The sequence below is a fragment of the Elusimicrobiota bacterium genome (genome assembly GCA_016788905.1).
Taxonomy (GTDB): Bacteria; Elusimicrobiota; Elusimicrobia; order FEN-1173; family FEN-1173; genus JADKHR01.
On record JAEURZ010000004.1, the window covers coordinates 57,672 to 100,621 of the forward strand.

42 protein-coding genes and 1 tRNA gene (1 of these 43 only partly in view) are annotated in these 42,950 nt (G+C 52.6%); 6 read left to right on the plus strand and 37 right to left on the minus strand.

Annotated elements, in window-relative coordinates:
- The 7 genes in view from JNK54_02695 to JNK54_02725 are tightly spaced (at most 60 nt apart) and all read right to left on the minus strand, a layout consistent with a single transcriptional unit that may run on beyond the window.
- Positions 1-1,660: the 5' portion of an adenylate/guanylate cyclase domain-containing protein gene (locus JNK54_02695; protein MBL8023178.1), read on the minus strand. 371 nt of this gene lie to the left of the window's left edge; the window shows 1,660 of its 2,031 coding nt (coding positions 1-1,660); it begins with the start codon at positions 1,658-1,660; the stop codon falls past the left edge of the window.
- Positions 1,644-2,585 (minus strand): SDR family oxidoreductase, encoded by a 942-nt coding sequence (locus tag JNK54_02700; protein ID MBL8023179.1) that lies wholly within the window; start codon positions 2,583-2,585, stop codon positions 1,644-1,646. Before JNK54_02700 ends, JNK54_02695 begins: the two co-directional genes overlap by 17 nt.
- Positions 2,582-3,511 (minus strand): hypothetical protein, encoded by a 930-nt coding sequence (locus JNK54_02705; protein MBL8023180.1) that lies wholly within the window; start codon positions 3,509-3,511, stop codon positions 2,582-2,584. The genes JNK54_02700 and JNK54_02705 overlap by 4 nt, the downstream gene beginning before the upstream one ends.
- Before the next feature lie 16 nt (positions 3,512-3,527).
- Positions 3,528-4,304 (minus strand): gamma-glutamyl-gamma-aminobutyrate hydrolase family protein, encoded by a 777-nt coding sequence (locus JNK54_02710; protein MBL8023181.1) that lies wholly within the window; start codon positions 4,302-4,304, stop codon positions 3,528-3,530.
- Positions 4,301-5,347 (minus strand): 4-hydroxy-3-methylbut-2-enyl diphosphate reductase, encoded by a 1,047-nt coding sequence (gene ispH, locus JNK54_02715; protein MBL8023182.1) that lies wholly within the window; start codon positions 5,345-5,347, stop codon positions 4,301-4,303. Before ispH ends, JNK54_02710 begins: the two co-directional genes overlap by 4 nt.
- Positions 5,302-6,000 carry a hypothetical protein gene (locus JNK54_02720; protein MBL8023183.1) on the minus strand — a complete coding sequence of 233 codons (699 nt, stop codon included), beginning with the start codon at positions 5,998-6,000 and terminating at the stop codon, positions 5,302-5,304. Before JNK54_02720 ends, ispH begins: the two co-directional genes overlap by 46 nt.
- Before the next feature lie 60 nt (positions 6,001-6,060).
- Positions 6,061-6,324 (minus strand): hypothetical protein, encoded by a 264-nt coding sequence (locus JNK54_02725; GenBank protein MBL8023184.1) that lies wholly within the window; start codon positions 6,322-6,324, stop codon positions 6,061-6,063.
- A gap of 70 nt (positions 6,325-6,394) precedes the next feature.
- Between JNK54_02725 and JNK54_02730 the strand changes: the two genes are divergently transcribed.
- Complete coding sequence (locus JNK54_02730; protein MBL8023185.1) at positions 6,395-6,796, plus strand: 6-carboxytetrahydropterin synthase; 402 nt, start codon at positions 6,395-6,397, stop codon at positions 6,794-6,796.
- 20 nt (positions 6,797-6,816) lie between these two features.
- On the opposite strand, the gene JNK54_02735 is transcribed toward JNK54_02730, so the two are convergent.
- The 6 genes from JNK54_02735 to JNK54_02760 form a co-directional block, all read right to left on the minus strand.
- On the minus strand, positions 6,817-8,778 hold the full coding sequence (locus JNK54_02735; GenBank protein ID MBL8023186.1) for an ABC transporter permease: 1,962 nt from the start codon (positions 8,776-8,778) through the stop codon (positions 6,817-6,819).
- 8 nt (positions 8,779-8,786) lie between these two features.
- Complete coding sequence (locus JNK54_02740; protein MBL8023187.1) at positions 8,787-9,782, minus strand: efflux RND transporter periplasmic adaptor subunit; 996 nt, start codon at positions 9,780-9,782, stop codon at positions 8,787-8,789.
- A gap of 2 nt (positions 9,783-9,784) precedes the next feature.
- The gene (locus tag JNK54_02745) at positions 9,785-11,047 is read right to left on the minus strand and encodes a TolC family protein (protein MBL8023188.1); all 1,263 of its coding nucleotides are present in this window, start codon (positions 11,045-11,047) and stop codon (positions 9,785-9,787) included.
- Between the two features lie 136 nt (positions 11,048-11,183).
- Positions 11,184-11,768 (minus strand): YceI family protein, encoded by a 585-nt coding sequence (locus tag JNK54_02750; GenBank protein ID MBL8023189.1) that lies wholly within the window; start codon positions 11,766-11,768, stop codon positions 11,184-11,186.
- A 73-nt stretch (positions 11,769-11,841) separates the two neighbouring features.
- A complete protein-coding gene (locus JNK54_02755; GenBank protein ID MBL8023190.1) occupies positions 11,842-12,423 on the minus strand; it encodes a hypothetical protein in 582 nt (193 codons plus the stop codon).
- The gene (locus tag JNK54_02760; GenBank protein ID MBL8023191.1) at positions 12,423-13,178 is read right to left on the minus strand and encodes an SDR family oxidoreductase; all 756 of its coding nucleotides are present in this window, start codon (positions 13,176-13,178) and stop codon (positions 12,423-12,425) included. The genes JNK54_02755 and JNK54_02760 overlap by 1 nt, the downstream gene beginning before the upstream one ends.
- Before the next feature lie 96 nt (positions 13,179-13,274).
- Between JNK54_02760 and JNK54_02765 the strand changes: the two genes are divergently transcribed.
- Both JNK54_02765 and metF read left to right on the plus strand, forming a co-directional pair.
- Positions 13,275-13,835 (plus strand): methyl-accepting chemotaxis protein, encoded by a 561-nt coding sequence (locus JNK54_02765; GenBank protein MBL8023192.1) that lies wholly within the window; start codon positions 13,275-13,277, stop codon positions 13,833-13,835.
- 95 nt (positions 13,836-13,930) lie between these two features.
- Complete coding sequence (metF, locus tag JNK54_02770; GenBank protein ID MBL8023193.1) at positions 13,931-14,800, plus strand: methylenetetrahydrofolate reductase [NAD(P)H]; 870 nt, start codon at positions 13,931-13,933, stop codon at positions 14,798-14,800.
- A 69-nt stretch (positions 14,801-14,869) separates the two neighbouring features.
- Here the strand turns inward: metF and groL are convergent, their stop codons facing one another.
- From groL to JNK54_02840, 14 genes are all read right to left on the minus strand, one after another.
- Entirely contained in the window at positions 14,870-16,528 is a 1,659-nt protein-coding gene (gene groL, locus JNK54_02775; protein ID MBL8023194.1) for a chaperonin GroEL, read from the minus strand.
- Between the two features lie 22 nt (positions 16,529-16,550).
- On the minus strand, positions 16,551-16,868 hold the full coding sequence (groES, locus tag JNK54_02780; GenBank protein MBL8023195.1) for a co-chaperone GroES: 318 nt from the start codon (positions 16,866-16,868) through the stop codon (positions 16,551-16,553).
- A gap of 211 nt (positions 16,869-17,079) precedes the next feature.
- Positions 17,080-17,802, minus strand: coding sequence for a DUF481 domain-containing protein (locus JNK54_02785; GenBank protein MBL8023196.1), 723 nt, complete (start codon positions 17,800-17,802; stop codon positions 17,080-17,082).
- Positions 17,803-17,858: 56 nt separating this feature from the next.
- Positions 17,859-19,022 carry an OmpA family protein gene (locus JNK54_02790; GenBank protein MBL8023197.1) on the minus strand — a complete coding sequence of 388 codons (1,164 nt, stop codon included), beginning with the start codon at positions 19,020-19,022 and terminating at the stop codon, positions 17,859-17,861.
- Positions 19,023-19,029: 7 nt separating this feature from the next.
- Entirely contained in the window at positions 19,030-19,374 is a 345-nt protein-coding gene (mscL, locus tag JNK54_02795) for a large-conductance mechanosensitive channel protein MscL (GenBank protein MBL8023198.1), read from the minus strand.
- 218 nt (positions 19,375-19,592) lie between these two features.
- Entirely contained in the window at positions 19,593-21,197 is a 1,605-nt protein-coding gene (locus tag JNK54_02800; protein MBL8023199.1) for a DUF1957 domain-containing protein, read from the minus strand.
- 38 nt (positions 21,198-21,235) lie between these two features.
- Positions 21,236-22,102, minus strand: a complete 867-nt coding sequence (locus tag JNK54_02805; GenBank protein MBL8023200.1) for a DUF4912 domain-containing protein — start codon at positions 22,100-22,102, stop codon at positions 21,236-21,238.
- Positions 22,103-22,262: 160 nt separating this feature from the next.
- The gene (locus JNK54_02810) at positions 22,263-23,369 is read right to left on the minus strand and encodes an ABC transporter permease (protein ID MBL8023201.1); all 1,107 of its coding nucleotides are present in this window, start codon (positions 23,367-23,369) and stop codon (positions 22,263-22,265) included.
- The gene (locus tag JNK54_02815) at positions 23,366-24,502 is read right to left on the minus strand and encodes an ABC transporter permease (protein MBL8023202.1); all 1,137 of its coding nucleotides are present in this window, start codon (positions 24,500-24,502) and stop codon (positions 23,366-23,368) included. The genes JNK54_02810 and JNK54_02815 overlap by 4 nt, the downstream gene beginning before the upstream one ends.
- On the minus strand, positions 24,502-25,416 hold the full coding sequence (locus JNK54_02820; GenBank protein MBL8023203.1) for an ABC transporter ATP-binding protein: 915 nt from the start codon (positions 25,414-25,416) through the stop codon (positions 24,502-24,504). Before JNK54_02820 ends, JNK54_02815 begins: the two co-directional genes overlap by 1 nt.
- The gene (locus tag JNK54_02825) at positions 25,413-26,147 is read right to left on the minus strand and encodes an ABC transporter ATP-binding protein (GenBank protein MBL8023204.1); all 735 of its coding nucleotides are present in this window, start codon (positions 26,145-26,147) and stop codon (positions 25,413-25,415) included. Before JNK54_02825 ends, JNK54_02820 begins: the two co-directional genes overlap by 4 nt.
- A complete protein-coding gene (locus tag JNK54_02830; protein MBL8023205.1) occupies positions 26,144-26,863 on the minus strand; it encodes an efflux RND transporter periplasmic adaptor subunit in 720 nt (239 codons plus the stop codon). Before JNK54_02830 ends, JNK54_02825 begins: the two co-directional genes overlap by 4 nt.
- Positions 26,854-28,209, minus strand: a complete 1,356-nt coding sequence (locus JNK54_02835; GenBank protein ID MBL8023206.1) for a TolC family protein — start codon at positions 28,207-28,209, stop codon at positions 26,854-26,856. The genes JNK54_02830 and JNK54_02835 overlap by 10 nt, the downstream gene beginning before the upstream one ends.
- Entirely contained in the window at positions 28,206-28,838 is a 633-nt protein-coding gene (locus JNK54_02840) for a TetR/AcrR family transcriptional regulator (protein MBL8023207.1), read from the minus strand. The genes JNK54_02835 and JNK54_02840 overlap by 4 nt, the downstream gene beginning before the upstream one ends.
- Positions 28,839-29,275: 437 nt before the next feature.
- Here JNK54_02840 and JNK54_02845 point away from each other — a divergent pair, with 437 nt between their 5' ends.
- From JNK54_02845 to JNK54_02855, 3 genes are read left to right on the plus strand one after another with little or no spacing between them, the layout of a single operon-like run.
- Positions 29,276-29,578, plus strand: coding sequence for a WG repeat-containing protein (locus JNK54_02845; GenBank protein MBL8023208.1), 303 nt, complete (start codon positions 29,276-29,278; stop codon positions 29,576-29,578).
- A 42-nt stretch (positions 29,579-29,620) separates the two neighbouring features.
- Positions 29,621-30,148, plus strand: a complete 528-nt coding sequence (locus tag JNK54_02850) for a WG repeat-containing protein (protein ID MBL8023209.1) — start codon at positions 29,621-29,623, stop codon at positions 30,146-30,148.
- Complete coding sequence (locus JNK54_02855) at positions 30,149-30,505, plus strand: hypothetical protein (protein MBL8023210.1); 357 nt, start codon at positions 30,149-30,151, stop codon at positions 30,503-30,505. It begins immediately after the preceding gene.
- A gap of 27 nt (positions 30,506-30,532) precedes the next feature.
- Here JNK54_02855 and JNK54_02860 read toward each other — a convergent pair whose 3' ends face one another.
- The 10 genes from JNK54_02860 to JNK54_02905 form a co-directional block, all read right to left on the minus strand.
- Positions 30,533-32,137 (minus strand): N-acetylmuramoyl-L-alanine amidase, encoded by a 1,605-nt coding sequence (locus JNK54_02860; protein ID MBL8023211.1) that lies wholly within the window; start codon positions 32,135-32,137, stop codon positions 30,533-30,535.
- 318 nt (positions 32,138-32,455) lie between these two features.
- Positions 32,456-33,019, minus strand: a complete 564-nt coding sequence (gene tadA / locus JNK54_02865) for a tRNA adenosine(34) deaminase TadA (GenBank protein ID MBL8023212.1) — start codon at positions 33,017-33,019, stop codon at positions 32,456-32,458.
- A 1-nt stretch (position 33,020) separates the two neighbouring features.
- A complete protein-coding gene (locus JNK54_02870; protein ID MBL8023213.1) occupies positions 33,021-33,842 on the minus strand; it encodes a hypothetical protein in 822 nt (273 codons plus the stop codon).
- A 7-nt stretch (positions 33,843-33,849) separates the two neighbouring features.
- Positions 33,850-35,373: an AAA family ATPase gene (locus JNK54_02875; GenBank protein ID MBL8023214.1), complete on the minus strand. Its 1,524-nt coding sequence runs from the start codon at positions 35,371-35,373 to the stop codon at positions 33,850-33,852.
- Between the two features lie 581 nt (positions 35,374-35,954).
- Positions 35,955-37,577, minus strand: coding sequence for a tetratricopeptide repeat protein (locus JNK54_02880; GenBank protein ID MBL8023215.1), 1,623 nt, complete (start codon positions 37,575-37,577; stop codon positions 35,955-35,957).
- A gap of 28 nt (positions 37,578-37,605) precedes the next feature.
- Entirely contained in the window at positions 37,606-39,027 is a 1,422-nt protein-coding gene (locus tag JNK54_02885; protein ID MBL8023216.1) for a DUF4139 domain-containing protein, read from the minus strand.
- A 71-nt stretch (positions 39,028-39,098) separates the two neighbouring features.
- The gene (gene rsmG, locus JNK54_02890; GenBank protein MBL8023217.1) at positions 39,099-39,818 is read right to left on the minus strand and encodes a 16S rRNA (guanine(527)-N(7))-methyltransferase RsmG; all 720 of its coding nucleotides are present in this window, start codon (positions 39,816-39,818) and stop codon (positions 39,099-39,101) included.
- A gap of 6 nt (positions 39,819-39,824) precedes the next feature.
- Positions 39,825-41,642 (minus strand): tRNA uridine-5-carboxymethylaminomethyl(34) synthesis enzyme MnmG, encoded by a 1,818-nt coding sequence (mnmG, locus tag JNK54_02895; GenBank protein MBL8023218.1) that lies wholly within the window; start codon positions 41,640-41,642, stop codon positions 39,825-39,827.
- A gap of 102 nt (positions 41,643-41,744) precedes the next feature.
- Positions 41,745-41,834: transfer RNA gene (locus tag JNK54_02900), tRNA-Ser, on the minus strand.
- 85 nt (positions 41,835-41,919) lie between these two features.
- Positions 41,920-42,888, minus strand: coding sequence for an IS30 family transposase (locus JNK54_02905; GenBank protein ID MBL8023219.1), 969 nt, complete (start codon positions 42,886-42,888; stop codon positions 41,920-41,922).
- Between the last annotated feature and the right edge of the window lie 62 nt (positions 42,889-42,950).

Genomic DNA, 42,950 nt, shown 5'->3' on the forward strand with positions numbered 1-42,950 from the left:
CTCCTTCCAGGCGCGACGCCACATTAACGGTATCCCCCATCACCGTGTAATTGGACCGGGTGTGTGAGCCCAGCTCTCCGTAGAGAACCGTCCCTGTGTGAAGGCCGATTCGGAATTCCAACGGAGGCCACCCTCGGGACGCAAACTGTTTATGGAGGGAAGGGAGAGCGGCCACCTGCTCGAGCGCCGCTCGACAGGTTTGCAAGGCATGGTCGGGTTGTTCGAGGGGAGCGTTTCCGTACCCCATGATACAGTCACCGATGTATTTATCAAAGGTGATGTCGTGTTTAATCAAAATGTCTGTCATTTGGGTAAAATAGACATTCAAGAGCGTCACAAGCTCTGACGGTTGAAACTGTTCGGACAACGTCGTGAATTTGGCGAGGTCAGAGAAAAACACTGTGACTTCCCGGTTCCCGGCCGCCAGTACCCCCTGATCTTGGATGAGGAGATCCACCAGTTTGGGGGACATATAGCGGGACCAGGTGTTTCGAATCTTTTCCCGTTCCCGATCCGCAATGAAAAGACGGTATACCAACGCGTTAAAATAGGTCGCTAAGAAACCCAGGATCGGGGCAGCGTAGGGCAACAAGATGTTGCGGTTAAACGCCAGTTGACACAAATAATAATACCCCACCAGAACCATCCCCACGGTAGCGCCCCCCACAAAAGTGGAGGAATGGGACATCAACAACCAGGACCCCACCGCAAAGAGGACTAAGATGAGCATCAACCAGGGACCGGAGGTGGCTTGGGTTTGAAAAAAGTTCCTTTTTAACAAATTGTTCAACGCGTTGGCGTGGATTTCAATTCCGTAAATAACAGGGGCCCCTGGAGCCGATTTGGCGTCAAAGAGCCCGGCGGCCGTGGCTCCGACAAGAACGATTTTCCCAGAAAAGAAATGGGGGTCGACCCGCCCTTTAAGAACATCCACGTAGGACGTGGTCGGGAAAGGGGATCGTGTGCTTTCGTCTTCCCGCCAATAGGTGTAGTTGAGATAAACTTCGTTCCAAAAGGATCCAGAATCCACTGGAGGGGTCGATTGCAGGAGAAGTTCTTCTGGTAATTTTCTTTCAGCGGCGGCCCAAGCCGCAAGACTTAAAGAGGGGATGAGCGTATCGCCCTGTCGGACCCACAGGGGCAAATGGCGCGTGGCCCCATCCTTTTCTGGGAAAATATTGACCATGCCTACCCCCACATGATTCCGTTGCAATTCGGGGACAGGCAAAAGCGGATCGGTGGGACGACCTTCCGGAGTTCGGTTAAAGAGAATAGCGAACGCGATGCGGCCGCTTCGCTCGGCCGCATCTCCCAAAACCGCATCGTCTTGAGGGTGGTCTGGATCCCGATCCGTGAACAGGAGATCGAAAGCAACGGAACGGGCCCCCGCCTTCGTCAACACATGAATGAGTTGGGCGTGGTGCTTTCGCGGCCAAGGGAAAAGTCCCAGTTCGCGGATTGATTTTTCATCGATGGTAACGATGGAGACGCGAGGGTCCGGGAGGACAACCCCCCGAACCCAATAACGCAAATCCACAAATGCGTTTTCGAGATTAGCGAAAATAGGCGTGGTGTGGAGGACATAAACCCCCAGAGCCCCAAGGATATTGATGAAGAGGAGACCGGCGACTCCCCGATTTTTTTTAGGAAGTGGGGGCACGAAACCAAGCAATGGTGCGGCGAAGACCCTCCTCCAGAGAAACGGTGGGATTCCATTTCAAGGCCCGACGCGCCAAGGAAATATCCGGCTGACGAATTTTAGGGTCATCCACGGGTAAGGGTTTGTGAACGATCCGGCTGGAACTACGAGTCAATTTTTTTACCATTCGCGCGACGTCTTCAATCGAATATTCTTGGGGATTTCCAATGTTCATGGGGCCCACTTGAGATGAAAAAAGAAGCCGCAGCAGCCCTTCCACCTCATCGGTCACGTAGCAGAGCGACCTTGTCTGCCGTCCGTCACCAAAGACCAACAAAGGACTTTTAGCCAGGGCGGCGGAAATGAATTCAGGCACCGCGCGGCCATCCTTTTTTCGCATGCGGGGACCGTAGGTATTGAAAATGCGGGCCAGGCGGACCCGGACCCCATGGGTCCGGTGGTAGGCCATGGAAATGGCCTCGGCAAACCGCTTGGCTTCGTCGTAGACGCCCCGGGGACCCACGGGATTCACATGCCCCCAATAGTCTTCTTTCTGGGGATGAACCTGGGGATCACCGTAAACTTCTGAGGTTGAGGCCAGGAGGAAACGGGCTTTTTTGTCTTTGGCCAACCCCAACATTTTGTGAGTCCCAAGAGCGCCAACCTTCAGGGTTTGGATGGGAAACTCCAGGTAATCACGGGGGGACGCCGGGCTGGCAAAGTGGAGGACCCCGTCCAGGGGGCCGGGAAGATAGAGGTCTTGGGAAACATCGTGTTTGATGAAACGAAATCGATCGTGCCCGGCCAAATGGGCAATGTTGGCCGGCCTCCCCGTTAGAAAATTATCCACACAGAGGACCCGGTGACCCCGCGTCAGGAGCGCGTCACAAAGGTGCGACCCCAAAAATCCCGCCCCACCCGTCACGAGATACGTGCCTGTTTTCATGGGAGGAGAAGGGTCAACCGGTCCACTCCCGCGAACACCACCCAACACATCCCCACACTCGCCAGGCCAAGGGCCGCCCGAATGGGCCCGGTGGACTTCTCCCACAATTTCGTGGCGGTGACTGAAGCGGTGTAAGCGGAAACCGCAAACGGCAGGAAACCCAAATAGCCGACCACAGGCATTTCAAAGATTTTCCATCGATCCAACCCGGGAACAGAGTAGACCCAATGGGCCCCCGCAAAGGCGTTCCAAAATTCCCACAAGAGACCGCAGAAAAACCCTGCGGTCAGAAGAAGGGAAAAACGGCGAAGGGTTCCGGAGCGCCAGTCGGACAAGAGGGATTGCCCCCCTAAAAGCTCGTTAAGGGGTTCGAGCAAAAGGAGCGGAGCGGCCCATATGAGGGGGAAAAAGAGTTTAGGCCACAGAAGGGGCAGCACGAGACAAACCGTTCCAATGAGCCCCAACACCCAGCGCCCCGACCGCATCAGAGGGGACACAGAAACCGAACGCAAAAATCCGGTGTCGAGAAGATCGGCGGTTTCCAAAAGCGCTGGAACCACGGTGGCGTAGGAAATAAAATACCCCAACCAACGAACCGCTGTTTGCGTGGGGAGCCCCACATAGTGCCAATTTTGAAGGCGAAAATTTAAGAGCTCAAAGGCGGACCAAAACACCACCGACCACAAAGAAAGAAAAAGAAAGCGGCCGGGGTAGCTGATCAGGAGAGACTCCCCTCTTTGACGGTAAACCCACCCATCCACGATCAAGATGTAACTCCACCAGGCGAACGCATAAAACCATCGGTCAAAGGGTTCCCGATCCAGTCGGGCCAGGGCAAAGGAGGTCAGCAAAATGCCAAAACCAACCAGCATTAAAGCCCGCGCCAACTGGATCTGTGGATAGGGACGTTTCAAAGGTTTTTCCATGTGAGGTTCCTTTAGATTAAAAAGAGAGTTTAGCGGATTTGAACGTTGGGGACAAAGGCTTCCTTGTGAGTTGTCTTGTCCACCTGTCGAAAAAGGGTTCGGCGATCTGATGAAGGCCAGGAATTCGATGGGAAAGATCCTTTCGGATGTGTTGGCCCGTTCCCGGACCGACCGATTTTAAATCGTTCTTCGCTCCGGGAACAGCCAACCATTCCCGGATCATGGGGGCGTCCACTTCCAGGTGATACTGAAGTCCATACACGTGACGAGCGAAACGGAAGGCCTGGTTGGCACACAAAGACGAAGAAGCGAGACGGTGAGCTTTTGGGGGCAGATCAAACGTGTCTCCGTGCCAATGGAAAACCCACGGCGATGGCGGGCTCCCGCGGAGGAGGGGATCCCGCTTTCCTTCAGAAGTCAGGTGGATCCGATACCAACCGATTTCCTTCTTTTTTTGTGGATACACCTTTGCCCCAAGAGCGTGGGCAACCAATTGGGCCCCCAGGCAAATCCCTAAAACAGGTTTCCTCGCTTCAATAGCTTTACGAATGTAAGCCACTTCTCGTTTCAAAAAGGGATAACGATTCGATTCGTAGACCCCCATGGGGCCTCCCATCACAAGAAGTCCCGGAAGAGAAGAAAGGGGTGGAAAGGACGGATTTCCTTGTGCGGTATCAATGCAGCGGTAGGGAACTTCTGCCTTTTCCAATGACGTCGCTATCGTCCCCACTCCTTCGTGGGGCACATGGCGAAAAACAATGAGGGGAAATAACGGGTTATTGCGCCGCGTCAAACGCTGGTCCCTTCTCCCATCCGATGGCCCCGACCTTCCCGAGAAAGTAAGGGCCCCCCAGGACGGGCGCCCGGAAGGGGGTCGGTTAATTCTTTGGGGAGGGAAAAATGGGTGTCCTCGTTGCGGACCAAGACTTCTTCCACCACGCCGCCCCGAACTTGAAGAAATGAGATCACCCCCTGAACCAAGTGTTCGGGCGCGGAAGCCCCGGCCGTGACCCCAACACTATTCACCCGCGAAATCCAGGAGGGATCGATTTCACTGGCCCCGTCAATGAGATGGGCGTCGCACCCCGACTGCCGGGCCACGTCCACCAGCCGTTGACTGTTGGAACTGTTTTTCGACCCCACCACCAGAAGCAATTTAATACCGCGACCCAAAAGGTCTTTTACAGCATCTTGCCTGTTTTGGGTGGCGTAACAGATATCGTCTTTGGGCGGGGTTCGGGCCTTGGGAAAACGCCCTTTAATGGCGAGGATCACCCCACGGGTTTCATCCAAACTGAGCGTGGTTTGGGTTAAAATCATGATCCGGTCTGCCGGAGAAAACATCAAACGGCTGACGTCTTCCACCGATTCAACCAGTTGGATTTTTCCGGGAGCCTCCCCCAATGTGCCGTCCACTTCATCGTGGGAACGGTGGCCGATGAGAACCAATTGAAACCCTTCCCGCAAAAATCGGTGGACTTCCAGATGGACCTTGGTGACAAGGGGACACGTGGCATCAATCACGCGCAGTCCCCGTTCTTCCGCCCGTTCGCGCACCTCGGGAGACACCCCATGGGCGGAGAAAACCACCAAACTGCCTTCCGGCGCCTCATCCAAATGGTCAATAAAAATGACACCCCGGGTCTTAAAATCTTCCACCACGGCTCGGTTGTGAACTATTTCTTTGCGGACATAAACGGGCGCGGAAAAGCGTTCCAAAGCGATATTGACAATATCAACGGCACGCACAACCCCGGCACAAAAGCCACGGGGACGAGCCAGAAAAACTTTCACCGCGGCGTTCGGTTGACCAGACCAAAAAACCGGTCTTGGAATTCATCAAACAATTGGGTGCGGTTCAATAGGTCGGCCAGGGGTTTAATGAGCGCCGGATCGGCTTCAGCACGACGGAAAAATACCTCCACCTCCTGGCGTCGCCGTTCCTCGGAGGATTCAGGGTTAAAGAGGCCGCGCTCATCCAATTCGCGCATGTTAACGGAAAAACTTTGGGAGGTTTCTTCCAAAATAAATTTCATGAGGGAGAAACTCCACCCGCTTTCGGGTCCCACGATGACGGCCGCTCGGGCCACGTCCCGGGCGTCTAGGTCACGACGGATGGTCTTGGCCAATTCCCGCGCGTCGGTCCGGTGCGGTTCGGTGGCCGCCAGTTCGTTGCGGAAACTGTATTCCAGACCTCGGAAACTATCGGAAAAATTATCTTTAAAAAACCGTTCAAACGAGGAGGCATCGTCCCCAAAACCCTGGAACCGTTGGGAAAACATATCGGGGGTTAAAATTTGAGGTCGTTCAGCGATCACTTTACCCGTACGAAGGTTGGCAAGGGCGGGACGCGCAGAGACGGAGGAGATCAATTGATACTGAATCTCCGTCCGACCAAAGGTGGCCAGCCGGTGACGGGGAAACCGAAGCACCGTTGTTTGGCGCAGGGTTTCCCACAGATGATTGTAAGGACGACGGGGTGGAGCCATGGGGACCTCCCTGCCTTCAAGACTCCCCGAAGGGAAAGATGAGGGTGGAATGAAAATGAATTATTTTTTTGGTTCTTTTTTTGCCACGGGTTTTGCAACAGAATCCCCCGGTTTTCCATTGGGGGGAGGAACAACTTTCTCTTCGTCCTCAGGTTCAACCAGCTCGTTAAAATCAATAAAATCGTCCCCTTCCCCATAAAAAGACGCTTCGTCACCGGAGAGGGTCACGGGAGGCGCCTTCATGGAAGTATAGATGAACACAAAGAGACCGATAAACACAAGAGTTCCCAACACAAAAGCCACCATTTTTTCCAACCGGTTCATGATTTTCTCTTGCCCCCATCCTCGACGATATGAGTTGACCGTTCCACGCGATTATTTTAGCATACTTTCTATGTTTCGCGTTGTGCGCCAAATCCATTTTTGTTACGGACACCGGTTGATGGAGTACACCGGCAAATGCCGTCATCCCCATGGGCATAACGGCCGGGTGGAAGTTGAAATGACCGCCAAGAAACTGGATCGGCGTGGCATGGTGATGGATTTTGGTGAAATCAAAACCCATCTGCAGGCCTGGATCGATGACAACCTGGATCACCGGATGATTTTACGAAAGGACGATCGTTTGGTAAAAATTTTCAAGGAATTGGGCGAACCGTATTATCTCCTTTCCGATAACCCCACCGCGGAAAATATTGCCCGTGAAATCTTTCGGGCCGGCCGATCGAATGGCCTTCCCATCACGCGCGTGTCCCTCTGGGAGACCGAAAACAGTTTCGCCACGTATCAGCCCTAGAATTTCACGGGGCAGGCCGGTTACTCGTAACGCAGCGCTTCGATGGGGGAAAGGAGGGAAGCTTTTCTCGCGGGCCAAAACCCGAAGACGATTCCGACACTCACTGAGAAAACAAAAGCCAGGAGAACCGCGGGCAGTGAAACTGGGGCGGCCCATCCTGCGACGTTCGATAAAAAGAGGGAGACCCCGGTTCCCACGGCGATCCCCATCACACCCCCCAATGTTGAAAGAGTGGCCGATTCGATGAGGAATTGAAAGAGGATCGCCCGTCGCGGCGCCCCGACCGCTTTCCTCAATCCGATCTCCCGTGTTCGTTCAGTCACAGACACCAGCATGATGTTCATGATCCCGATCCCCCCCACCAAAAGCGATATGGCCGCAACAATTCCCAAAAGAAGGGTGAAGGTCTGGGTGGTCCCCGAAAGAGCCGCCTGAATGTCCGCCATATTCCGAATGTTAAAATCGTCCTCTTTAAAATCGGGGAGCCGGTGCGCTCGGCGCAGGAGGAGACGGGCGACTTCCATCACCTGAGGAATCGATTCCGGAGAATCGCATTCCAGGGCAATGTGGCTGTAATAGAGGGTCCCCACCACCCGTCGCATGGCGGTGGACAGGGGGATCAGAGCCACATCGTCTTGGTCTCGGAACGGGGAAGATCCTTTCATGGGAAGGATCCCAATCACCTTGAACTGAATGCGGTTCATCTTGATGAACTTGTCCACGGGATTTTCCGTTCCAAAGAGTGTGTTCACGGTGGTCTGTCCCAGCAAGGCCACTCGTGCTTGTTCCTTGTTTTCTGTATCGGTGAAGAATCGGCCGTAAAAGGGCGCGGCGTTCCGCATGGAAGCGTACAGGGGGGTCGCTCCGGTCACTTCAACGTTGGTATTCTTATCCCCATAGACCAATTGGGCGTTCCCGTTTACGTTTCCTTCCACGCGGAGCACATGGGGGATCCCCGCGAGAAGCTTAACGTCCCCTTCCGTTAGCCGGCTGACACTTCCGGCGGCCCCCCGCACCCCGCCCATGGAAGGCCTTTCCGGCCGGATCATGAGGAGGTTGGACCCCAGGCTGGCCAGGCGCGCTTCAATGGCTTTCTGCGCCCCCGTTCCGACAGCCAACATGGCGATCACCGCGGCCACCCCAATGAGAATGCCCAAAACCGAGAGCGCGCTTCGCGCCTTGTTGGTCCCTAGGGCGCGAAGCGCGGTGGCGGCATACTCCTTAATTTGAGCCAGGCTCAGGCGGCGTGTCGTTGGGGACGCCTCTTGGGATAAGGAAGGAAGAGAAGCGGATCGGGGCAATTGAGAAATGTTTTGTTCGTCCGAAACAATTTGCCCGTCTTTAATTTTAATGACACGCCGGGCGTGAGAAGCGATTTCCGCTTCATGGGTGACCAAAATAACGGTGAGGCCCGAACGGTGCAAACGGTCCAGTTTTTGAAGTATTTCTTCCGCCTGCTCCGAAGCCAGGTTCCCCGTGGGTTCGTCCGCAAAGAGAATTTTGGGGCGATTGGCGAGGGCTCGTGCGATCGCCACCCGTTGTTGTTGGCCTCCCGAGAGCTCGTTCGGTTTGTGCCCCATTCGGTCGGCAAGCCCCACCTCCGTGAGGAGTTCCCGGGCGCGTTCGAGCCGATGGGGGACTGTCGAATAAATCATGGGGAGCAAGACGTTGTCTTGGGCACTGGTGCGGGCCAAGAGATTAAACATCTGGAAAACGAATCCGATGGTTTGGGATCGGAGGGCGGCGCCCTCATCGTCCGAAAGGTTCGCCACGTCCCAACCGGCCAAACGGAACGAACCGGAGGTGGGGCGATCCAAAAGGCCCATGATTTGCATCAATGTGGTTTTCCCCGATCCGGAGGGGCCCATAATGGCGACGAACTCGCCCTCTTCAATCGTGAGGTTAATGCCCTTTAAAATAACAAGGTCTTCCTTGGCCCGCGCCAGGCGGTAGGAACGGGTTATGTTTTTGAGTTCGAGGATCGCCACGCTTAGCGTTTCGAGGGAGAGCTTGACGTTGCCCCATTGTCTTTGGGTTTCCTCTGGCTTCCAAAGGCAAGGGGACTGCTCTGGGGGCCCCGTTGGGGCACGTACCGACCCCGCGTCAAAAAGACTTGGTCCCCGGGGATCAACCCCGAAAGAACTTCAATTTTGTCTCCGCTCTCGATTCCTGTTTTGATGTCCCGGGGGATCGGTTTCCCCTCGGGGCCCTGCACCAAAACCTGAGGAGGACCAACCGCTGGAATCTGGACGGCACTGGCCGCCACAAGAATTGCGCTGGGGTTCCGACGCACGACAAATCGAACGTTCGCTGTCATTTGGGATCGAAAAAAGGAAGGGATCTCCGCAGGGAGGACTTTGACGCCGTAGGTGATCACATTGGATACGTTTTTCCCTTCATACAAAATGTCGGAAACTCTCCCCTCAACGGGGACGTCCGGATACGCATCGAGCGTGATGCGGGCCGGCATGCCGATGGTGACCCGACCAATATCGGATTCATCCACCTGCGCCAGGACAATCAGCGTATCGGACATGGCGAAGAGAACGCTACTCGAATCGACTGTTTGCCCAACCACCACGTTGCGTAAAATTACAGTACCCGAGAGAGGGGCCACAATGGGCGTGGCCTTGTAGTCGTCCTCCCATCGTTTGAAGACGTCGGTCCCCTGGGCCCGGGCCGCGTCCAGGATAGCGGCCCGATCGCTGGAACTCATCCAGGCCATGATCTTCCCTTTCGATAAAACACTCCCTTCATCGACGAGAAGGTTTTCGATCCGCCCCGCCATGGGGGGCTTGATTTCGATCCGGTTCAACGGAACGATGGCCCCAGTGGCGTCCACCGATTCCTCGATAGGCCCTTCTGTCACAAGGGTGGTGGACTGGGTTTGGGCCCTTGTCCCATCGGCTTTTGTTGATTTCCAATACCACGCCCCTGCCAATATTCCTGTGAAGAGAATCGTGGTGATCAACTTTTTTTTTGACATGGTTACTCCTCGAGAGGGATTCCGATCGCGCTTTCCCAGGTGGCTTGAGCCACGGCCGCGGTGAGCTGAGCCTGAATGGCTTTCCGTTCTTGATTCACCCGATCGGATACGATGATTTCCCAATTGTCATAGGCCAAGAGCCCGCTGGTGTAACGAACATCGGCCTCGTCGTTTCTCTGGCGTGCCGCGGCCCGTAAGGCCTCTTGCACCCGAGCCTGTTCCGTCGCTCCCGCGTAAGCGGACCAAGCGGTTTCCATTTGGACCATAGCCTGGTTGCGGACAGAATGGTAATCCCATTGCGCCTTTTCCAGATTTTTCTTTGACGCGGTGATCCCGTGAAGGACCGCGGTAGGGCCACCGCTGAATAACGGATAATTCAGCACCCCGCTCCATGTCCAGCCGGTGTCCTCCCTTGGAAATTCATGGGCACCCGTGCGAAACCGGGTGTAGTGAGTGGAGAGCGTCGGCCACAGGGCACTCCGGGAACGAGCCACCTCGGACTCCTGGAGGGTGATGCTGATTTTCTGGAGAAGGACGTCGGGCCGACCATCCACCCGTTGCTCGACAGTGGGGAAATCGGGGGGCGCCCGTGTGTCCAGCGATCCCACGACCGGGCGCTCGTTGACCGAGGGGAGGCCGAGGTATCGGTAGAGCGTTCGCTGGTCGGCGCGAGCCCGACGGTGAGCCTGGGCCAAGTCGGCCGCCGCTTCCAGTGACTGGGCTTCGGCGCGGAGTTTATTCCCATTGGATTCCCGGCCCGATTCATAGCGAAGGGTGACGAGTTCCGCGCTCTTTTTTCGAATTTCTTGGATGGTGTGTGAAACGTCAATATCTTTTCCATCAAAAACGCGGCGGAGGAACGCCGTTCGGAGATCGTAACGCAGTTGGGCCGAAGCTTGTTTCTGACGCGCTTCCGCCTGGCTCACCAGGGCCGAGGCGGATCGGATTTCGGCGACGCGAGAAGCGTCCCACAGAGAAAGATTTGCGGAAAGCTGCGCTTCCCAAAGACCAGCCCCCTCACGTTGGGAATCCGCGTAACTGTTGGACAAGGCGAACCCCGGAAGAAACCCGTTAAAACTCTCCCGGTAAGAAGAGACCTTCGCTTCTTTTCCGGCTCGGGAAGAGGCCAAATCGGGGTTGTGGCGGAGGGCAAGGGCAACACACTCTTCCCAGGAAAGGGGGACGTCTGTTGGGGGTTCTGCCCCGAACGATAGGGCACCCCAAAAACAGAATAAACCCACCCAACCCAATTTGCGCTTGTTCACTCCGGCTCCTTTCATTTAGGTCCCACAGCGGGGCACCACGATAGCCCGCAGGTTGGACGACGGTCCACCTCAAAAAGTGTCGGGCCAACAGGGAAGGTCTTCCCCGCTGGCCCGATGAAGAAAAGAGAGGACCCCTTTATTTTTGAGGTCGGGGACGGGTGAACTCCACTTGGAGGTCAATGGCCACCGTGTCGGATATTAAAGCGGAGGGACCATAGGAAATGTTGAAGTCACGCCGATTAACCAAAAGCGTCCCTTCCACCCCAACCACGGTGAGAGGGGCCATGGGATGATCTTTGGGCTCCGACATGGTGAACGGGATCGTGACTGGTTTCGAGACCCCTTTCATGGTCAAATTTCCCGTAACCGCGAAACCGGTCTCCGTCTTCGTGACGTTTTGACTCTTAAACGTTACCGTTGGAAATCGGGCCACATCAAAGAAATCTTCATTTCGCAAATGGTCGTCCCGTTTCGTGTCGTTGGTGTTGACACTGGCGGCAGCGATCACGATTTCAACAGAGGATTTCCCTATATTTTTTGAATCGAGTTTGAGGGTCCCAGACACTTTGGGAAAAACACCTTTGACATTCGAAATACCCAAATGACGTACCGAGAACCCCACCGTGGTGTGAGAGGGATCGACGGTGTACGTGTCTGAGGCCGCAAGGGTGCCTGCCAACGCCAGGGCCATCAAAGAAAGAAGTATGTTTTTGGAACGCATGGGACCTCCAGAAATGAATTCGTTTTTATTCGCTCTAGCTGTAACGATTTCAACACCAAAAAGTTCCCCGTTGTTATTCCGTCGACAAAAGTTTTTTTCGTTTTCGCCACACCAGCCACAGGACCAGAATACCGGTTGTTCCCAGTAGAGCCCCCGTCAAAACACCAACGACGAGGTCGGACCGGGTTCGGCCAAGAGATTCATGCAAGAGCATCACCCGGAGGGATCCTGTGGGAGTAGAGGCTGTTCCGGATACGGCGTAGGTCCCTTCCTCGTAAGGTTCAAATTGAAAGAGAGGACGCCCGCCCTGGGGGCCTAAAACCTGGACCGTGATGTCGGACCCGCTTTGAACAGGGACGGATTCGCCGGTGGCCACCTCTGTGACGGTCACATAAAGACTGTTGGGTTCGAAGGAAGATCCGGGAGCAGGAAGTCCCACATAGAGCCCCGATTTAAGTTTGAGATTCACCGTTCCGGGGAAATCCACCGGATGGGTTCCCCGGTTCAATGCGGAGACAACCGACCCCCCCGCGATGCCTACGACAATGAATCCCAGAACGATCAGGACCGCCCCGAGGGTATATCCTGATTTAATCCAAGAGGGAGGCACTTTCTTGGTTTGCGGAGGAAGACGATAAATGTTTTGTTGGTTCATTAGTTTAAGTGGCGACCGCCGTCCACACGAAGAGTTTCACCGGTCACGAAATCAGATTGAACCAAATATAGGACCGCTTGAGCGATCTCTTTCGTTCCTCCCCAGCGGCCCAGGGGGGTATTCACTAAAACTTCCCGGTTCGCTGCAGCCGAAAGACCGGCAGGCGCCAGGAGGGGTCCCGGGGCAATGGCATTCACAAAAATATCAGGGGCCAGCTCCAGGGCCAACACTTCTGTTAGTCCTTTGAGTGCGGCCTTTGCCGTGTAGTAAGGGATGTAATCTTTGTAACGGGGACGGCCACTGGCCGCCACCCAATCCACGAAATGAACAATTCGTCCCCCCCCCATTTTTCGCATCACGGGGACGGCCAAGAGAGAAAGTTCATAAGCGCTCCGGAGGTCGATCGCCATGTTTTTCTCGAAAGCCGTGGCGCGGAGTGATTTTTTTTTGAGGAGTTCCTTTAAAGGTGTTCTCTCGTAGTGAGAGGCCATATGGACCAGGATGTCGAGTCGTCCGAGTTTCCGAACAACACGGGGAACCAGAAGGTTAAGATCTGAGAGGCGTTCGAGATTGGCGCGGAGAGCGAGGCCGCGGACCCCCAGGGATTTTGCCCGATGGACCGTTCCCAATGCCGTGGTCCGTGAGGTGCGGTAAGACACAGCGATCGAACACCCGGCGCGGGCGAGGGCATCGGCTACCCCTTGGCCCACACGCGTTCCCCCTGTAATAAGCGCTACTTTCCCACGGAGTTCCATGGTGGAATTTAACCACATCCCGCGCGACAAGACAAACACACCTTGAAATTTATTGGTTTTTCCCCCATACTTTGGGAAGAATCGAAGGAGGAAAAATTGATCGGATCAAAACTCTTGTTTCTCCCTCGCCGCCGCTATTTTGTGAATCGGTCGCTCCAGGGACGATTGGTCCTGGGAATGGTGTCGGCCGCGGTTTTATCGTTTATCTTTGTTCTGGTGGACTACTATTTAAGCTTTGGACGGAACGCGGGCTGGAGTGCGGAAATGTTGGAGATTTTCATCAAAGCTCAAAAATTGCCCCTGATCCAATTGCTGGTTTTTATTTTTGTCCTCGTCTTCGTTACGATCTATCTCTCTCACCGCGTGGCGGGACCCTTGATCAATTTGGAGAAATCCTTGGCCCGGGTAGCGGAAGGGGATCTCACCACGCGTCTTCAGCTTCGACCGAAAGATGAACTCAAAGATATTCGAGACGCTTTTAACCAGATGATGAACGCCCTTCATTCTCGGGTTTCCGACGAGAGAGGTCGGGTTAAGGAAGTGCGTCATTTACTGGACCACCTGGTGGCTTCGCCGGATCTCACGTCGGCTCAGGTGGCTGAAATCAATCGAGCCCTCGCGCTGCTTCGCCTTCCATCCAGCGACTTTAAACTTTAAAGATCCATCGGCTCCCTCACAAACGCTTCTTTCACGTTGGTCGTTTCGTTCCCCCTGTTTTCACTCGTTGATGGGAAATAGTAAACTGGACACCCATGAAAATATCCACTTTCCTTTCGGGAGGAAAAACTCTTTTTTCCTTTGAGTTTTTCCCTCCCAAAAACGACGACGATGTGGTTCATCTGTTGGCCACAGCGAAGACCTTAAAATCCTTGAACCCCGCCTATATCTCCGTCACTTGGGGCGCTGGTGGGGGAACACGCGGAAAAACATTGGACTTGGTCACCACGATTAAGAAAGATATTGGGATTGAATCCATGGCGCATCTCACGTGCGTGGGTGTTGGTCGCAAAGAAATCAATGACATTGTGGTGGATATTCGTTCTCGTGGAATAGAAAATATTTTGGCCTTACGGGGAGATCCCCCAAAAGGATCGGCCACTTTCGTGGCTCACCCCGAAGGGTTTCTTCACGCCTCGGAATTGGTGGCGCACATACGTCAACAAACGGACCTTTGCTTGGGAGTCGCGGGATACCCAGAAGGGCACCCCGAATGCCCCAATCGGGAAAAAGATCTCGATCATCTTAAAGAAAAAGTCGATTGTGGCGCTGATTTTGTTGTGACCCAGTTATTTTTTAACACAGACGATTTTTTGCGATTCCGGGATCGGGTGGTGGCACGGGGGATCCAAAAGCCGGTCGTGGCCGGGATTATGCCTGTGACCAACGTCAGTCAAGTCAAACGGTTTACCACTCTCTGCGGAGCGCACATCCCCGTGCCTTTGGCCCTCGCTCTTGACCAGGCCCAGAACAACCCCGAGGCCGTCATCCAATTGGGGATCGACCACGCCACGGAGCAGTGTCGTGTCCTCTTGGCGGAAGGGGTGGCGGGGATTCATTTTTATACGCTGAACCGATCCCATTCCACCGCTGAAATCCTGCGGCGCCTTTCCCCACCTCAATAATCCCCTAAAAACCGCGGGCGAGGTTCCGAAGAACCTCGCCCGCAAGTGCCGTTCTGGAGAGACTTTCGTTTAGAAGTCGCCGCCGCCCATGCCGCCCATCCCGCCCATTCCACCGGGCATGGCTGGACCGGAGGATTTCTTCTCCGGGAGGTCTGTCACGAGCACGTCGGTCGTTAACAGGAGCCCCGCCACAGACGCCGCGTTTTGCAAGGCGCAACGGGTCACTTTTACGGGATCCACCACACCGAACTTTTGCATGTCCCCGTATTCGTTCTTCTCCGCGTCATAACCGAAGTTCGGATCCGCGTTCGTGCGGACTTTGTCCACAACGATCGATCCGTCCACCCCAGCGTTTTCAGCGATGGTCCGAAGGGGATCTTCGAGGACACGGCGAACGATGTTGATGCCCGTCTGCTCATCCGAATCCACACCCTTCACGCCATCCAAGGATTTCTGCGCGCGCAAGAGCGCCACGCCGCCGCCGGAGACGATGCCTTCTTCCACACCCGCGCGGGTCGCGTGCATGGCGTCTTCGACTTTGTATTTTTTGGCTTTCATTTCAGTTTCGGTGGCCGCACCGACTTCAATCACCGCCACGCCGCCCGAGAGCTTCGCCAGGCGTTCCTGGAGCTTCTCTTTGTCGTAGTCAGAGGTGGTTTCATCGATCTGTTTTTTAATTTGAGCGATTCGGGCTTTAATGGCTTTTTCGTCGCCGAGACCCCCGACAATCGTGGTGTTCTCTTTGTCCACGACCACACGGGTGGCGCGTCCCAACATCGCCACATCAGCTTTTTCGATCTTGTAGCCTTTTTCTTCGGTGATGACCTGCCCACCCGTCAAGGTGGCAATGTCTTCCAACATCTCTTTCCGTCGATCTCCGAAGCCTGGGGCCTTCACCGCGGCGGCCCGAAGGCGTCCTTGCAGTTTGTTGACCACGAGAGTGGCCAGAGCCTCACCTTCCACGTCTTCCGCAATCAGGAGGAAAGGTTTTCCCTGTTGGACGATTTTCTCCAAGAGAGGGAGGAGATCGTTCATCGCGGCCACTTTTTTATCCGTGATGATGATGAGGGGGTCTTCCAACACACCTTCCATTCGGTCGGCGTCGGTGACGAAGTAAGGGGAAATGTAACCCCGATCAAACTGCATTCCTTCCACCGTTCGAACCGTGGTCACGGAGGTCTTGCCCTCTTCCACTGTGATCACACCGTCTTTGCCCACTTTCAGGATCGCGTCCGCGATTTTCTGACCGATTTCTTTGTCCGAAGCCGAAATCGTGGCGATTTGCGTGATTTCGTCTTTCGCTTTGGGATCGATGTTGATCTTTCTGGCGTTCTTTTTGAGGTCCGCCACGACAATTTCAACCGCCCTATCGATTCCCCGTTTAATATGGGTGGCGTTGGCGCCCGCGGTGATGTTGCGGAAGCCTTCGGTAATAATTCCTTGGGCAAGGACCACAGCGGTGGTCGTCCCATCTCCGGCCACGTCGTTCGTCTTGGAGCTCACTTCGCGGACCAGCTGGGCTCCCATGTTTTCAAAGGGATCCTCCAACTCAATGTCTTTCGCGATTGTGACACCATCGTTGGTAACGGTGGGTGAACCGAATTTTTTGTCCAGCACCACATAGCGACCCTTGGGGCCGAGCGTGCTTTTTACCGCTTCTGACAACTTGTCCACACCCGCTTTAAGGGACTTGCGGGCTTCGTCTGAGTATTTGATTTGTTTGGCCATAGAAAGAGTTCCTCCTTGGAACTTATTTTGCGTCCAGAATGCCGAGAATATCTTCCTGATGCATGATCAGGTATTCGTCGCCATCCAACTTAATTTCCGTTCCGGAATACTTGCCGTAAAGGACTTTATCGCCCACTTTCACGTCCATCATGAGCAATTTTCCGTCGTCGGTTGTTTTCCCTTTTCCCGCGGCGACAATCTCGCCTTCCTGGGGTTTTTCCTTAGCGGTGTCGGGAATGATTAACCCGCCACGTTCTTGCTTATCTTTTTCTAAGGCTTTCACAACCACCCGATCGCCGAGGGGTCGGATTTTAATCTTGGTGAGTACCGCGTCTGCCATAGAGGCCTCCTTACTTTTGTTAGCAATCGATATCTAAGACTGCTAATTAAACTTCCATTAAAAAGCCAAAAATCCCCAAGGGATTTTGGCCTATTTACCGTCGATCTAGTGCCGTTGTACTATTTCAAAGCAAGCACTCGACCATCGAGTGTGATAATAATAGCGAATTCAAATTGTCGCGTCAAGCCCCTGAGCTGGAAAGGGGCTAAGGTTAATAATTGATCAGGAGTGATACCAAGGTTGTGCTGTCATCCCGCTTAAAACCCTCGGGAGGTCCGTGGGCGTGTTTCCACGCGTAGGAAACCTTAAGGGCTAAAGTGCTGGACAGTCCGGCGGTCAGAGCGGTTTCCGTATTGATTCGATATCCATTGGGTTGATCGAGGTTATGGAGATATTCCCCGTCTTGGGAAACCTTAGATGAATCGGAGAAATGTCGGATGTATTTGGCATACGCCCGACCCGAGCCAAAATCGTTCCGGGGCGCACTGACGCGTTGTTCATTGATGTAGCCCGCGCCAAATTCGGTGAACAGCTCGTTGGCTTTCGTTTTCACGATCTCTTGCCCCAAACCGAGCGAAAGGTCCGAGCGGTGACGATACCCTGCAAAACGATCGGATTCCCAGAGCCCCCGTTGAAAGACATAATTCCGTTTGGAGAATTTTCGAGAAAGTTTTTCGCCGGCGTTGTAAAGTTCGGAGGTCCGCTCTTTGTCGCTTTGCACGTTCAACGCGTTGGCCCAAACGTCCACGACGTATTTATTCTTTTGCCAGTTAAATTTTTCTCCGGCGCCCAGGGTGAGGGATTGGCTGTTCCCGCTTGCGGACAGGAAGGAAAATTGAGTTTCATTTTTCCAATTCTTCGCCTTTGTCTCGGCGTGGCCTATCGCCGACAAGGTTACGCACAAGACCACGGGGAGAATCCATCGTTTTTGCATGGGAAAACACCTCCAAAGGGACATCCTCATCCAATGAGAATACCCGTTGTTTCAGTTTATTTTTTTAGGGCCGAGATCGTGGCAACAACGCGACGGTTGGCCGCCCGCCCTTCTGCTGTGTTGTTGTCCCCAACAGGAGATTCCGACCCGAATCCCATCGCTGAGACGCGCTCGGCCGCAACACCCAATCGACTGATCAAGGCCGAACGGACCGCCTCCGCCCGCTTTTGGGAGAGGACCTTGTTTTTGGTGGCGGACCCCACGCTGTCACTATGACCTTCAATGACAACGGTCGTGGAAGGAAATCGTTTCATGAAGTTGGCGCATTTGAGCAACTGGGCATCGAATTCCTGGCTTAAATCAAATTTTCCCGATTCAAACTTCACGTCCAGAGTCACGGAAACTTTTTGAGCCGGACACCCCACGTCATTGACCAGAGTGCCCTGAGGGGTCCCGGGACACTCGTCTTGACCGTCCAAAACGCCATCCCCATCCGTATCTCTGGGGCATCCCATGACGTCCACCGCAACGCCCTGTTCTGTCCCAGGGCAAGCGTCTCTCTTGTCGGGGACACCGTCCCCATCCGCGTCGGGCGTTGGGGGAAGAGACGTTGGAATCTTTGGGGCGGGTTTCTCTTTAAAAACCGGGAGGCGGGTGTTCCCGCACCAAAAAAAGTAGTTGGCGGAGAACTGAAGCGTGAGGGCCGAAGAACTGCGGGCGTATCGACCGTCAGAAAAAACGTGGTGGTAGGTCAGCCCAAGACCCAAACCCAGGGACTCCCCCAGTTGTCGCTCGAGACCGCTCCCCGCTCGGAGGGATGTCATCAACCGATCTTGTTCCCAATTTCCCGCACGGCGAACCCAAACGGGCCCCCCACCCACAGAAACGTAGGGCGTCCAGGGTCCGTCCCCAAAAGATTGAAGCCAATTGGCGGTCAATGGCCGCAGCCGGGACATGTTCAGTTCATTTTTCCCATTGGCCTGCACATTTTCAAAAGCGAACAGGAATTCGCTTTTCGACAACACACCGTACCGAACCCACGCGGACGCGGCCGGTCCAGGTTTCGTTTGCCGGCGGACCGAAGAGGAACTTAGAAAATCACTCATGCCCAAGGAACCTCCCCATCCCCAACGGTCGGTAACATCTTTTGCGTGGAGAGAAATAAGGGGGAGAAAGGTCAATCCTAAAACGAGAACGAATGGGCGTGAAATAAATTTCATAGGGCTCCTATTTGACAGGTGCGTTAGTGGCGACAGGGGTTCGGGCCATCTTGTTCACAACTTTTATGGCCATGAAAATAGCAAAGGCAATGATCACAAAATCAATAACGGTATTTGTAAAGGCTCCGTACTTAACCGTGACAGGGGGGATCCCTCCCGCCGCAGAGGTGAGGGTCCAGACTTTCTCCTTAAAATCGACGCCTCCGGTGAGTGCACCGATCACGGGCATGACCATATCGTTCACCAGGGAGGTCACGATTTTCCCAAAGGCCCCCCCAATAATAACGCCCACGGCCATATCCACCACATTCCCTTTCATGGCGAACTGTTTAAATTCTTGGATCATTCCCATCCCGCCCCCTTGAACAACCCTAAACGTAATTTCTTGGACCTCATTCACTCTTCTTTCACGTAAGGAGAAACAGGAAAATGCCAGACCAGTTCAGTTCAATATTCTGGGAATGAGGTTCGGTGTCTCATTTTAGCCAATATCCAAACACATGGGAAGAACGTTGCTCTGGGGTCAGGTCGGTTGAAGGCAGGATGACCTGTGGTCTTACGGCTTGGGGATTACGAATTTCCGAGGCTTTGATAGGCGCGGTAATCGATTCCAGGGAAGAGATTGTCGATGGATTCGAGATGGGCCACCACCCCTTCGTCCATACGGTTTTCTTGAACCCGGTGGAAAAGATCTAAAAATCGTCCCACGTGGTCCCGGGTCCGTTTCTCCGAATACTGGCGGGCGGTTCCGACCGTCATCAGGAAGGCCCAGTCCGAGGACTGGGCGAGGAGCAATTCCCGCGCCGCCTGATTGAGATAGCGGAGAAGGAGCCCTTCGGCGTTCGGATGGATATTGGCTAAATAGATCATGCGTTCCGCCGCGATATGAAGATGGGGATACACCCAATCGTTGGAAACGTTTAACCACACTTCATTGTAACCCTTGTCGCCCCAACTGGAGGGTTCGGGTTCCGTGATTTGCTGTTCGGGGAACTTTTCGAGATATTCAATGGGGTGGATTGTTTTCACGGCGTTCTGGTCAAAATGGATTTTGCGGAGCAGGGAATCCAAGAAGTCGGGTCCCTCAAACCACCAATGCCCGAAAAGTTCCGCGTCATAGACCGAAGTGACCAACGGAGGACGGTTCATGACATGGCTCAAATAGTCCACTTGGCGTTCCCGATTGAAAAGAAAGTTCCCCGCGTGGCTGGCGGCTGTGCTTCGCGCGCGGGAAGGCACGTAAGGTTCCTTGTCCGAGAGGGCCACCCGTCCAGTGACACGGTGGTACTTGATTCCGGTGTTCCGCCGGACGCCATCTTCGTGCAAGTAAGGCTGAATGTAGGGGTAGTCTAAATCATACCCGATGTCCCGATAGAATTCTCGGTAATTGAAATCCCCGGGATACCCCTGTTCCGCGGACCAAACCTGGTGCGCCGTTTCCATGTCGCGCCCAAAGAACGCCACCCCACCGGGAGAGTAAATAGGGGCGAACACACCGTAACGGGGACGGGGTTTGGAAAAGAGAATCCCGTGGGAGTCGAGGAAAGAAAACCGAATGCCGTTCTCTTTCAAGAGATGGTCGACTCCCGGAGCGTAAGCGCATTCGGGCAGCCAAATACCGCGGGGCGGCCGACCGAAATGGCGCTGGTAGTCTTGAACCGCGATACGGATCTGGGCGCGGCGGGATTCTTCATGAATCATGAGGGGCAGATAACCGTGTGTCGCCCCACAGGTGATGATCTCGAGCAGCCCGTGATCTTGGAGAGCTTTAAAGCGTTTGAGGAGACGTCCTCCGCACCCATCAAAAATTTCTTGCACCCGTCGAAACTTGGACAAATACATGGCGGCGGTTTCTTGAAAAGCGCTGGGAAGGCTTCGGGTTCGAAAGACCTCTTTCTCCGCCAACTCGAGAAGTTTCCCCAGCTTGACCCGGTAGCGCGACAGGAGGAGATCATCGGAAAGCATATTGCAAAGGGGTGGGGTGAGGGACATGGTGATGCGGAAATGGATCTTTTCTTGCGCTAACCGTTCGAGGATGTCCAAAATAGGAACATACGTTTCCGTTACCGCTTCATAGAACCAATCTTCCTCAAGAAAGTCGGGATATTCCGGGTGGCGGACGTAAGGCAGATGGGCGTGAAGAACGAGGTTCAGGTAGCCTTGAGGATCCGTCATTGGGGGAGTCTCCTGGAGCGGGTGGTGCGAAGGAGCACCTAGTCGGCGCTCTTGCTGGACTGACGGGAAACCTTAAATTCAATAAAGCGGGACAGGTCCCCGTCACGATTTGTGGCGTGAATTGGATACACTTGTTCGCCGTCTGGAAGAGTGAAATGAAACGAAAATGTACCGTCCGGATTGAGGGGCACGGGTTGGCCCTGAAAAAGGAGTGTGGCGTCGGGCTCCGTGGCCCCATACACCGTGACTTCCGTGTCGGCCACCAACCAAAATCCTTTTTCTTTGTGCTGGACCGGCCTCCGACCCCAGCTGGCCCCGCCCGGAGAGGAGGGCAGAAACGACACGGAAGAAACACTTCGAAGAAGTTCCCATCGCTGGGCCATCATTTTAGCCAAATCCAGCGATCCGGCCCCTAAACGACCGCCCCCTGACAATTCAAACAGACGATCCCATTCTCCTTTGAGGATTCCCCATCTTTCGTCCAGAAGGTCCGACACTTGCCCGGAGGAAAGACGAATCCTGTTGGAGTGCGCCAGAAGCACAAACCGACCGTCCGGCAAGATCATTCCCAATTGAGCGTAACATTCCCCCTCGGTCTGCGAAAGGGAAAGGTACCAATTGCGCTCGTCGATCCGCACGTCCACATCAACGAAATCTTCTTTCCCTTCATGGGCCGAGTGAACTCGGAGAACAGACCGGCCCTGGTTTAAAAGATTGCCAAATTGTTTGCGGGCTTCTTCCCAAGTGTAGGGCGCCACTTCCCAATAGGCGTGAATCCAACGGGGATCTCGTGGCAGAATGGCCAAACGCGTGACACCGTATTCTTTCGGGAGGAGACCGGCGGTCACCGGTGCCGAGGGGCGGAGCGCAGAACCTGACGATGAGGCGTTGATGTGTGACGTCATGGATGGGTAAGCGTTATCCTTTTTCTGAGGCCACCGAAGTTAAAATGAGTTTGTTAAATATCTCAACTTACGACTCATTTTTTCAATGATAATAATTTAGCAAATTATAATGTGTTTTCAATCAATTAAATTTTTAATGGCAGACCGGTTTTGTCAGGAATTACCCCAACGTACGACGAAACCGGTGGACGCTGGCTGAGGTGGCCAACGCTCCCAAGGCAGCGAGAGCGCCAAGGTTCGTCCAATAGAACGTCCCCGGAGACCCTTTCAACATCACGTGGCGCATGAGGGAGACGAAAAAACGGAGGGGGTTCATCCACGACAGGGGTTCGAAAAAAACCGGAACGTTTTCGATGGGCGCCATCACACCCGATAAAAGGATCGCTGGAAAGAGGAAGAGAAATCCCCCCATCATGGCTTGCTGTTGATTTTTAGCATACGTGGAGATCAAGGTTCCCACGGCCACCGTGGTCCCGACAAACACCAGCGACGCCAAACCTATGGCCCAGAGCGGTCCCCGGAGCGGAACGTGGAAACCCCACACACCTAACCCGACCAGAAGAGGGACATCGGCCATGCCGAGGATCATATAGGGGAGCGTTTTCCCCAGAAAAATTTCCCATCGCGCCACAGGCGCGGCGATCAGGGTTTCAAATGTTCCCAATTCGCGCTCACGGGCCATGGACATGCTAGCCAGAAGCACAGTCACCAGGCAAAGAATAATTCCCATGACACCCGGGACCAGATAGGCCGAAGTTTGAAGTGTGGGGTTATAAAGAACCCTCGTTCGAAAAACGACTCCCACCGTTTCCGGGGGGACCCCGGGCAGGTTTTCTTCTATAAATGTTTGGTGAACAATCGCGTTCATGTAGGTTTCCACCACGCGGCCTTTTATGGCGTTCGTGGCATCCACCAACAGTTGAGCGTCCCCTTTTCCATGAACCACCGCGCGGCTCCACCCCCCGGCCGGAGCGACAAGAACGGCGTCGGCCCGACCGGACCGCACCAACATAAACGGATCGGGTTCATCGCTTGGAACCAGATGAAACCAACCGGACCCGGATGCCCGTTCCCCCACTTTTTGCGCCAGCCGGTCGCTTGGTTCCGCGTAGACAGCCAATCGGACATCCTTTATTTCGTTGGAAAGGGCGAGCCCGAAAATGGTCATTTGGACCACGGGAATGACAAAAAGAATCAGGCGCATACGTTTATCCCGTAAAGTTTGAATGAACTCTTTCTTGATAAAAGCGATAAGGGTCGGGTTCATGGTTCTAAATCTTTCTTGAATTTTTTAGCGGCTAAAAACACCAGGGCGGTCCCCATCGCTGCCATGGCCCCCAGCGGGATGGCCAGCTCAACGAGGCCCGACCCTTTCAGAAATATTCCTCGACAGGCTTCCACAAACCAGCGCGCGGGAAGGAGCGCGGTGAAATATCTAAAAAAAACGGGCATGCTTTCCACCGGGAAAACGAATCCCGACAAGAGCGTCGCGGGGAGAAGACCCGTGAGATTGGAAAACTGCATGGCCAACTGTTGCTGTCGGGTTAACACCGAGATCAACAACCCCTGGGCCAGCGTGCACGTTAAGAAGAGAACACACGCCAGGAAAAATGTCCCGTGACTGCCATGAAAGGGCACCCCGAACCCCAATCGCGCGGCCCCATAAATCAAGACATTGGCCATCATGCAGAGGGCCATGTAAGGGGCCAATTTTCCCACGATGATCTCCAGGGGCTGGATGGGGGTGGAAAGCAATAGTTCCATGGACCCCGTTTCCCATTCCCGCGCCACCGTCAACGCGGTGAGGAGAACCGAAACGATTCCGATCACCACGACAAAAAGACCCGTGACCACGAACCAACGACTGTTCAGTTCGGGATTAAAGAGAAAACGTGTTTGAAGCGCCCAGGGAGGTCCCCGGGGGGAAGGGCGCAACCGCGCGGAGGCTGCCCTTTGGAGACCCGCCAGGTAACTGGCGATGACCCCGGTGGTTTGATTATCAGATCCATCCACCAGGATTTGGGTTTCGGCAGAGTGGTTTTTTGCCAACCCGCGCGCAAAACCCGGTTCGATCTGGAGGACCACCTTGCCCCGTCCTTCCTCCAACGTTTCGAGGGCTGTTTCCCCCGGACGAAGGGCCAGAGGGGTGAAATAGTCAGCACTCGCGAAGAGGTCCACCAGTTCACGGGAAACCCGGGTTTGGTCACGGTCCATGACCACCAGGGGAATGCGTTTCACATCGTAATCCAAAACGGTCCCAAAAATGAGCACGAGGAGCACCGGGACACCAAGCGCCATTCCCAACGTAAAGGGGTCGCGAACGAGATGGTAAATTTCTTTTCGGGCGATGGAAAGGGCACGGCCCAGAACAAATCGTTTGGGAGAAGGGAGGGACGGCATCATCGCTCCACGCCTTCGACAAGTCGAATAAAGACATCTTCGAGGGAAGGGGGAATGTCTCGGGCCACCATGTGATCGGCATGGGTAGAAAGAAATTGAGCCCAGCCGACAGGATCCTGAATCAACACGTGGTAATACAACCCGTAGGGCACAACAGAAACCGCGGGGCCCGAAAGAAGGGATCGATGCCAATCGGGGGGCGGGTTGTCTTTCCATTGGATTTCCATTAACCGTTCCGGAAAGGCTTGTTTTTTTAATTCGGAGGGACTGCCCAGAGCGATCACTCGCCCTGCGCGCATGAGCGCGATTCGCCCGCATTCTTCGGCTTCATCCATATAGTGGGTGGTGACAAAAATGGTTTTCCCCTCTTTCGCCAGGGAACGAATCAGTCCCCAAAACCGCGCCCGCGCCGAAGGCGATACCCCGGCGGTGGGCTCATCCAAGAAAACGATTTCCGGGTCATGCAAGAGCGCCGCCACAAGAGAGACTTCCTGTTTTAGTCCCCCCGGCAAATTCTGAACCAGGGTTTTCAACGGGGACCCGAACTGGATAAAATTGAGCAACCGTTTTATCCGTTCATTTGAAGGAGCCGGCGGAATTTTGCGGAGTCCAGCGGCAAAGGAAAGGTTCTCTTGAACACTGAGATCGTTGTATAAGGTGAACCGTTGGGACATATACCCCACGCGAGATTTGATGGCCTGTTCCCCATCTTCAAAAGTGAGTCCGGCCACACGAACCATGCCTTCTGAAGGGGGTAACAGGCCGGTGAGAACCCGAATCGTGGTGGTTTTTCCCGCACCGTTGGCGCCCAAGAAACCAAAGATTTCCCCCGGTTTCACATGGAAAGAAATCGTGTCCACCGCTGTGAATTCCCCAAACCGAACCGAAAGATTTTGGACCTCCACCGCGTTCATTCGCCCGCTCCGGCGCGACGAATGAAGAGTTCCGAAAAATTTGCGGCGTTTTGACTTTCCAAAATTCTTCGTGGAGGTCCCGACAGCAGTACTTGACCTTTTTCCATCAGATAGACTTCAGCGCATCGTTCGGCTTCGTCCATGTAGGCGGTGGCGATGATCGTCAGCACGCCTTCCGACCGGAGTTCGTGGATCAATTCCCAAAACTCACGACGGCTGATGGGATCGACACCGTTGGTGGGCTCGTCCAAAAGGAGGACGGATGGGGTGGGCAGGAGCGCGCACATTAGCCCCAATTTTTTATACATCCCCCCCGACAACTTGCCAGCGGGCCTGTCCGTGAATTTTTCCAAGCGGGTCAAGTGGAGCAAACGGGCGCGACGGGACTCAAAATCCCCCTGAGAAATTTGATGGAGGTCCCGGAAGAAATGGAGGTGTTCATCGATAGAAAGGTCCGGGTAAAGGCTTTGTTGTTGTGGCATATACGCCACTCCGGCGCGGGCCACGGCAAAGGGGATGACGTTGTTTTTGTCGCGATAAGTCACGGACCCCTGGTCCGGATGGAGAAGGCCAACCAGTGTTCGAAAAAGCGTCGTTTTCCCTGCCCCGTCGGGCCCAATCAATCCATAGAGCCCTCCCGCTTCAAAGCGGAGTGTGGCCCCCGTTAACGCACATGTTGTCCCGAGGCGTTTGTGAAGATTGAGGACGTCGATGGAAAGATCGGACTTCAAAAGGTTATTTCTACGGACATTCCAGGCTTCAACGCGCCGTCTGTGTTTTCGAAAACCACTTTGATCCCAAAGACCAGGCGTTCCCGTTCGGTTTGGGTTTGGACATTTTTAGGAGTAAATTCGGCTTCATTTCGAATGGAGACGATTTTTCCTGTTTTCGATTTCGTTTTTGCAAAGGGGAGAAGGGCTGAAACCGTCTGGTTTATTGCCAGTTTTTCCATGACAGGGGCTGGGACGTAAACATACGCGTAGAGTTCCCGGAGGTTGGCCAGAGTGAGTATCTTTTGCCCAGGGGTGACCCATTCCCCGGGTTCGTGGTAACGCCGCAAAACCACCCCATCCAGAGGGGAGACGATGGTGCACCAGGAAAGCCGGAGAGCTGTTTCCTCTTTCCGGAAACGATAACGTTCAAGAGCTTCGACAGGCAAAGAACCGTTTTTATTTAGACGGATGGCCCGGGCATAATCCCGTGCGGCCTGGTCCGCCGCCAAGCGAAGGTCCTCCCCGTCCAGTCGTGCCAAGATTTGACCGGTGACCACGGGGCTCCCTTCCGGGGAAGGGAGAGTGAGCAGGGGAGCCGGAAGACGAGGGCTGATATCCACTTCGGTGGCTTCAAGGGTCCCGGCGTATCTGAATTCCTTGGGAAGGTTTAATCTCCACACAATCAATGCAACGACAATCAAAAGGATTGGAATAATAATTCTTTTTATTTGCACGGGGCCACCTCGGAAGTTAAACTGGAGAGAACCGCTAAGCGCGATAAAATTTCAACCTCTGTTTTCGCGGATTTGACTTGGGCGTTCAGCAGGGCCAGGTTGGCGGCCTGAACATCCAAAAACGGTTTTTGGCCTGCCTGAAAGGAAGCGTAAGCCAGTTGGGCCAATTGTTGGTAATAAAGCAAGGATTGATTGGCAAGAACGAACTCCTCTTTGAGCCCGGAAATCTCCTCCCTCAGCATCCGCCAGTCGCGCTGTAGATTTTCCTCGGTTTGACGACGACGTTCTTCGAGAGATCGGGCCATCGCTTCACGTTCACGGGTCTCCCTAAGAACACGTCCCCCTTCAAAGAGGGGCCAGTGCGCCATGGCGCCGATCGCGTTCTGATGTATTCTTTCGTGAACAGGACCATTGGGGTAGTCAAAACTGGATTTTGCTGTAAGTTGAACAATGGGTCCATTGCCCGCTTTCACCGCTTGAGCCGAGGACTGGGCGGCTTGGGTTTGATAGACAAGAGAACGAATTCCCGGGTGTTTCTCATTAAACGACCGGTCCATGGCGGTTTCAAATTGGTCACGCAGGGCCGATGGCGCTGGGACGGTAAGGACCACCGTTGGGTCCGGGACACCTGCAGGTCTGTTCAGGGACAGGTCAGCTGATAAAGGTCGGCTTAAATCAATTTCTTGGTCCTCCCCCATGAGAGCCATAAGGTTCCGGACTCCCCCTGAGAGCGTTGTCTGGGCCTTTCGGAAATCCTGACGGCGAGCCATCACTTCCGCTTCCGCGAGCAAAAGGTCCTGTCGGCTGGCCGAACCCGCCTGGTGTCGGATGGTTATATCGGATCGTTGAGCTTGAGCCAAACGGAGCCCCTCTCCCACGAACCGTAATCCTTCCACTTGGCCTTGAATTTGGAAGAAAGCCACGCGAACCGCCAACCGAAGTTGCACTTCTGTGGCGAGGACTTCCTGCGTTTGAGCAATCGCTTGATGGTCCATAGCCGCTACAGTCCATTTCACTGCCTTCGAATCCCACGCCAGCCACGAGACGGCCGGTCCCAAGGAATAATTTTCGTTGTCCCCCATTTCAATCAACGGGGAAACGGGGCTGGCTTTGAACGAAGGCACTTCGGATTGATGGCGGTAACTGGCTTCGATCCCTAATGAAGGCCAGAGACGGGACCTTTGGGCGGCCGATCTGAATTTTGAGGCATTGGCTGTTTCGCGATGGGCTTTAAGGAGAGGAGAGTGAGCCAGCGATTTTTGTTCGACTGTCGCGAGATCAAAATCTAGGGTTTGACCCCAGGCGAATCCACAAAAGAGAGGAAAAATGAGCAGGGGCCACTTCATGCGGAAGCCCCTAACCCGCGCAACACGGCTTGAACACGTTGATCAATGGCTTCATCTGTGAGGAGGGCCTCTTCGACTTCTGAAAACGGGAACCCGTAGGGGTGGCGCACTTTCACGGATTTAAAGGATTCCAGGAGGATATGGGGAAGGCCCACCCCCGCCATAATAAATGTCATCACAAAGGGAAGGGGAGCGGGATCCAATTGTCCCGCCTTTTGGGCGTCGGCGGCAAGCCCCATGAGAATTTTCATATGACGAAGGAAATGGGTCCCCATGAACTCCACCGTGTCCTGATCCCCGCTGAGGGCGTCTTGGATTAGGGTAAATCCTTCTCGGCGATGATCCCGGGAAAATCGGCCCACATACCGGAGAGATTCCCGCAATTTATCCAGAGGGCTGACCCCCTTTGCCGATTGGGTAAACCGCTCAAAGAAATCTTCGTAAATGGATTCCAGTATGCGTCTCTTAAAGACCCGTTTCGTTCGGAAATGGTAGTGAAACATCCCTGGGTTCACCCGTGCCCGAGCTGCCGCCGCACGAACGGTGAGGGCGCCAAACCCCTTGTCCGCGACCAAGGCACGAGCCGCGACAATAAGTTTTTGATCAATGTCCTTGGAAGGACGTGTCATCTTTTTATATTAGCCATATGATTAATTATACATTCGCCCAGTAATAAATCAAGGTTTTTTTGCCAACACATTTTCTTTCTGAAGAAAGGCGGGCCCGGATTCGATTTAGGCCTCCTGAACCAAGGGCCCCTTACGATGAGATCAACCCTGGGAAATTCAAACCTGAGATGGGTCCTTTTATTTGGATGATAAATTCCGTTTCACTCTCTTGGTATTTCCATTAAACTTACGAGGAGTCCGATCCTCAGATGACTCGGATCGGTTCTGATAAAGCGGTCCTTGTTTTTTAATTCCAATATTTTTGATTAGAGTGGCAGGAGTTGGCGATGGCGTCATGTCCGGCGTGCGGAAAAGACAATAGTTGCAGTTCACAGGAATGCGTTTTTTGTGGAATTGTTTTTAAAAAATGGACGAAACACGTAAAGCAAAAGAAAGCCATGGGTCTTTCCCCGGACGAAGTGGTCTCGTTTGAGGCCAAACCCGATCCAAAAAGACAACAGGCCGTTATCGCCATTGGCCTAGGAATTCTGCTCCTCCTGGGTGGATTTTTATATCAAAAATTTTCCACGGTCACGTTAGGGGAAAATGAAACCGGCTTTCCGATCCTGGTGGATGGAAAATGGGGGTTTATAAACGCGAAAGGAAAAAATGTTGTTTTGCCTCGTTTCGATGCCGCGGAGCGAATCTCCGGAGGAATGGCCGCGGTCATGGTTGATAACGAATGGGGATACATCAATTGACGGGGAGAGAACATTATTCCTCCACGTTACGGTCGGGCAGGGATGTTTCATGAAGGGGTGGCGTTGGCCCGGTTGATCTCCGGCTATTGGGAAATCATCAATACGAAGGGAGAAGTGATCGGAACGACCGCGTTGGATCCGATCGGAAGGAATGGGGGTACAGAAGTGGCCACTTTTCATGACGGACGGGCTTTAGTTGAAAACCTTCAAGGTAAAAAAGTTTTTATCAACACCAGTGGGACCATTGTGGGCGGAATGTTTGATGAGGCGTTCCCTTTTTCGGAAGGGGTGGCGTTGGTGAAGAAACCGGGCCTTTCTGTTTGGTCTTTTATTGGTCCGGACGGATCCTTCTTTATGCCCTACTCCTTTTTGCGCGCGTCGTCTTTTTCGGAAGGGGTGGCGGCGGCGGAAAGAATTGAGGGACGAAACGATCCAGGGATGGGTTTTATTAATAAATCCGGGGAGTATGTGTTGCGACCCCACTATCGGGAGGCGCGACCTTTTTCCAATGGGTTGGCCTGGGTGGTCACTCCGGAGGGGACTTGCGCGGCTGTCGATCGAGTGGGATGAATGGTTTTTCAGGTGGATTGCGCGGAAGAACGGGGTGATTTCTCCGATCGTCTGGCGTGGATTTTAATAGGAACCATAAACAAGTATGGTGTCCTCGATTTGGATGGCACTTTAATTTTGAGGCCCGCTTTTTCGACACCCCCATCCTTTGTGGGGGGATTGGCGTTCGTTTCCATTTTCGATAAGAAACATGGTTCCGCCGGGTATGTGGATAAATGGGGAAATTATGTTTGGAAAATTTCCTTTGATGATGTCAAAACCATCGTTAAAAAGGAAAAGGACGGGGATCGAAAGTTGAAAGCCTGTTTTATAGGACGGGAATTGCTGGTGGGGGCGAATAAAGTGTATTCGAAATAATTCAACAGTACAAACTGAATAAAAAATTTACCCTCCGCGATTTCCTTTCGTATTGACAAGTCGGGATTGGATTCGTTTCTTTTCGTAATCCAGAAGACCGGCGTAGAGGGCGTCCGCCAATTTTTGGTGGAAGCGCGCGGACCGAAGAAGGCCTTCTTCTTTGGGATGAGTGATAAACGCCGATTCGACCAATATGGCGGGCATGGACGTTCCTCGGAGGACATAGAAGCCCGCTTGTTTCACTCCCCGATTGAGCATCGAAAGCCGTTGGGCCACTTGAAGTGTGATGTGTCCCGCAATGGCGGAAGAATCGTTCATGTGTTCGTTTCGCGCCAGAGACCAGAGTAACCCTTCCAATTCATGCCGGGCTTTTCCCGCAATTCCTTCCAGTTCCACCACCGCGTTTTCGCGACGAGCCACCGCGGCCGCATCGTCGTCAGACGCCTTCTCTGAAAGGAAGAATACTTCAAACCCATGAGCGTCTGATTTGAGTCCGGCGTTGCAATGGAGTGAAATAAAAAGGTCTGCTTTCGCTTTATTGGCGATGGAAGATCTTTCCTGAAGAGTGAGAAATCGATCGTCGGTTCGCGTAAGAATTACTTTAAATCGACCCTCATTATTAAGAACTTTGGCGAGGGCGAGAGCGATTTGTAAGTTCGCCTCTTTCTCAAGCGTTCCGTGGGGCCCCACGGCGCCCGCGTCTTTGCCGCCATGACCTGCGTCGATCACGATGGTGCGCAAAGGGGAAAGGGCGAGATAGGGCGCATCGATGTCCGATCGAGGGCGAGCCCGGGCAGGAGGGGCCAACACGGTTTCGGTCGTGGAGGGCGGGGAGAGGGGTTGGGGTCGTGGAAGGTGTTTTTGTACCGGGATGGGGGTGGGTGAAAAGGGTCCGTTCTCTCGGGCCACTTCAATCACGAGGGTACGGGGTGATTCTTCTAAATAAATGCTGGGGTCAGCGGTCCCTGAGGCCACGGTGATAATAAGATCGGTGGTCCGTGAGCGAGGGGCGACCTCAACAGCTTGAATGGCCCCATCATTAATCGATATTTTTTCCCATTCTTTGGCTCGCCCCCCATACAACCGAATGGTAATCGCTTCCTGACGTTTGGCCAAGACATGGTAGTTCACGTGTGGCCCGATATCCACAGAAACACGGGCACTGCTCGGGTAAGAATAAAACCGAGGCGAAGAGACTTCGGGGGAAGGATCCACCGTGAGATTCCTGCGGGCGGGGTCCCATTGGACCACGGAAGCCACAAGATTTTGAAATTCCGGTGTGATCAAGAGTGAGGCAGGAAGATAGACCTCATCCCCCCACGCGCGGACCGCGGGCGTCATTAAAATGTTTTTTCCCGCCACCACAGCTGTGGAAAGATCCAGGCCAAATTCGGCCCTTTGTCCTTGGGAGTGATAGACCACGCGCCGAGAAACCCGTTTCCATTGAACGCGCCCTCCAAAGATCTTTTTGATCGTTCGAAGGGAAATCATGGGTTCTTCATCCACCTGGAGCACTTGAACCCCTTCCTTGATTTTTCCATCCACAACGGTGTTGACCTTTTCTGCCGGCCAAGGAGCCCGCTTTCCTTGCGCCAAAAGGGGAAGACCCACACACCCCAGAAGAAGAGCCACTGAAATCATTTTGAACCCAGACTTAACGACGGGTGCGAACATCGAGAAGAAGGAGACCGTTAATTTTTCAACAAAAAGCGGAAAAGCGATGCCGGTGGAGAGGCCTTTATCTAATCCCGGGTCTGACTGGGAATTCCCAGTGATCGGGGGGGGTAGCGGAGAACGATCTCTGTGGGTGGTGATTTGCGCGGGCTGCAATATCAACAAAGGGGTGTTCCTCCCGAAACCAGGTTCGTTAAAAAATTCACGGGAGCAGACAGTGGGCTCCCCCGTCAGGATTATAAAATTTCGAGGGCCACTTCGGGAGAATGAATCCGCTCAAGCTTTTTTTCTTTTCAACTTAAAAAAACGGACCAACCTTTGACGCGACAATCCGGAGAGAACTTGACCCGTCACCAAAATCTGGTGGTTAAGCTTTGGGTGACGCAGAAGGTCCATCAGGGACCCCCCGGCACCCGCCTTGGGATCCGATGCCGCATAGACCACCCGTTTTACGCGAGCCAAAACCAGCGCCCCCGCGCACATGGGACAGGGTTCGAGAGTCGTGTAAAGAGTCGCCTCCGTTAGGCGCTCCCGCTTGAGGTGTGTTCCGGCCGACCTGAGAGCCAAAATTTCCGCGTGAGCCGTTGGGTCGCACCGTTCGCGAATTCGGTTTCGCCCTTTAGCAATCACACGGCCCCGATGAACCACCACCGCTCCCACAGGAACTTCGTCCGCTGCGGCCGCCAAACGGGCTTCTTCCAAAGCCAGCCGCATATATTTTGTATCAAACCTAAATTTCCCATCCAGACTGCGGGATGAAACCAATACTCCGGGATTATTTCTATCTGTAATTCCATTAATATTAAAAGTCTTGCGTTTTTTTTGGCGAGTTGTTTTCATTTTATTTCAGGAGCATTTTGATCAGCGGATAAATAGTTGAACCAACAAAGATTAGAAAAAACATAAGAAGCCCCACCATGGCCCAACCCAGCCAGCGGGAATAGGTGTCTTTTCCTTTTTGGTCCTCCAGGGGAGGAAACGTTCGAAGGGGAGCTCCTCCTGCCGGATTTCGGACACTGGTCCAGAAATTGATATCACCGTCTGAAGGTGAAAGGGTGTTTGCGGGGCGATATTTCACCTTTTCCCCCACTTGGCGGAGTTGGTCCATGAGTGCGGGTGTGACGGGGTTTGTTTGCACATGCTTAAGAAGAGTTCGTATTTCTGGTGGAAGACTGGGGTCATCGGAATGAAACACGTTGTTATCTATTCGAACAACAGAAACCTCATTTCCGGCCCCTCTCTCCGTTTTGAGTTCAGTACTGCGCTGGAGAGTGTGTCCTTCTTGGGCCGCCCACTGGGAGGCCACATTTTGATTGAACCCTTTTTGACGAACCTGTTCAAAAAGTCGCAAGAGGGGTGGCGGGAGATCCGCTTGATCGGAACGGTACGTTGTTCCATTCACCACAACAGTCAGTGGGGTTTCTTTTAAGGGAAGGGATTGTTCCATGAGCGGTTTAAAACAAGCCCAACAAAAAGTGCGATGGATCTCATTTGATTGGGAACAGTGTTCGCAGGATTTACCATTTTGGGTGGGCGGCAATAGAGTATGGACCGTTTCCCCAATTTCGAGATGAGAAAACCGGCCCATTTTTTTAATGGCATTTTGTAATTCACGAGGGAGCTTTTGTTTGCTTTCAATATGATCAAAACGATTGTTAAACATATGTTTATTAATACATGTTTGATGACGCAGGTCGAGCTCGAATTTTAGCCCACTGACGTATTTCATCGATGCCTTCCGCCATTGTTGTCGAAAGAGGGACCGTACACTCAATAGCTTCTTCAATGTCCTCTTGATTCAATTCTCTATTTTGAAAAAATGCGGTGTGCAAAGCTTCCACGATAACTTGCTCGAGCTCCGCGCCGGAAAAACCCTTTGTCCGCTGGGCCAGTGTCGCAATATTAAAGGAGGAGGGAATCCTCTTCTTCCTTTTGATGTGGATGGAAAGAATATCCAAACGCTCTTTTTCTGTCGGGAGATCGATAAAGAAAATTTCGTCTAACCGGCCTTTGCGAAGAAGTTCTGGCGGAAGCTGGTGGATATTATTGGCGGTTGCCGCAACAAAAACGGGCTTACGTTTCTCCTGAAGCCAGGTAAGAAACGTTGAAAATATTCGGCTGGTCGTACCGGCGTCCACAGAACCAGAGGATTGGCTGCCGGACAATCCCTTTTCAATTTCATCAAGCCAAAGGACACAGGGAGCAACCGACTCCGCTGTCTTAATGGCTTTTCGCATGTTTTCTTCCGATTGCCCAATGTATTGGCCAAAGATTGACCCCATGTCCAGGCGAAGCAAAGGAAGCTTCCAAAGACCACTAATGGCTTTACAAGTAAGGGACTTACCGCATCCCTGGACTCCCATCAGTAATATCCCTTTAGGTTCTGGAAGTCCGAAGTTACGTGCTTTTTCAGAAAAACCATTTCCTCTTTTAACAAGCCACTGCTTGAGTGTGTCAATTCCACCTATTTCTGAAAAAGATTCCTTAGCTTCAAAATACTCCAATTGGCGGGATTTTCGAATGATCTGCTGTGTTTCTTTTAAAAGGGTCTCTTCAATTTCTTCAACCGTGAAGGATGAACCGCCGACAATGGACCTGGCAATGGCGTTTTCAGCCTCAGAAAGGGTCATTCCAAGGGCGGCTTGAATGATTTTTTCCCTGTCGTCGGCGTTAAAATCGAACGATACTTTTCCTTTTGCTTGGGAAAGGGCATCGTCCACAAGGTTCGCCATTTCTTCAAAATCCGGAAGTTCATAGTCAATGACAGAAATGTCTTTTTCAATTTCAATTGGAATCGTAAGGACGGGGGAAAGAAGAATCACTGTCTTGTAACTGGATTTTAGTTCGTTCACAAGATCGCGAAGCCGGCGAACGATTTTGGCGTCATTGAGGTTGGGGTGGAAATCTTTAAGAACAAAGATCGCCTTATCACCCGATTTAGCAATATGGTCGAGGGCCTGAAGGGGGTCCAAAGCGATTTCTGTCCCCGCGAGTGGATATTCGGATATCCCCCTTGTCACAGACCATAGATAGAGATTCTTCCCTTGTCTTTGTGCCATTTTGGCTAGGAGAGATTCAGCCCGAGACTCCTCCCAGCTTACAAGGTATATGAGTGGGTAACGAGATCGAATCAAAATATCCAGTTCCGATTCTTGTTTAGAAAGAGGCTGATCGTTGGATAGACTTATTTCCATGGTCTAAGTTTCCTTTTAGGGTCTTCTTAACCCGGATTAATAATTGGGAACGAGGTCGGAAAAGTATCCATCATCGCTCCCCATGCAAATGTCTTGCAATAGATTAACCTGATCAATTCTATTCTTCGATTGTCCCAACATAAAATTGTTCCACGTGAAACAAAATAAGAAATATTTTTACCTGGATTTTAATTTAAACAAAGCACTTAACCCGAAATCCACAGTTGGATCGCGGGATTCGACGAAAAATCCGGACCTTTTTCTTTCCAAAAAAAGTTTGTCCGTAGCCCCCGCGACCGCGCTAGCGGAAGTACCGCGTGGGAGCGGCCTACGACCTGCACTTTTTTGTTCGTAAAAAAGCCCACTTTATTCATCTCGCATCAGCGGCTCTGCCGCCTCAGGTGCCAGGCTTTCTGAGCCTGGCCGGTCCTCGCGCCCAACTGAAGATTCCGGGTTAATAGGCGATAACATCATTTTTTTCTGAATAAACAATTGGCCCATGATAAATTGTTCTAATGCCTACCACAAAACCTGCTGTCAACTTTGTTTCACGTGGAACAAATAAAAACAAATTAAAACTGTTATTTGCTGTTTATTGTTCGTTTAAACCTAAGAGGCTCAAGTTTCTCGGCCTCTTCAAATTGGGTGTTGGCTTCAGAATAGCGCCCAAGTTTTTTCAAACGCATAGCCCATTCGAATCGAGCTTCTGCAAAACGGGGATCAATATTCAGGGCATTGATAAAAGCCTTTTCTGCCGCTGCCACTTGTCCCGAATCATTGAGAGCAATAGCCAAAGAAAGCTGAGCGTCTGGTGACCCAGGATTGAGATGCACCGATTTATTTGCCGCTACGAGCCCGGGCTTAAATTTCCCTTCTAGCATTAATGCACGGGAAAGAAGAGCATAGGGAAGGGAAAGGCTCGGATAGGACTCCATAACAATTCGAATCTCCGAAATGGCGTCTTGGTTGCGCTTTAAATCCAAAAATATTCTAGCCTTCATCAGGTGGGCAGCCGGATGATCTTTATAGGTTGCAATAGCTCGGTTGGCCCATTTAAGACTTTCTTCGGGATCATTCTTTAATCGAAACAAATCAACAAATTTTTCAATGGTTCCGAAATCTCCAGAATCGAGATTGATGGCACGTTCAAGATATTTTTCTGCTTCAGAATATCGATTTCCCATTCCAGCCAATATTGAGCGCACTTGAAAATAATAAATATGATGTCGCAACGCCATTTCTCGCCAACCTTGGAGTCGTTCGAGGTCCATAAATGTTTGTCCCGCCACGGGATGAGAAAGACCCCCGCCCAGAGGCAATAAATTTTCGCCTATTTTAGACAACAATCTTTCTGCCTCTTCCATTCTCCCGAATGATCCTAAATACACAATCCATGCTAAACCGGAATCGAACCGGCGATTATCCTCCAAATACAGGCGTTCCACGATTCTTGCCGCTTCCCTTCGCTCCCCTTTCTGATGAAGGATATTTGAAAGCAGAAGCTCAAGGCCTTCATCGGTCCCAAACGAAGGTCGGACCGATTCTAATAGATCAAACGAAGTTGTGAGGTCTCCCACATAGAGATAGGCACGAGCAACCTTAATTTTTAAGTTTTTGTCCTGGGGGGCAGAATTAAGCAAATTGTTGAATTGGGAGATGGCGTCAATGTATCTCCCCTGATTGAAAAAAAGATCCCCCGAAAGCTCCATTAAACGTAAATTATCCGGAAAAAGAAGAAGTCCATCGGTTAAATGGGAAGTGGCCTTCGCGTAATCCCGACGGTTAATAAAATGGCTGGCCAAGAGAACGTGAGACCGAATATCCTTCGGGTTAATTTTTTTAGCCTCTAGCAAGTGCTCCACACCAAATGAATCCATTCCTCGCATCAAATTTAATGCCCCAAGACCAATAGCTCCTTCGAAATTATTGGGGAACTTTTCACGTAACGTCCGGTATGTTTTTTCCGCAGGGTCAATGGTGCCCTTATTGATGTAGCTCTTGGCCAACATTTCCAAAAGTATTTCTTCCTCTGACGCAGGCCACTCTTTTTTTTCAAGGACTTTCACCAAAATCTCAACAGCCTTCCCGGGATTCCCCGCATCCAAAGCTCGTTGAGCCTTGGTCAAGGAGCCCGAACGAGACCACATCCAGAAGAAAAGGAACCCCACAACGACTAAAAAAACCGCGATCAGAAATCGATTCATTAATTTTGACATTATTTATAGATACGTTTTACCATGAGTATGACACAGTGTAACGTACAACACCTTCCCCGTCTTTTTCTATCGGAAGATTAAATTCGATGGTTTGGGAATCTTTCTTCACCCACTTTTGGGAAGAATCGGTCACACGCCAATTGGTCCACCGATAAAGGGGTTCCACGACCCGGACAGTCACAGCCTGTTCTTTATGGTTTCGAATTTTGATCTCGAATGTCTCTGTCATGGATTTCTTATCCGTAGAAACTTGATAATGAACGCGGGTCCGCTCGCCCACCACATCAAAAGCATTGCCCATCTTGACCCACACCAGCTCGTCTTTGGGTGTGTGGTCGATGGCGTCCTCACCAATAAACTCCAAAGCCCCATCCGAATCTTCCTTATAGACGCGAATCGTCCCTTTCGGCAAAGGGAGACCCAGATGATGTTCTTTGGAGTTTTTAAACTCAAGCATCACCCAAACTTTCTTTTCATCTGAGGACGCTCCATAGTTCGGATCGGTCCTCGAATAAACGTTATAATACCCTCCCGTGTCACCAGAAGCGTTGTATATGAACAGTTTTTTTACGGGCACGTCGCGACTGGCGGCCAATTCAATTTGTTTGGTTTCGTTGTTCATTAAAGTGGCCGGCCGCTGAAGGGTGTAAAGATGGTATTCAAAAAAACTCTTTTCCTGAAATTGGGGCTGAGTCATTTCCGCCCGTCGACTGATTAGGGCCCCTCCCATCAAAGAGGCGTAGGGGGGAGGTACCCGGTTCACATCACCGGCGACGAGCTTAATTTTCGCTTCCCGATAAGCCACACCCGATCCGTTCGTTAGGGTCACCCAAGCGTTTAAATCAAGCGTTTCTTCCGTCGGTGACAATTTCAAAACGTAATCGGATTTCCAGGAGAGACCGCCGGTCAAGTAGGCGATTTCACATTCCTGTTTCCCGGCCTTTTGAGCCGAAACCCGCCAGAGGAGCTGGGGTTTCGTCACAAACCCTTCGGGAAGTTCCGGGAGAACCACCCGGCCGTCCGGATTTAAATAAAGTTTTCCACCCACCTGGAGAACGCGCCCCCCGGTGTTCGACAGCAAAGTGCCCTTCAGCACTTCCCGACGGTCGTTACCTTCCTTGGAGAACCGCTCAATTTCAATTTCCCGGCCCAAATACTTTTCCAACAATTTACTTTCGTTGACCAGGTCATACTGAAAATTTTGTTCAAGGACACTAAGGGCAGAGGCATCCGTGAGAGATATAAAGTGAACGCTGGTGGGATCGATCCGGGCCGCCACCTCGTCCATGGTGACGGAACTCACTCCTTTTTCTAAATCGAAAACCCGTTTTTCACGGACCAATCCTAAATCATTATTATAAATGGTCACATCGGTCGCGTGGAGAATTCCGTGTGCGCCAAACCAAATGGAAAAAAGGATCAGAAACAATTTTTTCATGTGACCTCCATGTAAAGGACATCGCCTATTGAACTCAAAACAGGGCATTCCACCACACAAAAAGAATCTTCCTACAAGGGTCTTTTTTCTGGTATTCCTACACGCCTCGGATACTTAGTTGAAGTTTGACTTGTCTTTTCGATACAAATTACAATTCTCTCTTTATCAAGCCCAGGTAATCGATAAGAAAGAGAGGGCCGGTTACATCCTCCCAATTCACTGAGTGCTTTCCCAATCACCCCCACTTCTTCGGCCCCATCGTTCCCACGATGCAAGATGGCTTTTCCCCCAACTTTGAGAAACGGAAGCGTCAATTCCAAAACCATGGAAAGTCGACCCACAGCGCGGCAGAGGGCAAAGTCGTATTGTCCTCGGTGTTCCTCTTGGTGACCCAGTTCTTCAGCCCGACCACAAAGAGCGCTCGCGTTCGCCATCGGAACACTTTCCAACAAAGAGGAAACAGCCGTTTGTTTTTTCTTAATCGAGTCCAAGAGAGAAAACACCCATCCCGAGCGAGCCAAGGCCAAGGGAACCCCTGGAAATCCACCCCCCGTTCCTACGTCAATGACTCGAAACCCATCCCCCGCAGGAAACAACCGAAGGGCTTGCAAGGCGTCCACCACGTGAGCGCGCAGTTCCGATTCCGTTCCAAACGAAATAAGGTTGATGGATTGGTTAACGAGGGCAAGCGAATGGAGGTAAGATTCAATTTTGGGGAAAAAGTTTTCCGGGAGACTTAACCCCTCGAAAGCGATGGAAAATGCCGTCCAAGGAGGAGGGAGATCGGTCATCAACCCCTATCCCTCCACCCGTTCCCGCCGCCGACGTTCGAGGTGAACCAAGAGGACGCCAGCGTCCGCCGGGGTCACGCCCGGCACCCGCGCCGCTTGGCCAAGGGATTCAGGCCGAACCCGACTTAATTTCTGACGGGCTTCCGTCAGTAACCCATGAACCTTGCTGTAATCCAGGTCCGGCGGAATTTTCCGTGTTTCCAAGCGAAGGAATTTGGCGATTTCCGCCCGTTCCCGTTTCATGTATCCCCAGTAGACCCGCTCGATCTCCACCTGACGATGAACATGGGCCTCACCCCAAGGGTTCGGCCCGTTCCTGTGCCCGCCGGACGGCTCGGGACGATTCATGAGCTCCGGAGCGGGGAGATCCTCAAAAAAACCGGATTCCGCGTCCGCGGGCAGGGATTCCCGGGCGGCCTCCCAGAGCCGTCCGCGATACCCCAGGAAATGATCATACATTTGCGATGATAAAAGACCAACTCTTCGGCCATGATCCATCAGTCGCAAATCAGCGTTGTCCCACCGCAACCGCAAACGATATTCCGCTCGTGATGTCATCAACCGATAGGGCTCGTCCGTGCCTTTCGTCACCAAATCGTCAATCATGACCCCGATGTAGGCTTCGTCTCGTCCCAAGGTCAGAGGAGATTGTCCCCGCAAATAATGAACGGCGTTGATTCCCGCCATGAGGCCCTGCCCAGCGGCTTCCTCGTATCCCGTCGTCCCGTTAATCTGGCCCGCGAAAAAAAGGCCCCCCACTTCCTTCGTTTCAAGAGAAGGTTTTAGTTGGGTGGGCGGACAAAAATCATATTCCACAGCGTAGCCGTAGCGAATAAAACGGGCGTTCTCCAATCCGGGGACCGCTCGCACCACGCTTTCCTGCACATCTTCTGGCAAACTCGTCGAAAGCCCGTTCACGTAAACCTCGTCAGTGTTGTACCCTTCCGGTTCGATAAATACTTGGTGGTGATCGTGATGAGAAAATTTAACCACCTTGTCTTCAATAGAAGGACAATAACGAGGCCCGAGCCCCTGAATTCGTCCCGTGTAAAGGGGGGACCGATCCAAATTTTTCCGAATGGCCTCATGGGCTATTTCCGTGGTCCGCGTGAGCCAACAGGGCAACTGACGTTGCGGAAGGGAAGCGGTAAAATGACTCATGGGCGTCGGAGGGTCATCCCCGGGAGCCAACAAACATTTCGAGTAATCGATGGTCCGACCATCCAAACGGGGCGGTGTACCTGTTTTGAGCCGACCCACCTCAAACCCCACCGACCGCAAATAGTCCGACAAATGGGCCGATGGAGGTTCTCCCATTCTACCGCCAGGCGTGGTTTCAAAACCCCGATGCAATAACCCTTTCATAAAGGTCCCAGCCCCAACCACCACGGAACGGGAGCGAATCTCTCCGGCACGGGAAGTCCGAACACCGGCCACGCGCCCGGTCTCCATAAGAAGGCCCACAACTTCATCTTCCAAGACAGTTAGGTTCGGCTGACCCAATACCGTTTGTGTCATCACATCACGGTATAAAGACCGATCGCATTGAACCCGAGGACTCCAGACGGCAGGACCTTTTCCCCGGTTCAACATCTTAAATTGGAGTCCGGCCCGATCCGTGGCCCGGGCCATTTCGCCCCCCAAAGCGTCAATCTCCCGCACCACCTGTCCTTTCCCCACGCCACCGATGGCGGGGTTACAGGACATTTGCCCGATCTTGTTTTTATCCATCGTGATCAGAAGGGTGTCCACACCAAACCGCGCCCCAGCCAACGCCGCCTCAATGGATGCGTGTCCCGCACCAATAACAATAAGATCAGGCATAAACCCTTCCCCTAAAACAAAAAAACAGGGGACATGATTGACTCATTGACTTTCAACTTTCGTAAGTCAATTAAGCAAACATGTCCCCCTCGTTGTAAAGATCGGAAAGGGAGGGATTCGAACCCTCGGTATGGGTTTACCCCATACAGCGGATTAGCAGTCCACCGCCTTCAGCCACTCGGCCACCTTTCCAAAAAACATAAATCCGTCAGAATTAAACTGGTTCATTCTAGCACGGGAACAAGGGGGGCGCAACCAAAGACTAGGGGAGGTGAATTCAAGCGGCTATTGCACCAAGCCATGAATTGAAGACCTCGTTTGGAGTTTTGTATCCCAAGCATTTCATGGGTCTGTTGTTGATCCAGTCTTCTATGGCTTGAAGCTCTTTATCCGTCAAATCATCGAAGGATGTTTTCTTCGGAAGAAATCGTCGGACAAGTCCATTCCGATTTTCAATGGCCCCCTTTTCCCAGCTGTGATAGGGCTCGCAAAAGAAAGATAACAGTCCGGGAATATCCTGATTGAGAATGTAATGCTCTGAATTTTCCGTTCCGTTATCATACGTAATCGATCGTCGAAGATTCTTCGGCAACAGGGAGAATATACCAAAAAGAGCCGAACGATTTTCATTCGCCGTCTTATTGGGAATTCGTCGAAGGAATGTTTTCCGACTGACCCTCTCGACGGTGCCTTGAATGGCGAAACATCCTGTCCCGATGATGAGATCGGATTCCCAATGCCCCGACTCTATTCGATTATTCGCATCCTCCGATCGTTGATTCAACGGAATTCTCAGAGGAATACAAACTTTCTTCTTTCGACGAGGTCCCCGCGGCTTTCTCTGGCTATGATGACGTGTCAGATACTCGGCTAGATGAGGGGCTTCGGCGTAGATCCATTGGTAAATCGCTTCATGGCTGATCACTTTCCTTTGTGCCTCGAAGTTGATTCTTCCAGCGACCGTTTCAGGAGACCAGCCGCCCATAAGCATTTGTTCGACTTTGTGCTGTCGAACACGACCACCAAGGCGAAGCCGGCAATGACTTTCTTTTTGTCGCTCCTCCGCTTCTCTTTGGGCAGCATGGGGTCGGTAGCCCCCTTTTTTCTTGTTTTTGTTCCATTCACGAGATAACGTGGTATGGGAGCGCCCAAGAACCAATCCTATTTCACGCCATTTTTTATTTTGAGAACGGAGGATGGCGATCCGGTCACGTTCATCAGGTGTCAGTCGTTTGTAGGGTTTCATACCTGCCTATTTTAGCGCAGGTCTTCATATCTGCTTGGTGCAATGGCACTTTGAACTCACGG

Bases quoted from the DNA above. Each gene is read 5' to 3' on its own strand.
- tadA (MBL8023212.1), bottom strand. From the start codon at position 33,019: ATGAAAACAACTCGCCAAAAAAAACGCAAGACTTTTAATATTAATGGA.
- JNK54_02875 (MBL8023214.1), bottom strand. From the start codon at position 35,373: ATGGAAATAAGTCTATCCAACGATCAGCCTCTTTCTAAACAAGAATCG.
- JNK54_02750 (MBL8023189.1), bottom strand. From the start codon at position 11,768: ATGCGTTCCAAAAACATACTTCTTTCTTTGATGGCCCTGGCGTTGGCA.
- JNK54_02885 (MBL8023216.1), bottom strand. From the start codon at position 39,027: ATGAAAAAATTGTTTCTGATCCTTTTTTCCATTTGGTTTGGCGCACAC.
- JNK54_02840 (MBL8023207.1), bottom strand. From the start codon at position 28,838: ATGACACGTCCTTCCAAGGACATTGATCAAAAACTTATTGTCGCGGCT.
- JNK54_02700 (MBL8023179.1), bottom strand. From the start codon at position 2,585: ATGAAAACAGGCACGTATCTCGTGACGGGTGGGGCGGGATTTTTGGGG.
- mscL (MBL8023198.1), bottom strand. From the start codon at position 19,374: ATGGGAATGATCCAAGAATTTAAACAGTTCGCCATGAAAGGGAATGTG.
- JNK54_02720 (MBL8023183.1), bottom strand. From the start codon at position 6,000: ATGGCTCCACCCCGTCGTCCTTACAATCATCTGTGGGAAACCCTGCGC.
- JNK54_02820 (MBL8023203.1), bottom strand. From the start codon at position 25,416: ATGAACGCGGTGGAGGTCCAAAATCTTTCGGTTCGGTTTGGGGAATTC.
- JNK54_02805 (MBL8023200.1), bottom strand. From the start codon at position 22,102: ATGACGTCACACATCAACGCCTCATCGTCAGGTTCTGCGCTCCGCCCC.
- groES (MBL8023195.1), bottom strand. From the start codon at position 16,868: ATGGCAGACGCGGTACTCACCAAGATTAAAATCCGACCCCTCGGCGAT.
- JNK54_02800 (MBL8023199.1), bottom strand. From the start codon at position 21,197: ATGACGGATCCTCAAGGCTACCTGAACCTCGTTCTTCACGCCCATCTG.
- mnmG (MBL8023218.1), bottom strand. From the start codon at position 41,642: ATGCCTGATCTTATTGTTATTGGTGCGGGACACGCATCCATTGAGGCG.
- metF (MBL8023193.1), top strand. From the start codon at position 13,931: ATGAAAATATCCACTTTCCTTTCGGGAGGAAAAACTCTTTTTTCCTTT.
- JNK54_02855 (MBL8023210.1), top strand. From the start codon at position 30,149: ATGGTTTTTCAGGTGGATTGCGCGGAAGAACGGGGTGATTTCTCCGAT.
- JNK54_02845 (MBL8023208.1), top strand. From the start codon at position 29,276: ATGGGTCTTTCCCCGGACGAAGTGGTCTCGTTTGAGGCCAAACCCGAT.
- JNK54_02850 (MBL8023209.1), top strand. From the start codon at position 29,621: ATGTTTCATGAAGGGGTGGCGTTGGCCCGGTTGATCTCCGGCTATTGG.
- JNK54_02815 (MBL8023202.1), bottom strand. From the start codon at position 24,502: ATGCCGTCCCTCCCTTCTCCCAAACGATTTGTTCTGGGCCGTGCCCTT.
- JNK54_02790 (MBL8023197.1), bottom strand. From the start codon at position 19,022: ATGAAATTTATTTCACGCCCATTCGTTCTCGTTTTAGGATTGACCTTT.
- JNK54_02705 (MBL8023180.1), bottom strand. From the start codon at position 3,511: ATGGAAAAACCTTTGAAACGTCCCTATCCACAGATCCAGTTGGCGCGG.
- rsmG (MBL8023217.1), bottom strand. From the start codon at position 39,818: ATGACCGATCTCCCTCCTCCTTGGACGGCATTTTCCATCGCTTTCGAG.
- JNK54_02880 (MBL8023215.1), bottom strand. From the start codon at position 37,577: ATGAATCGATTTCTGATCGCGGTTTTTTTAGTCGTTGTGGGGTTCCTT.
- JNK54_02870 (MBL8023213.1), bottom strand. From the start codon at position 33,842: ATGTTTAACAATCGTTTTGATCATATTGAAAGCAAACAAAAGCTCCCT.
- JNK54_02725 (MBL8023184.1), bottom strand. From the start codon at position 6,324: ATGAACCGGTTGGAAAAAATGGTGGCTTTTGTGTTGGGAACTCTTGTG.
- JNK54_02755 (MBL8023190.1), bottom strand. From the start codon at position 12,423: ATGAACCAACAAAACATTTATCGTCTTCCTCCGCAAACCAAGAAAGTG.
- JNK54_02810 (MBL8023201.1), bottom strand. From the start codon at position 23,369: ATGAACCCGACCCTTATCGCTTTTATCAAGAAAGAGTTCATTCAAACT.
- groL (MBL8023194.1), bottom strand. From the start codon at position 16,528: ATGGCCAAACAAATCAAATACTCAGACGAAGCCCGCAAGTCCCTTAAA.
- JNK54_02730 (MBL8023185.1), top strand. From the start codon at position 6,395: ATGTTTCGCGTTGTGCGCCAAATCCATTTTTGTTACGGACACCGGTTG.
- JNK54_02905 (MBL8023219.1), bottom strand. From the start codon at position 42,888: ATGAAACCCTACAAACGACTGACACCTGATGAACGTGACCGGATCGCC.
- JNK54_02760 (MBL8023191.1), bottom strand. From the start codon at position 13,178: ATGGAACTCCGTGGGAAAGTAGCGCTTATTACAGGGGGAACGCGTGTG.
- JNK54_02740 (MBL8023187.1), bottom strand. From the start codon at position 9,782: ATGTCAAAAAAAAAGTTGATCACCACGATTCTCTTCACAGGAATATTG.
- JNK54_02785 (MBL8023196.1), bottom strand. From the start codon at position 17,802: ATGCAAAAACGATGGATTCTCCCCGTGGTCTTGTGCGTAACCTTGTCG.
- JNK54_02835 (MBL8023206.1), bottom strand. From the start codon at position 28,209: ATGAAGTGGCCCCTGCTCATTTTTCCTCTCTTTTGTGGATTCGCCTGG.